We start from the raw sequence: 57,671 nt of genomic DNA on the forward strand, positions 1-57,671 counted from the left end.
AATTTTCAACTCAAACTCCATGTCGGTAACAGCCCCCACCTTCAGCTTGCCCGCATAAAATATGAAGATTATGACCACCCTTTCAATTATAGCTGGACACGAGTGCGCTGCCGCGCAGCCGTCCCAAGTCCCGCAGGGACGCCCGACCTTAGCCCAGCCATTTATGGCTGGGTTTGCATCCATCCCCATCCAAGTCCCACCAGGGACGAAAGAATTATCCTCTTGGAACCAACCCTCACCCACTCGCCCAACGCTTCTCATTAACCCCCAACTTCAGTTGGGGGACTCCTCATCGAAACCACTCACCTCTATATCGAGCGCAGCGAGGCGAGCCCAGGCGAGCATCTTCTTATCACCTCCCGCGTTCACCCTTTGTCCTAACCCCTACCCCCTCACGTCAACATCCGAAACTTCGCCGGAGACATCCCCAAAATAGTCCGAAACACCCGCGAAAAATGAAACGGGTCAACAAACCCCGCCTCCTCCGCGATTTGTTTCACCATCGTCCCCGGCTGCTGCAGCCGCTCCGCCGCGTAATTCACCTTCAGCCGCAGCAAATATTGATACGGGCTCGGATTGTCATAACGCCGGAACAACCGGCATAAATAGGCATTGTTCAACCGGCACTCCGCGCTGATCTGCTCCAGCGTTTGCAACCGCAAAAAGTGTTGTTGAATATGCTCGCGACATTCCTGAAACGTCGTGAACGCCAGCGTCTGCGAAACCCCCAGCGGCGCGCGCGCCGCGCGGACTTTCAACGCCAGGCATTCAACCAGCCGCGCGCAAAGTTCCGCGCTATGCCACGACCCTTTCAACCCGCTTTGGATCAACTCATCAAAAATTGCCTGCGGCTCGTTCGGCGGAAAAACCTGCGCGATCGTCCCCGGCGGTAATTGGCAACGCGCCAGCAACGCCGACGCCGCCGTGCCCGTGAAGTTCACAAAATATTTCACCAGCGGTTCGTGCGCGTTCGCCGTGATGTCATGCGCCACGCCCGGCCCGTAAGTGAACACGCGCCCCGGTTGTAGCGAGTGAGTTCGCCCCTTCAAGCAAACCGTCCCGCGCCCGCGCGCGACATATTCCAGCGACACAAACGGAAAACCCGCCCGTTGAATCCGGTAATCCGCCCGCGTCCGCTCCACCCCGCCGCACACGACCACCAGCGGACGCTGCCGCGCCGGTTTGAGATCGAGATAAAACCGCCGCGCCTCCGAAACGTGCGGCGAGAAAAAATCCGGCGTGGCGGTCGTCGCGGGACGAGACGGGTTCGTTTTCATCGCAATAAGTCAATAATTGACATTTAAAGTCCAAGGATGACCATTCCCCAAACCCAAAATCCATCCTATTCTCGCGGTTGTAATAATCACCGCCGCCAAAAATTGCTATGGATTATCGCGTGCTCGGCAAAACGGGCTTGAGAGTTTCTGCGCTCAGTCTGGGTGCTTCGCCGTTTGGTGGCGTGTTCGGCGCGGTGGACCAGCGTCAATGCGGCGAGTGTCTTCACGCCGCGCTCGATGCCGGCCTCAACTACCTTGACACCTCGCCTTTCTACGGCCAGTTCAAGTCCGAAACCATGCTCGGCCAATGCCTTCAAGGCGTCCCGCGCGACCGCTATTTTTTAGCCACGAAAGTTGGCCGTTATCTCGGTGAAGCCAAGGCGTTCGATTTCTCCGCCGCGCGCGTGCGCCGCAGCATTGACGAAAGTTTGGCGCGCCTTAAAGTCAGCCATGTGGACATTATCCAATGTCACGACATCGAGTTCGCCCCGCTCGCGCAAATCATTTCCGAGACCATCCCCGCCTTGCGCGAAATGGTCCGCGCGGGCAAGGCGCGCTTCGTGGGCATCACCGGTTTGCCGTTGAAAATTTTTCGCGAAGTCCTCGCGCAAACCGAGGTGGACACCGTCCTCTCCTACTGCCATTACACGCTCAACGACACCTCCCTCACCGAACTGCTGCCGCTGCTCGAGAAAAAAAACGTGGGCATCATCAACGCCTCGCCTTTCTCAATGGGCTTGCTCACTAGGCAAGGCCCGCCCGAATGGCATCCCGCGCCGGAAAATCTGCGCGAGACCTGTCGGCACGCCATCAAATTCTGTGAGGAACGCGGCGAGAACCTTTCGCGTGTGGCCATGCAATTCGCCCTGGAAAATAAACGCATCCACACCACGCTCGTCGGCTCTGCCAGCGCGGCGCAAATCCGGGACAGCTTGCGCTGGCTGAGCGACCCGTTGCCACCCGATTTCATGGCGGAAGTCCGCGCCCTCTTTCGTCCCATCCACAACCTGACGTGGCCCAGCGGCCTCGCGGAAAATAACTGACATGATAAAAACCGGCATTCTAAATCCCCAACTCCTCTCGCTCCTCGCGCGCGTGCGCCACACGAACACCCTCGTCATCGCCGACCGCGGCTTTCCCTCGTGGCCCGGCCTGGAGACGATTGACCTCTCCGTCGTGGACGACCTGCCAACCGTCTTGCAAGTGCTCGCAGCCGTGCGGCAACATTTTCAACCGGTCGAAGCCTACATGGCCCGCGAATTCCTAAAAGCCAACTCCGCCGCCACCCGCGCGCAATTCGAAAAAGGTTTGGCTGGCGTTCCCATCACCCGCGAGCCGCACGTGGCTTTCAAAAAACGCGTACCCTCCGCCATCGGTCTCATCCGCACCGGCGACACCACACAGTACGCGAATATGATCTTGGTTTCCGGTTAGTCCATGCAAAATTTCTCAACAGCGAAGGAACCGCATCTTGCCACTGTCATTGGCAGCCGCCCCGTATTCTTATTACCGCAAAGATGGAGCATGGTAGAGCGGAGCTGCCGCTCCGCCGTCCGGCCAAAAAAAACAATTTCAAACCCCATCCCCTCCCTACGGACCGCGGGTCTGCGACTCGCAGCAACTCCCGCAAAGATTGCCGCCCCCGGCTCAACCCAACGCGCAATCACCAATCACAATCCGCCCGAAATTCCAAACCCGCCATTCACCTGTGTGCATCCAAACCCTATCCTTGCCGACACGCACGATCTTTATTCCCGGGGAGCGCACGCGCCCTCGCGTGCAGTGGCTGGCGCCCTCGCCGGCCACATCTTTGTCTGTTCTAATCTCAATAACAACGAAATCGGCCTGACGGGCGGAGACATCTCGCTTTCATGGCTGCTGCTCGGTCAAATCTACCTTTGCCGGACATACGGATGCGCCCTGCATTCATTCACTCAAAAGATTTTTCTGGCGCGTGCCGCCGCGCCGTGGTCGTGTATGGATAAACGCCCTGCATGAAAACCTTGATTCTCGAAAAACCCGGCATCCTGCGCGCGATTGACACTGCACCTCCCGATGAACCGGATAGCAACAGCGCGCTCGTCCGCGTCCATCGCGTCGGCGTCTGCGGCACGGACATCCATGCATTTCATGGCCGCCAGCCGTTCTTCACCTACCCACGCATTCTCGGCCACGAACTCGGCGTTGAAATCGTGAAAGTCGGCCCGAACGAACGCGGCCTCAAGGCCGGCGACCGTTGCGCCGTCGAGCCATATATTAATTGCGGCAAATGTATCGCCTGCCGTCGCGGCAAGACGAACTGCTGCGAAAACTTGAGCGTCCTCGGCATCCATCGCGATGGCGGCATGCGCGAATTCATCGTCGTGCCCACTCACAAACTGCATCCGTCGAGCAGCCTCACGATGGACCAGCTTGCGCTCGTCGAAACCCTCGGCATCGGCGCGCACGCCGTCGAGCGCGCGCATTTGCATCGCGGCGAAACCGCGCTGGTCATCGGCGCCGGCCCGATCGGTTTGGCCGTGATCCAATTTGCGCAAGTCGCCAAGGTCCGGCTGATCGTGGTGGACATCAGCGAAGAGCGCTTGAAATTTTGCCGCGAGAAAATGGGCGTCCGCCACACCATCAATACCACTTACGACCTGCCCACTGTCGTCCGCGAAATGAACCACGGCGAATTGCCCACCGTCGTGTTCGACGCCACCGGCAATGCCAAGTCCATGAACGCCGCGTTTGAATTGCCCGCGCACGGCGGCCGGTTGGTGTTCGTCGGCCTGTTCCAGGGCGACGTCACGTTCAACGACCCCAATTTTCACAAGCGCGAATTGTCCTTGCTCGCCACCCGCAATGCGCTCGCGTTCGATTTTGAAAAAATTATCGCGCTCGTTGAAACCGGGCAGGTGGACACCCGCAGTTGGATCACGCACTACGCCAAATTATCCGAAGTCCCCGCGCAATTCGAATCCTGGACGCGTCCCGAAACCGGCGTGCTCAAGGCCATGATCGAAGTCGTCTGATTTTCCCAACCAAAAAATTATGAAAAAAATATTCGCCACGCTGAGCCTCGCTGTTGCCGGGTTGCTGTTGCAAACCGGTTGCGGCCAGAAATCTGATAACGCCTCCACGCCGTCAACCTCCGCCGCCCCCGCCGCCGGCCAGCATTCCATCGCCGTCATTCCCAAGGGCACGACGCATATTTATTGGCAGTCCGTAAAAGCGGGCGCGGAAGCCGCCGGCAAGGAATTCGGTTATCAGATTTTTTGGAACGGCCCCGAGCGCGAAACCGACCGCGAACGCCAGATCCAGATCATCGAGGATTTCATCGTGCAAAAAGTGGACGGCGTGGTGCTCGCACCGCTGGACAAGGACGCGCTCGTGCCGTCGGTCGAAAAATTGGCGAATCTGAAAATCCCCTGCGCCATCATTGATTCGGGCATCAACACGGACAAATACGTGACCTTCGCCGCGACCGATAATTATCACGGCGGCGTACTCGCAGCCCAGCGCATGGGTGAAATTCTCGGCGGCAAAGGCAACGTGATCGTGCTCAAATACGTGCCCGGCTCCGCCTCAACCACCGAGCGCGAAAATGGTTTTATCGAGACCATCCAGAAACAATTTCCCAACATCAAAATCGTGGATAGCAAATACGGACAGGACACCGTCGAGACCGCGCTCCAAGCGGCCGAAGACATGCTGACGCGCAACCGCGACGTGCAGGGTTTTTACGCGTGCAATGCGCCGACCGCGGTCGCGGCGTTGCAGGCGCTTCAAAGCCAGAACCGGCCCGAGATCAAGATGGTCGGCTTCGACGCCGAGAAAGCTTTAATTGATGGCTTGAAAGCCGGCAAGATTGATGCGCTCGTCGTGCAGAACCCTTACAAGATGGGTTACGAAGGCGTGAAAGCCGTCGTCGCCGCCATCAAGGGCCAGCCGGTGGAAAAGAAAATAGACACCGGCGTCGCGGTCGTGACGAAAGATTCGCTCGACAAACCGGACATCAAGGCGCTGCTGAACATCCAATAACCTTCGCAGTGACCAACGCCTCCACCAACGCCGCGCTGCTGGAAATGCGCGGCATCTCGAAACGCTTTGGCCCCGTGCAGGCGTTGTCGGAGGTTTCCTTCACCGTGCGGCGCGGCACGGTTCACGCGCTGTGCGGCGAGAACGGCGCGGGCAAATCCACGCTGATGAAAATCCTCGCGGGCGTTCATCGGCCCGATGACGGCGCCATCGAACTCAACGGTGCGCCGCAGGTTTTTTCCGAACCAGGCGATGCCTTGCGCGCGGGCATTTCGATGATTTATCAAGAACTCGATCTCGCCGAGGACTTGACCGTTGCCGAAAATATTTTTCTCGGCGCGGAACCCCGGGGAAAACTGCCGTTCACGATTGACCGCGCAAAAATCGTCGCGCAAACCGCCGCGCTCGCCGCCCAGCACGGCTTCACCGTCAATCCCACCGCCATCGTCTCCACGCTCTCGACCGGCGATTGCCAGATCGTCGAATTGCTCAAGGCGCTGCGCCGCCAATCGTCCATCATCGTCATGGATGAACCCACGTCCTCGCTTTCCGAAGCCGAAGCCACGCGCCTCTTTCAAGTCGTCCGCCAACTGCGCACGAGCGGCCTCGCGATCGTTTATATTTCGCATCGCCTCGATGAAGTCGCCGCGCTCGCGGATGACATCAGCGTCCTGCGCGATGGCAAGGTGGTGCATTCCTCGCGCGCTTCCGAGCTGACCATTCCTCAAATCGTCCAGCTCATGGTCGGGCGCGAATTGAACGAATTTTTTCCGCCACGCGATCACCAGATCGGCGAGGTCCGCGTGCAGGTCAAAAACCTTTCGTCGGACGAAGGCGTGCAGGACGTGTCGTTCGAAATTCGCGGCGGCGAAATCGTCGGCATGGCCGGACTCGTGGGTTCGGGCCGCACCGAAGTCGCGCGCGCATTGTTCGGCGTGCAGAAAAAAAATTCCGGCGAAGTCCTGCTCGACGCCGCGCCCGCACAAATCGAATCTCCCGCCGATGCCATTGACCAGGGCGTCGCGTTTCTTACCGAAGACCGCAAGCGCTCCGGCCTTTGCCTCGAACTGCCGTGCTTTTGGAACGTCACGCTGCCGAACTTGAGCGTGCTCGACATGAAACACGTCCTGCAACCCGCCCGCGAAGCCGCGGAGTCCGCGAAGTTCGGCACGCAGATGAATGTCAAATGGTCCTCGCCGCTCGCGCCCGCGAATTCGCTCTCCGGCGGCAACCAGCAAAAACTTTTGATCGCGCGCTGGCTGATGGCGGGTTCGCGCTTCATGATTTTTGACGAACCGACGCGCGGCATTGATGTCGGCGCGAAACGCGAGATTTACGCGCTGCTGAACAACCTCGCGAAAAGTGGCAAGGCGATTTTATTTATCTCCTCGGAACTGCCTGAGTTGTTCGGCGTCGCCGACCGGATTCTCGTGATGCGCCGCGGCAAACTCGTCGGCAATTTGGAGACCAAAAAAACTGATCCGGCCCAGGTCATGCACCTCGCCGCCGTGGAATGATTTTATGAGCAAACTGATCCGCCAACTGCTGCCCTTCGCGAGCCTGCTGCTCATCCTGGTCGTGCTCGCCGTCCTGCGGCCGCACGAATTTCTCGCGATGGATAATTTCCTCAACGTGTTCCGCCGCTCCAGCGTCAACGCCATCATGGCCGTCGGCATGACCACCATCATCATTTCCGGCGGCATTGATTTGTCAGTCGGCTCCATGCTCGCGCTCTCGGGAATGTTCGGCGCGTGGCTGATGACCAAAATAGGCGGCGACAACCTGACCGTATCATCCATGCTGATCGGCACGCTCGGCGGCATTGCGATGGGAACCGTTTGCGGATTGCTCAACGGCCTGCTCATCACCCAAATGAATTTGCAGCCGTTCATCGTCACGCTCGGCACGATGAGCGCGTTCCGTGGCATCTCCTACGTGATGAACGACGGCCAGCCCTACAACGTCCCCGCCTACACCTACCTCGGCAACGGCCAACTTGCGGCGATGCCAGTCTCAATCCTCATCGCGGCGGTGATTGTCGTGCTGGCGATTCTTCTGCTGCGCTACACGCCGCTTGGACGTTACACTTATGCCATCGGATCAAACCGCGAAGCCGCTTTTCACGCTGGCGTGAATGTGAAACGCAATCTCACCTGGATTTATACACTCGGCGGTTTGCTCGTCGGCATCGCCTCGACAATCGCCACCAGCCGCACCGTGTCCGCGCAACCCACAGCAGGCATCGCATTGGAGTTGGACATCATCGCCGCGGTCGTGATCGGCGGCGCAAGTTTGAATGGCGGACGCGGCACGATTGTTGGCACGATCATCGGCACATTATTGATCAGCTTCCTGCGAAACGGTTGCACCCTGCTCGGCTACTCGACGAATGTGCAACTCATCATCATCGGCATCATCATCATCGTGGCCGTGGCCGTGGACCAACTCGCGCGCGGCCAGGCGAAATAACCCTTGTGGATGCCCGTCAGAAAAATTTCCAAAAACGTCGGAAAATTTAACTCGGCGTCGGAAAAGCTTACAAAAAAAATTAAAACTACTTCCAGTCATGAAAAGTAGAGATTTTTAGAAATCTTTGGTTAATAATAATTTAGAAAACAACCAAAGAAAGTTCCGGCGGTGTTGGTATAAATCTCGCTTGCTTTTGGCCATCCTTAAGTAAATCGGAAAAAATCTGTACCCGTAATCAAACCAATCACATGAATAAAAAGATATTAGCGGCCGCCTCCTGCTGGGCGGTCACAGGCGCAATCGCGTTCGCCGACGGCTCGTTCGGTCCCTTGCCTGAGGCGACCTTTAATCCCACTGGCGCCAATACGGGCAACCCAAACAACGCCGTTGAGTCAACCACTTATGGTGCCGGGGAAGAGGCCTTCACACTCGGATTGGCGGCGCAGCAACGCTACACGAATCCGGCTTTGCAGAATAACGGCGCGGGAACGTATTTCGCAACCACGGGCGCGAATGTCCAGGGCACGCCACCCACACTGGGCTCATTATGGAATGTGGATTTTTATATCAACGTCTTCGGGCCGACGAGCGCGGGCGGCCTGTCCGGTTTTACGTTCAAGCTGTTTTATGACTTTGATCCCGCTGCGAATACACCCAAAAGCCAGCTCGGTTTCATCAATTTGAATGCGGCGAATATTGCCACCGGGGGCAGCGCCACCACCAAGACCTTGCAGGATTCAGAAAATTTGGACTTCAATTTTTTCGCGACGCCCGTTTCGGGGGTTGTCGCGCCGCCGACGGGTGTGACCAGTTTTGACCCGAATGCGCCGGGCGAATATAGTTTCATTCTCGAAGCGGATGATGCTTCGACCGGTGCCGAGTTGACGGAAGTTGACATCACGGTGGACGTATCGTCAGTGCCGGATGTGTCGGCGACGGCTCCGCTGCTGGCGCTGGCGTTGGGCGGTCTGGGGATGTTTCGTCGCCGGCAAGCCGGTCGTTAAACGATTCGAAATTATTATTTTACGCAAAGCGCCGGATCAATCCGGCGCTTTTTTTATTATGTGGCTCTGGGGAAAGGATTTCCCGCGACCCAGGTTTCGTTTTACCAAACCTCTATCGGCCCTTTGGGCACAGGAATTTCCTGGCGATTGGCCACAGCGGGTTCGGTGTTGGGTTCAAGCGCAAACGAAGTCGTCATCGGCGCGGGGCGATACGCGGGTTTAAGCTGTCCGGTTTCATCGAGGAATTGGCTGCGCCATTTGCGATAACCCTCCAGCAGCGCGTGAAATTCCGCGCGCGTGGAAAGTGTCACTACTTTTTTATTGAAATCATTGGCGGGGCCAAAGCGTTTGGAGTACCACGGCGCGATTTTCCTGAACATGCGGCAACCCAGTTGCTCGCCAAAAATTTCGACCATCAAATCCAAATGGCGGCACAGCACGCGCACGCGCTCATCGAATGGCGGTTCAGGCGGCAATTCGCCGGTGTCCAGAAATTGCCGCGTGTGCTGGAAAATCCACGGATTATAAAACGCCCCGCGCCCGATGCTCACGCCCGCGCAACCGGTCTGGTCGAACATCATCTTCGCGGCTTGCGGCGTGGTCACATCGCCATTGCCGATGACCGGAATGCGCTTCACCGCCTGCACCACCGCGCGGATGCCGTGAAGTTTTACCTGGCCGGAAAAACCCTGCTCGCGTGTCCGGCCATGAACAAAAATTGCGGAGACGCCCGCATCTTCCAGCGCGCGCGCAAGGTCAGGCGCGGTAAGATTTTCATCATCCCAGCCAAGGCGCATCTTGGCCGTGATGGGAATCTTGACGGCATCCACCATGCCGCGAACCAGCGCGGCGGTTTTGTCGAGTTCGGTCATCATCGCCGAACCGCCTCCGACCCGACAAACTTTCCGCACCGGGCAACCCATGTTGATGTCCACCGAAGCGATGCCCAGCGATTCCAAAACGACCGTCGCATCGCGCATTTCTTCCGGCACGGAGCCAAAAAGTTGCACCGCCAAAGGCGAATCGGCGGGACGAGTCTCAATCAGCTTGAGCGCCTTGTGATTTTTTTCGAGCAGCGAACGCGCGTTGACCAAATCCGTCGTCGCCAAATCCAGCCCGCCGATTTCGCGTAGCGTGAGACGAAACGGCAGGTTCGTGTAACCCGCCAGCGGCGAAAGAAACAGATTCGATTTTAAATTAAGCGAGCCGAAGAGCATGTTTTGAATAGAAAGTTTAAACGACGAAACCTAATTCAATTTGATGATTTTCACTAACGCTTTCTGCCCAAAGTTGTGAGGAAGTCTATGAAAGCGGGATTAATGTCAATTTTGCCTCCCGTAAAAATAACGTGACTGACATATTTCTTGGAACTACTCACATCAATTTGTGAGCTTACCGTTACATCGTTAATATTTCCCACATGCTCCGCGGCGGCAGGAGTAATAACAAAAACCGGTTTTTGTTCTCCTGCACCCTGAAGATCAACCCGATCATAATCTTGAATTTTTGCAAAGATGCCGGAAGTGACTTGAAGTTTTTTTTGGTCAACTCCTTCAGACAAATATTCACGGCGAAAATCTGAAACTTTATTTAATGCCACTGCAAAGGCTTCCTGATCAAAAAAATGAGCGACGGCGATGGGAATTCCAAAGGTATCCTGCCACGCGCCCAGTTTTTCAATGTCCTCTTCTTTCACCCAAATATTAGGAGCAGTTGGCGGTTTGGCATGTTTTAACGGGCGCGCTTCCCACTTTTCAGCTGAACGAATTTTCCAATGGCGCTCTTTCATTTCTTTTGCCCGGTAAGGAGAAAATTCAATTTCAAGCGCGGCAAAAGCCTTTTTCAATAAATCGCCCAGGCCGGCCTTCCCGAGTTGGGTTCTCTCGTTCCAATCGAGTTGGCCATCGCGTAATACTTCCTTTTCCTCGCTGCTCAGGATAGCCGTCCTAAAAAGCAAAAGATCCGGTTCCTTAAAATTTGAATTTCCATAAACAAGCTTTTCTCCCTCGGGAACATAGGTGGAAATACCGAAACGAACGGTTTTTACCCCAAAGGCATCCCCCAAAGAAGAAATCAATAAATCTTCAGCCCAGCGGCTGGAATTGAATCGGTGCTTAAAATCAATGCCTCGTCCTTTCATCGGTCTTCTCCCCGGTCAATTCCCTCTAATAATTCAGACAAAGACATTGATAAGCCACGCGCTAACGAGCAGAGCACATTGAAGGTGGGGTTTCTGTGGCCACGTTCAAGTGAACTTAGGTAAGTCACGTGCATTCCGGCGCGTTCAGCCAGTGATTCCAGGGTCCATTCCTTGTGCCGTCGTATGGAACGAATGCGTTTGCCAAGTTTCTGCCCCAATTTAGTAGCGCGGCGCCTGTTCCGAATAGGCTTGCTCATTGTTCGTGAGGGTAAATAATAAGGGAGCAGTTGACCATAGACTCCAAGTCAAGTAACTTTTTGTTGTGGCTCTTACGAAAACAGAAAAAAATTACCTTCCGCAGGTGATTCCCGCATTCGGTCCATTGCGAGAGGAGTTGCGAGAAAAAGGCCAGTTTTGGACGCCGCAATGGCTGGCAAATGCAATGGCCAAATGGGTCACCGCAAACCACCCGGAAGTTTTGTTTGACCCCGCCGTTGGGCCGGGAACATTTTTCTCGGCGGCAAGGAGTGTTGGTTTTAAAGGTGATTTTGCAGGCTTTGAGCTGGACGGGACCGCCTTGGAAGGCGCATATAAAAGAGGTTTGAATTTTTCAGAAATGAAGGGGATTCAAATCGGGGATTTTATTCAGGATAAAATCAGGAATGAATATCCGGCAATAATTTCAAACCCACCTTACATTCGCCACCATCGTCTGAATCTTCAGCAAAAACTGGAACTACGACAGCTCGCCACAAATTTTCTTGGTTTTCCATTGGATGGAAGAATGGGGCTGCACATTTATTTTCTTTTAAAAAGCTTGCGCCAACTGGCATCCAATGGGCGGCTCGCATTTCTTTTGCCAGCAGATGTTTGTGAAGGGGTAAGTTCTACGGCCTTGTGGAAGAAAATTAGTGAGCATTTTCGCATTGATGCCGTAATAAATTTCGATAACGCAGCCGCACCGTTTCCCTCCTTGGATACAAACGTCATCTTGTTTTTAATTTCCAATCGTTCACCAGCGCCGCTAGTTGTCTGGTCGCATCTTTTAGCTCCGAAAACGGAGGCTGTCCTGGACGGTGTATATGCCCGAAATTCTCAACTTTCGGTCACTCACAAGCGCGACATATTTGAACTCCTTGCAACCGGTCTGTCGCGTCCGCCTCGGATTAACATTACAAATAGCGTTCCGCTCTCGGCATTTGCGCGCGTTATGCGAGGGATTGCCACTGGGGCAAACAATTTTTTTTTCCTGACTTCGGATCAAGTTCAACAATTCGATATCAATAAAAATTACTTTAAGCGAGCCATCGGCAGAACACGGGACTGTCGAAAAGATAAGCTCGAACTGGCAGACCTTCGCAAGTTGGATAACGCCGGGCGTCCAACATGGTTGTTAAATATTGGCAAACAACGTGCAGAAGATTTGCCAGCTTCACTTCGCAAATACATCGAAATGGGTGAGCGATGGGGTCTGCATCAAAAACCGTTGATCAAAACAAGACGGCCTTGGTATCGCATGGAACAGCGGATAGTTCCGGGTATTCTATTCGCCTATTTGGGAAGGCGTGATTGTCGCTTTATCGAAAATACGGCGGAGGCGCTGCCTCTAACCGGCTTCCTTTGTATTTATCCTTGGGATCCCGGCGTGGAACATCGCCAAAAACTTTGCCGCGCCCTGAACCATCCACTTACAATAGCAAATCTTGTGTTTGTGGGGAAGTCATATGGAAAGGGCGCCATCAAAGTCGAACCACGGCGGTTGGATGCTTTGGAGATTCCTTGTGAGGTTTTAGAAGAAATCGGCTTAAAACCAATTAAATCACATATCCAACCGATTCTTTTGGAAAAAACTCGCCGATGACTTTTATCCAACAGCGGACTCTCGCGCCAACGGCCGCCCCGCGAGTTTTTCCAACACCCGAATCGGCGATTTCTCCGGCGTCACCAGCGCCTTCAGCGGAATAATGAAAGTCTGTTCGAGCGCGTATTGGCCCGACAACACCGCATGCGGCACCGAATCCGTATAGCACATCCACGTGGCCATCGGCGGAAAAGCGATATGGATCTTGGTCGTGTTCTGCTGGAAGTCGCTGTTCTCTTTCAAATAATCATGGAAGCGCAGCATGAATTTATCGTAGGCCGAACGATCCACGATTTTCATCCCCAGCGCACGCTTGAGCGTGTTGAGAAAAGAACTGGTGTCGCCGCTGCGGGCGATTTCTTCGAGCCCGGCATTGCGCGCAAATTTTTCCGCGAGCGTGTTAAATCGGTCGGTCGTGAGCCAGTTGCGCGAGCGCGTGGGATTGATGTTCGTGAAACAGCGCAAAATTCTGCCGCCGCGCGTCGGTCGCGAAGGAAAAGCATCCACGTGCAGCAGATCGTTGCGCTTGTGCAGCGAGAGATCGCGGTTCTGTTCTTCCTCGGGACGATAGCTCGCGTAATCAAGCGCCCAATGCGCGGCATACGGCTGAAGCACGCGCTTGAGCAAGCCCGTCACTTCCTCCGAAAAATGGCGCATGATATTATGCAGGCGCTGGATGTCTTCCTTGCTGTCCGCCACGCTGCCGCGCAGCATGTCCTGGCGCGGGCGATAGGAAATATTTTTGTGGATGCGCGAATCACTCTGGCGTTGTTCCAAAAGAAAATCGCGATCGGTCTGCGGAAAATCGTATGGAATGCCGTCGAAGAAAAGAATCTGTCCGGCCTCGAGCTGTTCGCAACACCAGCGTGAACGGGCAGCCGTAGCGGCGGCATCGCCCCAGCCATTTTTAGCGTCGTAATCCGAGATGCGAACCCAATGAGCATCGGCGGATTCAGGCGTGGCGGTCGCGGAACCGGGGGCGTTTGTGTTCATAAAAATAGATGGTCGAACCAGGCGGTACAGAGCCTTTGTTATGCACGCAAAGTGTGGTTGGAGCGCGGAAAAGTCAAGTCAATCGGTGGCGATTTACGGCGGGCATCAAGGCGGCGGCGCGAAGAAATGTCCGCATCTATTTTGTCTTGCGCGGGAGCCCGTGGTGGCGCGATGGTTTGCGGCTAAAGATGCAACCAATACAATCAACCGTAACGGAGGTGTGGCGATTCCCGCTAGGCGCCATCCTGCCGCTCGTGGCAATCAGCGGGATGTTTCTGGTGCTGGGCATCATTTTTTTGCGCGAGAAAACGATGCGCGGAATGGGGGCTTTTTTTCTGATGGTGTCGGTCGTGGCGGGAACCGTATTTTTGCCGTCCAAAGTGAGAGAGCGGATCATCGTCGCGCCGAACGAATTCTCGGTGAACAATAGTTTTTGGTTTGCCCAAAAACACCAGGGATTCGCTTACGGTAAAGTTCGTCTGGTTCGCTTCCGAACGGTGGGACGCAATGCCGCGTGGCAGGTGGATTACAAGGATGGTCACAGCGAGACTATGGAATGCACGAAACTGTGTCTCGAAAATTATACCAATATCCTCAAGGCGTTGGAACATCGCGGCGTTTCTTTTCGCAATGATGTGATTGGGGATTAATTAAGCGCCGTCGAATCGAACGCCGCTACAGGAAATATTTCAAACTGTGCGCAATCGTGACAACGCCTTTTCACAAACCATCTCCGGCGTGACCGCATAAAGGCACGCCAGCGGTTCGCGATACGAGCAAGTGCTTTTTTGACACGGCACACAAGGAAGGCTTCGCGTTTGCAAAACATTTTGCCGTTGGCCATAGGGACCCGTGCTGTCGGGCTCAGTGGGGCCGAAGAGCGCAATGATGGGCTTGCGCAACGCCGCCGCGATGTGCATCGGTCCGGTATCGTTCGTGATCACGAGTTCTGAGGCACGCAACCATTCGATCATTTCCGGCAGCGAAGTTTGGCCCGTCAGGTCCAGACAGCGCGTGGGATGGGCGGCGGCGATTTGCCGGCCGAGCGCGCGGTCGGAATTCCCGCCAAGGATGGCGAATTTAAAATCGGGCGCGAGCGGCGTGAGAAGTTTGACCAACTCGACAAAATTCTCCACCGGCCAGCGCTTGTCATCCCAACGCGCTCCGGGCAACAGCGCAATCCACCGCGAATCGCCGGGACGCCATTTTTCACGGACGATGCTCGCGATCAACGGACGCTCCGGCAGCCATTGGAAATTTTGATGCACTGGCACGCGCAGTTGCGGCAGCACGGCGAGATAACGATCCACGGCATGGGTGCGCGGCGGCGAGCGCGGCGTGAGGACATCGTAATAAAGCCGGGCGCCCTCGCGCGCGCCCTCGCGGTCGTTGTCGAGCCCGATGCTCACGCCGGCGTTGGCGAGCCAGGAAAAAAGTCCGCTGCGCGCGAGGCCTTGCAAGTCAATCGCCCAATCAAAATGCTCGTGGCGCATGGCGCGAACGCTGGTGGCGAGATGCGGCCAGTTCAATGGCGACGACCAATCCTGCCGATGAAAAGAAAAAATCCCGGCAAGATCGGGATCGTCCGCGAGCAGGGGAACGAGGCTGGATTCGAGCCACCAAAAAATTTCGCTGTCAGGCAGGTGCAGCTTGAGCAGGCGCAGCACGGGCAGGGCGTGAACCACATCGCCGAGCGAACTGGGCTTGAGGATGAGAATTTTCAAGCAGGGTTCAGGAAAAGTTGGGCGATGCAACCACTATCATAGGCGAGCCCGTCGCGAGATCTTTTTCCTCTCGCTGCTACTTCATGGTAGGGCGGAGCTGCCGCGCAGCCGTCCGCAGTCCCGAAGGGACGACCGATATTAGCCCACCACTTTAGTGGTGGGTTATCGTCTCGCTCAATCCAAGTCCAGCAGGGACAAAAGAAATTTATAAATTGAACATGGGGTTGTCTGTTGATTGTAGAAGAGTACAAACCTTCTGTCGTCCCTCCGGGACTTGATTTAAGAGGCACTCCAACCCAGCCATAAATGGCTGGGCTATTTTCTTCCGTCCCTTCGGGACTGCGATGATGCCGCACCCCCTTACCGCGCGTCTTTACAATCCGTCGCCTATATGAAACTTTGCCTCGGTGATGGCCAACACGACTCGTGGACGTGAATGGGCGCGCCACTTTATTTGCCGTAGGCGAGACGCTCGGCCAAACGCGGCGGCAAACCGGCATCGAGAATTTTTTTCTGCGCCGCGGCGATGTCATAATCGAGCCGCCGCAATTCAATCGTGCCTTCGTCCACGTCATAGACGACGTACGCGCATTTCGGATTATTATCGCGGGGCTGGCCGACACTGCCGACATTGACGAAATATTTCTTGCCCAGGTCAACCTTGAATTTCGAATACGTTCCGCCCTTGATCACCGGCTGGCCGGATGCGGTCGGCTCGCGAATGAACGCCAGCGGCACATGCGTGTGGCCGAAGAAACAGACCGCGGTGTTCTGATATGGAAAACTGGCCGCAGCATCGAGCTTGTTGAAGACGTAACCCCAGCGTTGCGGGCCGTCGAGCGTGGCGTGAACCATCGAGAAACTCGTGACGAGGCGAAAATATTTGAGGTCGCGCAGCCATTGGCGTTCCTCGTCGGAAAGCTGGGTGCGCGTCCAATTCACCGCTTCGGCGGCGTGCGGGTTGAAGCCGTCGAGGTCTTCCTCCATCGAGCAATATTCGTCATGGTTGCCCTTGACGCAGGGCATTCCCATGTCCCGCACGATCTTGAGACATTCCTTGGGGCTGGCTCCGTATCCAACGACATCGCCCACGCAAGCGTAATGCGTGCATTTTTGCTCCTTGATATCGTTTAAAACGACTTGGAACGCCTCCAAGTTGGCGTGTATATCAGCTATTATTGCAAACTTCATTTATCTTTGCCTATCTGGCTATCTCAAAACCGCGTAAAGCGCCCTGCGGTTCCGCCCACGCGACCGCTTCTTTTTGAATAAAATGTCCGACTTCCGATTCCCGGATGGCTTGTTGAAACGCTCCCAGTTCGTCCGGCGAACCTTCCGCGATCAATTCCACCCGGCCATCGGCTAAATTCCGCACCGTGCCCGTGACTTCAAAACCAGCCGCCAGCGTTTTTACCGTGTAACGGAAGCCAACGCCCTGCACATTTCCCGAATAAAACACCTGTAAACGGCGTCGGCTCATTTCATGTTAGCACTTATATTCCTGCCGCGCCACTCGCTTTCGACAGCTTAAATGACTGATGGCCAGCTTACGGCACACAGGATGTAGCCAAATAGCTCTCGGGGAAGCAATGATATTATTACTCGCCGCAAAAACCGCAAAAGACCGTCTAATTCAATTCCGCAACTCATTCTTTTTTCCGCTGCTGCGCCCGGCGCTTGGCGTCCAGCAATCGGCTGGTAGTGCTTGCCGCTTCGGTTTTCGGTTTTTCAGGTTCTGCTACCGGCGGCGGCGCACCACTCAAACCTGAACCCGGCGTCTCACTAGATGACTCCGCGTCGGGCGGCAAGGTTACCGGCTTTTGCGGGCGGAACAGGTCGGCGGATGGTTGCACCGGCGGCGCGGTAGCCGTCGTGTGCGTTGAGCGCACCTGATCGCGGCGCGACAAAAGCGCGGCCAAAGATTCCTCCGCTTCCGGTTCGCGTTCCACCGCTGCCCAGAAAAACACGCGGCGGCGAATCCACTGCCACATGCGCTGCATCTCTTCGCGTTCGAGTTGGATGCGTCGCACGCCAACGTCCAGCGGAAAAAGCAAAATGGAAAAGCGCAACAACCACTCCCACAAATCACGCGCCTGGTACGTTTTCTGGCGATTGTGCAGGAAGGTGTTGTCCGCCGGATCATCGGGATTGAGCAACTTGCCGCCGCCGCTTTCGGCTAGGCGCCGCAGCAAATTCAAATTCGGCTCCGACGCGTTGAACTCCGGCGAATAATTAATGCTCGCGCCGACGACTTGCGTGCCGCGGATCTGCCCGTCTTTTTTATCGCGCAAGCTCAGCATGTAAGTGCCCACTTCCTTCGTCGGAAAGTGCGCCTCGTAATGCCCCGGGCCGGTCTGTTCCAGTTGCACCGTCGTCGCCGTGCCTTTCGGACTCACGACCACGCCTTCGAGTTCGAGAAAATTCCGATAATTTCCCTGCTCATCCAGGGCATCGGTCGAAATGGTTCCCTGCCCGCCGTCCACCGATAAATCCGTCGAGAAATCTGAATTCTCCAATCGCCGCAAACTCCATTGCGCGATCTGCGACCAGAATTGCTGATACTTGCTCCAGCCCAGCCAGCCCTTCGCCCACTTGCCCTTGGCATCCGAGGTCCAGGCGACCGCGCGGCCCAGGCCAAATTGCCAATGCGCCAGCAGCGGATCGTTCTTGTCCGTCTCCAGCGGAATTTCCGCGCGCGCCTTCGGAGTCGTCGCGACATAGCCGAGCAGTTGCGGATATTCGTTGGGGCCGATGCCGCGCACCAGTTCGCTCGAAGCCTTGAACACCGGCTTGAACGGGTCTTCGTAAATCGCCGATTTCAAAATCACCGCCGCTTCCTTGATGAAGATCTGCGGCAAATCGTCCGGTGAAGTCACATTGTAGAAACGTCCTTTGCCATTATCCGCCATCCAGATCATCGTGTCCGGCCCCGCGTGACCCGCGATCAACACCGTGCTCACCGTGATGCGGTCGCCGACAATGTCCTGCATCAACTGGGCGGACGGCGCGCTCGGATCGCCGTCGCTGAAAACAATCATGTGTTTGAGATTGGCGCTCGCTTTTTTCAAGCCTTCGTGCGCGAGCGACATCACGCCCTGGAAACCCGGCAAGTCGCCCTGGTTCATGCCCGCGATCTGCTGGCCAAGCGCTTTTTTATTGCCGACCTTCGTCATCGGGAAAAGCCAATGCTCCGTGCCGTCCCACAGCACCACGCCCATTTCATCTCCCGGCCCGAGCGCCGCCAAAACTCCCTGGGCGCAATCGCGCGCGACCTGGTTGCCATTGGCGAATTCCATCCCGTGCATCACCAGCGCGACCGCGCCGCTCGGCAAAACTTTTTTGCTGTCGAGTTCCATGTTGACCGGCAGCGTTTCCTCCAGCGGCGTGCCGCGATAACCGCCCGCCGCGTACGTCTGGTCGCCGCCGATGCACACCAATCCCACGCCAAAATCCCGCACCGCGCTTTCGAGCAGCGTCTGTAAATCCTTGCCGAGATCGCCCGCCGCGATGTTGGAAATGAAAATCGCGTCGTAACTTTGCATCTCGGCCAGCGACGCCGGAAAACCGCTCACGGACACGGCTTTCACTTGCAAATGCGCCGAACGCAACGCCTCGACGAGCGGTTGGTCGCCGGGAAGGTCCGACGACACCACCAGAATTTCCGGTTCGCCCTTCACGCTGGTAAATGCGCTCGCGCGATTATTTTGCGGCACGGAATCCCCCGGCGCTTCCACACGCGCGTCGTATTTATAAAAACGCGGATCGGTCAGGGTTTGCGGAAACGTGAAAAGATTTTTTCCCTTGGACAACTGGACTTTTTGTTCGCCGAGATATTCGTCGTCGCGATACAGCCGCAGCGTCGCGGGCGTGTCGGTGTCCGACTGCAAAAATATTTTCACTTCGAACGACTGGCCCTTCTTGAGCTTCGGCGGCAGCGTGAGCTTTTGGATCGAGACATCGTTGCCGCGCTCCACGCCCATCGGCACGACGTCCATCGTCACGCCCAGTTGCCGCGCCGCGAGCAGCGCGGTCATCGCGTCGCCGGTGTTTTCATTTCCGTCGGACATCAGCACAAGGCGCTTCTGTCCCGTTTCGGGAAACGCCGCCGTGCCGAGGCGAATGGCGCCCGCGATGTCCGTGCGTTCCGTGCCGACAACCGCCTGGATTTTCTCGACGTTGACCGCGGTGTTCGCGGCGGTCTCGATATTCGCCTCGCTGCCGAAAACGATCACGCCGCCCTTGTCCACCCGCTTTTTATCGGCGGTGGTTTTGTTGATGTAAGTGCGCGCGAGGTCCTGTTGCGCCGAGGGAATGCTGTCCGAACGGTCGAGCAGAAAGAAAACATTCATGCCTTCGAGCGCGCGCATCCACTGGATGCCCGCGAGCGCGAAGATGAGGAACGCCACGATCAACGCGCGCAGCCAGAACGAAACCCATCGCCGCCAGCGGCTGATTTGCACGTCGCTCTTCCACGCGAGCCAGATGACCCACGCCAGCGCCAGCGGCAGCAGCAGCAAATAATAAGGATGGGTGAATTGGAATTTCATCGGCTGGCCAGCTGGTTTCGTCGTATGAATTTTTGCACGCGATGGTTCTGCGAATCCGCCACGTAAAGGTTGCCGTGCGAATCGAGCGCGATGGCGTAGGGATTATTCAACTTGCCAACTGACGCACCGGGCCCGCCGAGGATTTCGAGGGATTGGCCGTTGGTATCGAAAACCTGCACGCGGCTGTTTTCAAATTCACACACAAATTGCAAACCGGCCTTGTCCACCCGCACGTCATACGGGTAACTCATTTCACCCACGCCGTTGCCGGGCTTGCCGTAAGTGCGCAGGAATTTTCCATTCGGCGAAAAAATCTGGATGCGATGGTTGCACGAGTCCGCCACGTAAATATTATCCGCCGCATCCACAGCGATGCCCTCGGGCCGATCGAACTCGCCATGATTCACGCCGGTGTGGCCGATGACGCGCACGAGGTTTGTGCCGCCCGGCGTAAATTCCTGCACGCGATCCACGACCGTATATTCCGGCATCAAAAAATCACCGCGCGAATTGATCGCCACCGCGCGCGGCATGATGAGTTCACCGACGTTCGTGCCCTTGTGGCCCCATTGCTGCAACAGCTTGCCGGTGACAGAAAAAATATTGATGCGCTGGTAATGCGGCTCAATGACAATGACGTTGCCGTCCTTGTCACAGCCCATGCCTTTGGGTTTGCCGAGGTCCGTCTGCGGCAACTGCCATTGCAAAACGTATTGGCCGTCCGGCGTGAATTTCTGCACGCGTGCGGTCATGTCCACGACGTAAATATTATCCTCGCGATCCACGGCGATGGAGCGCGGCTTGTTGAATTCTCCCACGCCCACCCCACGGCTGCCGATAACCACGACCTTGCTGAACAATTTGCTGTCCAAAGTTTTCTCCGTCGCGGTATCCACCGAGCAACTCGTGAGAAAACCGAGCGCAAAAATCGCGGCGATCGCTGTCGTGTAACGACGGCGTTGGAAAAATAATTTCGACACCTGCCATAAAATGAGCGGCGCGACCGCCAACGCGAGCAGCGCGAGGCAAAGCGAATTTACCTGCGCGTTGTGGCCGAAGTGCAGCAGATTAAAAATGCGCAAGGCAAGCGTCTCGCCGCCGGGCGGAACAACCAGCAACATGGATTCGACATCCCACAGGCAAAGCAGAAAAATCACGTACCACGCCACGGTCGCTTGCGAGGAGATTTGCGGCCATTGAACATGGCGAAACAGTTGCCAGTGTGACGCGCCATTCAGCCGCGCGACATCCGTAAGGTCGCGATCCACACCACGCATAGCCCGTGCGATGCCATTCCAGCCGAACGCCAGATACCGCAGCCCCAATGCGAGGAAAACAATGCCGACGTGTTGATAAAATATCTCGAAAATCGGGCGGTTAAAAATCGCGATGAGTGCGATGCCGATGAACACGCCCGGCACAAAAAATGGAATCCATAACGCCGTGCCAATCGGCCAGCGCCAACTGATGAAGGAAAGCGCGAGACACAACGAGGCGACGGCGACCGCGATGTAAATTGAGTTCCAAATCGCGGATTGTCCGGCGGCGAGTGCGCCCGGAAGTTCCGACCACGTCAGCGGCGCCGTGGCGAGTTGCGCGAGCGGCAGCACGACTGAGAGCACGCAGATAAAAATGGTTCCGACTCCACAGACACGCGACCAGCCCGCGCCGAGTTGCTGGCGAAATAATTTTGCGGACACTGGGCCTTCGGCGCGCGGCCACGCGACTTCCGCCCGGCGAAACCAGAACAGCAAAAAGAACGGCAGCACCAGCAACGGCCAGCTCATTTCCAGCGCGCCTAGGGAATTCATGGTCGTATTGAATAAAATCCACACTTCTGCCGTGAATACCTTGACCTGCAAAATCGCGGGCACGCCGAAATCATTTAGCGCGAGAACAAAAGTGAGCACCGCCGCCTGCACCAGCGGCCCGCGCGCGAGTGGCAGGAGCAATCCGCGCAGCAACGCGAAACCGGTCACGGCCATGTCGCTCTCGAGTTGAGACGCTTCGAGTTGCCGCCACGCGCCGAGCACGGCGAACAGCGGAATCGGCCACAGCAGGAGCGAGAGAATCCAAACCGTGCCGCCGAGCGAATAAATATTTACCGGCAGCCATCCGTGCCACGTGCCCGCCGTGCCGACATAATGCAGCCACGCATTGGTCACAAGAAACGGCGGCAGCGAAAGCGCGACAATCGCGACGCCGATCCACCGCGCGCGCCATTGCCCGCCGAGTCCCGAGAGCCACAACGCCGCCATCAACCCAAGCGCCAGCGCAAACACCGTGGTCAGTGCGCTTACGAGCAGGCTATTGATGAGCAGCGGCCAGTTCATTTAAAGGTGATGTCCTTCTCTTCCCCACGGACCGCGGGTCTATGACCCGCAGCAATGTACAAATAAGATTGCCGCGCAAGGCCGCTTCGAGAGCAGCTTGACTGATGTCCGTTGCTGCCGGTCACAGACCCGCGATCCGCAAAAAAATCGAAGTTGAAAAAGCCTTGTCTCATCGCAAGAAAATCGTCTCCATTTCTTTGGTGCCGGCATCGAGGTCGCGAAGCAGCGCGTCCCAATCCACTTTAAGGCCGGGATTGGTTTCCGGCTCGCCGGGCGTGGCGGATTCCAGCGCTTTTTTCTCGACGAGCAGTTGCTCGACCTCGGGGCTTTGCAGATACGCGAACAGTTGTTGCGCCGCCTCGGGATGCGGCGCGCCGCGGATGACTCCGGCGGAATTGTGGATGAGCAAGCTCTCGCTGCCCAGCGGCATGACGGCGAGCGGCAAGCCTTCGTGCTGTTCCGCCGCCGCGTCGTCGGAATCCGTGAAGCCGATGAGCGCCTCGCCGCCGCCGACCTGGCGCGCCACGACGGAATTGCCGTCCACGAGCATCGCCTTGTTCACGACCAGCGCGCGGCACCACGCCTGCCATTTGGCATCGCCCCAATACTGGCGCAACGCCAGAAAATGCGTGGCCGTTGTGCCGAACAGCGGATAGGCGAGCGCAACCTTGCCGCGCCACGCCACGTTGGTGGCATCGCTGAAATTAAGCGGCCCCAGCGATTGCGGCACGGCATTCGCATTGATCACCAGCCGGCGGCTGCGATAGCCGAGCAACGCCCAGCCATTCGTCTCGCGAAAAATATTTTTCGTGGCCAGCAGCCGCGTGCGCAATTCCTCGTTGTTCCAAAACACATCGCACTGCGGATGATCGTTCTCAGCGAGCAGTCGATTGACCAGGCCAACCGTCTTCATCGCTTCACTGTCATAAACCGCTTTGACTTGAATACCTGTTTGCTTTTCAAAATTTTTGAAGATCGTGTCCGCGAACTCCTCATCCTGAGAACTGTAAACCACAACCACTTTCGAATTTTTCGAGCAGCCAGCGCCAAACAATCCGCACGCCAAAACAATCGTAAAGACTCCAACGAACAAGGCGCTAAATCTCAAAACCGGATTCCGCGCGATTTCGCACCACGCAAAATACGCTACAGGCTTCTTTTTCAAGCCTTCACGGTTTTCATTTTCATCCAACGCATCCATATTAAATTTCTTCATTCCGCACTCCACACTCCGCATTCCGCACTCAAACGGTCCGTTTGTGGTAATACCACCACTCAAACAACAGCACCCCCAGCGCGATCGCCGCGAGGTGACGCCACAATTCCAGGTTCGCGCGATGCACAGTCGTGGCGGAAACTTTCACGTATTTTCCAAACTGCAAATCCTCGCGTGGCTTGATATTGCTCTCCGCCGAATCGAGCAGCGCGACGCAAAAGGTGGTGTCGTTCGTGCCGGTTTTCAGATGATAAATGCCTTGATGAAACGTATCCCCGAAAACGATCTCGGTTGCGCTCGCGTCCACTTTCAAATTTTGAATCGCGCCGCTGGGCAGCGTGACTTGCGCGTTCGTCACGGGTTGATTAAGGCTGAGATGAAACGGGTCGCCGGCGTGGACGAGAAGCTGGCTGTTGCGCTCGGTCGCGGGGTTGAGCCACTCGACGGCGTTGGCGATGAAAATGGGATAGGAAATGCGATATGGCCACGTGCTTTCGAGCGTGTCGAAGCCGACCCACAGGATGCGCTGGCGTCCAAGCTCGCCCGCGATGATAAGCGGCGATTGCGGCGAGTCCACCAGCGAGACACCCCACGACGGCATTTTCACCTGCATGCTTTTGGCGACCTGCACGTTGTCGAAACCGACGTAGCGCAGCACGGGATGTGTCGCGCGCCAGTCCACGATTGCGGGCGTCTCGATTTGCGAAAGGCCCTCGAACCAATTCGTGTTCGCGACATGGATGGCGAGCACATTTTCGCGCGGCCACACAACGGGAACGACATCGTCGAGCACGACAAAATCAAAAGTGGCCGCGTCGTCGGTGAGTTCAGTGGCGACGGTGAGTTGGACATTTGGTGCGGCGCGCAGGGCGCGTTCGAGAAAACGATTTCCGCGCGTGACGAGCAGCGCGTTCACCGGATGCGGCAAAAGGCTGATGACCGAGGCGTCGTTATCGGCGGCAAGAGCGTCGGGGAGCGTCGAATGGACGGAGAAAACGCCGTCGTGCGATTGCGCGGCGAGAAATATTTGCGGCGAAACCTGGCCGGGAGCGATTTTGATCGGGCGCGTTTCGAGCAGATTGCCGTCGAGCCGCAATTCGAGATCGGTCTGCTGCGTGTTGGTGGAAAAATTTGCCACGCTCACATAGACGGCGCGTTGCGAGGCGTCCTCGGGGTTCGCTTTCACGTCAAGCGCGGTGATGCCGATATTGTCATCGCTCTCGCCGACCTTGTGATAAATGAGCGGGAGCGCGCGGTTATCGAACTCGGCGATGTCCGGCACCGCGCCGTCGCTGAAAAGATGAATCTCAGGATTGCTCTCCCGACCGCGATCGCGCACGAGCGAATCGGCCATCTTGAGCGCGGGGATGAGCCGCGTGGGAGCATCCATGGCATTGCAGGAAAGAATCGCGCGGCGAAGCGCGGCCTTTTCGCCCGTCTCGGATTGCTTGACCTCGGTATTCGCGGCGACTTGAAGCACGACCATCTTATCGCCCGGCCGCAAGCTATCCACCCACTTGAGCGCCTCCTGCCGGGCAACCTCGAAGCGCGAAGGCGTCACATCCGTAGCCTGCATGCTCGCCGACGCATCCAAAATCAAAACCCGCAAATCACTGGAGCCCGCGTGCGTGGCGAAGTAGGGCCGTGTCAAAGCGAGGATCGCGAGAATCAACAAAAGTATTTGCAGCAGCAACAACCAGTTGCGGCGAAGTTTTTGAAACGGCGCGCTCGCCTGCGTTTCCGCCAGGAATTTTTGCCAAAGCAACGTACTCGAAACTAATTTTACGACGCGCTTCCTCTTGAGCAAATAGAACACGATGACGACCGGAATCGTCAGCGCGAACAAAAATGCGAATGGAGAAAGAAAATTCATTCGGCTATCCCCAGACTTCCGATTGCCGCAGTTGTTTCAGCAACAGTTGTTCAAGCGACATATTAGACGGCGCCATGAAGAAGCTGATGCCGCGCGCTTGCGAATATTCGCGGAGACGCTGGCAAAAATTCTGGACCATCTGTTGATACGACGACATACGGTATTTGCCGAAACTGACTTCCTGCACGTTGCCGGTCTCAGCATCCACGAGGCGAAGGTCGCCGTAAGTCGAGGGTGAGAGTTCCTCGGGCGCGAGAATCTGCACAGCGTTGACCTGAAAGCCACGGCCAACGAGCGCGGTCAGGCCGCTTTCGTAACCGGCGGGATCGAGAAAATCGCTGAGCACGACGGCGACGCCCGCCTGCCGGGCTTCGAGCGCGCCGCGTCGCAGGGACTCGTTGAAATTAGCGGTTCCTTTGGCAGTGAGTTGCGAAATGTTTTGGAAAAAATTCAGCGCGGACTTCCGGCCTCGCACGGCGCGCAAGGCTCCGCGCACGGCAGACTCGTCTTTGTTGTCGGGAAACGGAACGACGCTCACGCGGTCGAATCCGCAAAGCGCGACGTAGCCGATGGCGGCAGCGATCTGGCGCGCGAAATCGAATTTACGCGGTTCGCCGAAGGTCATGGATTCGCTGGCATCGAGAAAAATGCGGACGGGCAATTCGCGTTCCTCCTCGTAAAGCTTGAGAAATAATTTTTCGAGGCGCCCGTAAAGATTCCAATCGAGATAACGAAAATCATCGCCGGGCACGTAGTTACGATGGTCGGCAAACTCGACCGACTGCCCGCGCGCTCGGCTGCGGCGCTCACCGCGCGCGGAACTCTTGGCGCGACGCGAGGCCAGCAGTTGGAATTGTTCCAACCGGCGCAAAAGTTCAGCGGTGAGCAGGGGGGCGGACATTAAGGTTATATAAGCGGCATCTGTTTTAGATCAGATATTGAATCAAGGTTGCGGCGAAGTGGATGTAAAGATGTGGCCGGCGGGACGCCGACCACTACACGCGAGACGCGTGTGCTCCCCGGGAGATGAACACTCTCGTATCATCGCCTGCTGATTTCTACCCCATCAATTTTTTCGTCCTCGATTTCCGCCGCCAGCGCCAGCGCTTTATCAATATTCACTCCGGCGTGAATTCCAATGTTATATGTACGTTGCTGATAAGGCTTTTTTTGAATTGGGCCTGAAGGGTTCATTTTTTCGAGCCCCAACCGGACGGCGCGCTCGACCACTTCTTCAAGTGGAAGGCCGGTTTTTTTTGTCAACGAAACCAGTTTGTCTTTAAGTTCGCCTTCGAAATCCAAGGTCGTTTTCATTTAAACATCCTCCTTTAGAAGCAGGTTTATAGCAATCATCACCCAATTTGGCTAGGCGTTTACTGTGGCCGCATCCCTCGGCACATCCTGTAAAATCTGCGCGATGATTTGGTCGGTGGTGATGCCTTCGGCTTCGGCTTCAAAATTTAAAATCAAACGGTGGCGCAAGGTGGCGGTCGCGACGGCCTGAATGTCGTCGAAGCTCACGTTGAAACGGCCTTGTGTGAGCGCGCGTACTTTGCCCGCGAGCAGCAGACATTGGCCGCCGCGCGGGCTGCTCCCAAAACGCAGATATTGATTGGTGATCGGCGCGGCAGTGTCCGTCTTGGGATGCGTGGCGAGGACGAGGCGCACAGCATAATCTTTCACGTGCGTGGCGACGGGCACCTGGCGGACGAGGCGTTGCAGTTCGAGCAAAGTTTCGCGGTCGAGGACTTTATTGATTTGCGCGCGCGCGCCCTCAGTGGTGCGGGTGAGGACTTCGGTCAATTCCGCGCCGGTCGGGTAGCCGACGACGAGCTTGAAAAAGAAACGGTCGAGTTGCGCCTCGGGCAGCGGATAAGTGCCTTCCTGGTCAATCGGATTTTGTGTGGCGAGCACGAAGAAGGGCTCGATGAGTTTGCGGATCTCGCCGCCCGCCGTGACGCTTTTTTCCTGCATAGCCTCAAGCATGGCGGATTGGGTCTTGGGCGTGGCGCGGTTGATTTCGTCGGCGAGGACGAGATGCGCGAAAATGGGGCCGCGCTGGAACTCGAATTCGCGCCGGCCGCTGGCGGTTTCCATGACCATGTTGGTGCCAAGGATGTCGGCAGGCATGAGGTCGGGCGTGAATTGGATGCGATTGAACGAGAGGTCGAGCACTTCGCTGAGCGTGCGGACGAGAAGTGTTTTGCCGAGGCCGGGAACGCCTTCGAGCAACACATGACCGCCGGCGAGCACGGCGATGAGTGTGCCTTCGACGATGGCGTCGTGGCCGACGATAACCTTGGCGATCTCAGCGCGAAGGGCGGCGTAATTTTGGCGGAAGGAGGCGATTTGTTCTTCGGTATTCATAGGTCAGTTGGAAATTTGGAACGCGGGAAATGAAAACAAAAAATGCGCGGGACAACCGTGGCCAAAATGAGATGGGCTTGCGCGAACGTCACGTGGAGAAGTGGTCCGGGGCGTCCTCGAGCGGAACGAAAAAACAGAGCAGCAGGTAAATAATCAGGCCGCTGCCATAACTGAAAGCGAGCATGACAAATCCAAGACGCCAAACCCAGGAAGGCGCAGGCGTCACTTTCGCAAGGCCGCCGCAGACGCCACCGATCCAGGAATCGGTTTTGTTCCGTTTGAGCCGATGCAGGAAATCAAAAACGTCTTTGGATTCCGATTTGGGAGCGGGTTGGGTTTCGCCAGTCGGAAGAAAAATCCAAAGAAGAATATAAGTCCACAGGCCGACGCCGAAAAAGAAAAACGTCACAGCGAACAGCAGCCGCCAGACATAACTGGGCGCGCGCGTGGCTTCGCCGAGTCCGCCGCAAACTCCACCCAGGAAAGAATCGCGATCAGACGCGTGAAGTTGTCTCAAGGATTGAAAAAAAGCGGAGAGATTTGTCGAACCCGGCTCGGCAGTTTCCCGGCGGCTGGACAAGAATGCGCCGACGAGGACGATAGTCATCAAGGCGATGGTTCCAAGCAGACTCGTCTCTTCGGAAGGAAGATTAAATGACGGCCACTCCGGCCCGATCTTGATTAACCGGCTGATGGCGAATCCCGCAACGAAGGCAATCAAGAGTTTGATGTTTTTCATGCGGGTGAGTGATGGCTACTTCTTCATGTCGTCGAAGTAATCACGCACGGCCCCTTGATAAGCACGCGGGACTTTTTCCTGGCTCAATGCGCTTTGGGCGTCGGCTTGCGCGGCCACGGCGGCTTCCTCGTAGGCGACCGAACTCGTGCCCTTGATGCTCACGCCTTTTAAAGTGATGCTCGGCATCTGGCCGCCGGGTGAAAATTGACCTTTGACCTTGGTGGGTTTGAGCGCGTCGTTCAACTCGCCATCGCCGCGATCACTGACGCCACGCGGTTTTTGGTCGGGACGGGTGATGCCGGTATTGTCCCAGCGCTGGGTTTGATGTCCGTCGTAACCCCAGCCGGCATCTTCGTTCGCCCAAGTGCCGACGCCGGAGCCAGGTTTGCCCCCGGGTTTGGTTCCCACGCCCGGTTTGTTGCATTGGCCCCAACTCTGGCCGGTGCTGATCGCCATTTGCGCGCGGTTCAAACCGTCCAATTCGCTTTCCATCGCCTGCGCGTCGTTCATCTGCTGCATCAATTTATCGAGTTCCTTCGAAGCCTCGGCGAGCGATTGGCCGGCGCCGGGTTTATTGCCGCTTTGCATCGCCTTGGCGGCCTGATTCAATTTTTCGCCGACCTTGCCGTATTGACTGCCGGGGCTGACGGCTTTGGCGACTTCAGAAACCATTTTTTGCATTTGTTCCGGCGTAAGGTTCGCCGACTTCAACTGATCCTGCATTTTTTTCAATGTGTCCTGCGCGGCTTCAGGCTGGCCATTCTTTAATTGCTCGGCGAGGTCTTTGCCCATCTTTTCCATTTGCTGCTGCATCTGCTGAAGGCTCTTGGCAAGGTCCTTGGTTTTTTCAAGGTCCTGCGTCTCAGCCTGTAAATCTTTCAGGAACATATCGGTCTGATTGGCGGCAAGCGCCTGGATGGCCTGATCCATGTTCGGCATTTGCATGCCCATCTGCTGCGCCTGCTTGGAAAGCGCGGCCATGGACTTGGAGATTTTTTCCTTGTCGGCCTGGCTCATGCCGCCGTTTTTATCGGCAGCGGCCTTGGCGGCTTCCTGGATTTTGTTCAACTCTTTATTGAGCTTGTCCATGTCCTCAGGCGAACCGTTGGGAGTGCCGAGTTGCTTTTGAGTCTGCTCAATTTGCTTTTGCAGACGCGCGGCATCGGGAGAATTTTCACCGCCCGGCGAGCGCGCGGCTTGTTCCATGCGCTGAATGGCCGGTTCCTTGGCCGCATCTTTCATCTCGTCTTTGATGCGGTCAGTCACATTGGCGATCTGTTTCAAGGCGTCGCTGCGGGTCAATTTCTGCTTGGAAAGTTGCTGGCCCAATTCACTGACGGTTTCCATCGCCTTCTGCGTGGTCTCCATCGCGGGCGGACGCTTCTGCAAATTGCGCTTGGTCAATTCGGTGAGTTCTTTGCCAGTATCCTGAATATTTTTTTGATCGGCAACTTTAGCAACGAAGGTTTTGCTGCGATATTCGGGCACGAAACCGAGTCCGGCAGCGAGCGCGAGCACGACCAACGCCCAGCGGCTGACTTGCGGCAAAGTGAAGGGCACCAGGCGGCGGGCATCGAGTTCCTTGGCGTGCGCGGCAGCATCAGTGACGAGCAAGGTGCGCCAGGTTTCAGAACCCGGACCTTTAGCCATTTCGAGCGCGGTGCTGAGACGCTCTTGTAATTGCTGGCGGCCATCCACCCAGCGGGCCATTTGTTCGACGGTGGTCTTGCGCCAGCCGCCGATGATACATCCGACCACGGCCGCGACGCCCCCGGCGATTCCCGCAGCCGTCACGACCCACGACGGAATCGGCGCGAGTTTATATATGCCGAGCGTGACGAAGAAGATCAGTCCGCCCACCAACAGCCCCTGCCAGAGCCCGCGCAATGCCCGTTCCCGGCGACGACGGCGCGCGGCGGCCTGAAGCGTCTGCTCGATTAATTGGAGGTCGCTCATTGGTTTTATATATTATGCAACACTCAAACTTCCCTGGCGAGTTCAAAATGGCTCGCTTTTGCCGTCCGGACGGCGGTCATAGACCAACCGTTACAAGGCGAGGTCGCTTACAAAATGATGCGTCTCTTCATGCGGACGACGTGCTTCCTCGCTTTACTTTCTGGACAACCACTTGTTACTGCTTCTCATACTCGCCTTTGCCAAGCTTTTTGTAAACGGTAAAACCAGCTTTTTTTGCGGCGGACAGCGAAATCTTTTGGGGCGAATTGAAACTGGACAATAGTTTGCGCACGGGCTTCTTGCACGCGGGGCATTTGGTCAGCGGTTTGGCATCCATCGGGCGGCGCAAGGTGAACTTGCCCCCGCAGACCACGCACCCACCCTCGCAGAGTTCATATTCGTAAAGCGGCATAACAATCTTAAATAGACAACCAATCAAACCAGACTTTCAAGCACCAATCAATCTAACACGGGGCGCAAGGGTTGGTTGTGAGGCTGTTGGTTTTCTTTTTTTAACGCAGAGGCGGGGAGGCGCAGAGGCGCAGAGCAGGGAAAGGAATTGGTCACGGACGAAACGCGGGTTGGATACAGAAAAAAACTTCTAATCGGTGTTTGATTTGTGTTCCATCCGTATTTAGGACTTTTCTCTCCCATTGGCCGTCCGCAAGGACCTCTGCGCCTCTACGCCTCTGCGCCTCTGCGTCAAATCAGTCCGCCCAGCGTCACGAACCAGTTCCGCACGCTTCTGGATGAATTGGGCCATGATGCTTACGGCGATTTCGGGGACGCTTTGGGAGTTGATCTCGATACCCACCGGACAGGCCACGCGCGCGAGGTCGGTTTCGCTGGCGATTTTTTCCTCGATGAAATGTTCAAAGATAGTACGGGCTTTACGCGAGCTGCCGATCATGCCGAGGAACAGAAATTTTTTGTGAATCCAATCTTTTAAAACCAGGGCATCGTGGCGGTGACCGCGGGTCACGATCAGGCCAAACGCGGGCGCGGCGGGCAGGCGAGTTTTCAGGAGTTTGTCCCAGACATCCACGCGCAAGGCGATTTCTTCAGGGAAATATTGGCGGTTGGCGAGCGCGGGGCGGTCGTCGAACACGGTGACGGAAAAATCAAGTTGCGCGGCGAGCGGCGCGACGGCCTGGCCGATATGCCCGGCGCCGGCGATCCACAGGGTGCAGGGCGGACGGACAGTTTCGTTGTAGCGCAAATCGGTTTTGCCGGCGGCTTTGCGCGCGGTGAGGGCATCCACGCGGCCGATCTTAAAATCTTTGCGCACGCCCCAGGTGAAGCTGCTTTTGCGCGCGGCGAGTTCGGACCAGAATTTCACCCCGACCTCCGCGGCATTGGGGAGAATGAGTCCTTCCACTTTGCCGCCGCAGATGAGGCCATCGTCCCAGCCGAAATCGTGGTCGAGCAAGAGATCAAACGCCTCGGCGCGGCCGGTGCGCAGGGCCTTGATGGCGCGCTGCTGGATTTCGGCTTCGAGACAACCGCCGCCGAGGGTTCCGGCGATGCGGCCATCCTCGTAGAAAAGGGCTTTCGCGCCGACTTTTTGGGGGCTGGAACCTTTGACGCCAGAAATCAGGCCGAGCACGACGCGTTCACCGCGGCGCGCCGCTTCAGCGAGGGCTTGAAAAACAATCGGCTTCATGCGCGGCCCGAACCGGGAAAGGATTTGGACCCAGTATGAGGAATTTATCTGAACGCGGGCCGAAAGCAATGCGGGTTTTGGATTTACGATTTGCGCCGCGCCACATCGTCATTTTTATTATTCGTTGATCAAGGGAAATAAAATTATTCCTGTTTCCTAAGAAAGTTACCTTCGGTTACTTCCGTGGCACTTATTGACACGGCAGTTAAGATGCGGGAAATGGATTCGCTTGTGCCTCCAGACTCGCATTTTTTGTCCGCCGCCGAAGGCTGGCTGGGACTGGGGGACGTTGCCGAGGCGCGGGCGGAGTTGGAGCGCGTTAACGAATCGCTCCAGCAACATCCGGCGGTGCTCGACGTGCGCTGGGCGATTTTTGCGCATGAGCAGGATTGGCCGAACGCGTTGGCGCTCGCGCGCAAGCTGGTGAAACTGTTTCCCGAAAATCCGTCGGGCTGGCTGCATGTGGCGTATGCGTTGCGACGCGTGCCGGAGGGCGGTTTGACGGCGGCGTGGAAATATCTTTTGCCCGCGCTGGAAAAATTTCCCGATGTCTCGATCATCCCCTACAACTTGTCGTGTTACGCCTGCCAAATGGGCGAAGGCGAAAAAGCGATGGAGCTTTTGAAGCGCGCGATTGATAACGGCGACGGCAACGAGATCAAAAAGATCGCGCTCGAAGATTCCGATCTCGAGACTTTGCGTCCGCTGATCCGGGCGATGTGAAATTGGCTCCATGTTCCATTCGTGGCTAATAACCTTTTCGCCGTGGCGTTACGCTGATTAACATCCGGCATGCCGAAGTGGTGCAAGACCATCGTTGCGATTTTGCTGTTGCCGGTTTGCCTGGGCGCGATCAAGGCGCTCTGGCTCGTATTCCGCCACAGCAGCGACGCCTCGACCATGTGGGTCGCCCTCGGCGGCGGCGCGGCGTGCTGGATCGTGATCTACCTGATGCTGCCCAAGCCAATGTGGATCTATGTCGTCGGCCATGAATTCACCCACGTGCTCTGGACATGGCTGTTCGGCGGCAAGGTGAAAAAATTCAAAGCCTCCGCGAAAGGCGGGCATGTGGTCGTCACGAAAACGAATTTTCTCATCGCGCTCGCGCCGTATTTTTTTCCGGTGTATGCGGCGATAGTGGTGGCGGTATTCATCATCGGCCATCTTATTTGGAACTGGCTGCCGTACCTGGTGTGGTTCCATTTATTGCTCGGCGCGGCCTACGCTTTTCACGTCACCCTGACGTGGCACATTCTCAAGACCGAGCAATCGGACATCACGCAGCACGGTTATTTGTTTTCGTTCGTGATCATTTTTTTGGGGAATGTGACGGTGCTGATGCTCGGCGTGCCGTCGCTGGCGGCGCGGGTGGGAGTATTCACGGCGTTCGGTTGGTGGTTCGAATGCACGGGGCAGGTGATCCAGCGGTTGGGGCGGTTTTTGTAGGCTGTTTGCGCTTGCGCCAAAATTGCTTAGACTGAACCCGGCGAATTGAACTTGAATTGCCCGCGCAGTTAAGGCCAAATCAGCGCGCTCTTTATACGTTATGAATCTTGGTGACATTCTCGGGCCGGATAATATCGTGCCGGAACTGCGTGCTTCCGACAGATGGCAGGGTATTGACGAGCTTATCAATAATCTCGTCACCACCGGCAAAATCAAAACCGAACATCGCGACGCCATCGCCGCGGTCGTCAAGAAGCGCGAGACTTCCATGAGCACGGGCATCGGCTTCGGCATCGGCATTCCGCACGCCTCGACGGATTTGATTTACGAGGTCGTCGGCGCGTTCGGCCGGTCCAAGACGGGCGTTAATTTCGAGGCGCTCGACAACCAGCCGGTGAATCTCGTCATGCTGTTCCTCGTTCCCCAGGGCCAATTTCAGAAACATCTTCACACCCTCGCCAATATCGCCAAGCTTCTGCACAAAAAAGAATTTCGCCAGGCGCTCGAAGAAGCTCCCGATGCCCCGGCCATGTTCAAGATCATCAAGGAATTTGGCGGGAAGTGAGGATGGCTGCCTCGAGAATTTTTCCCGATCTCTTTTTGTGACGGCGCTCAGTGAGCGCCGTTCGCCTTTAAAATGTTACCGCATAAAGAAATTCAAGCGCGCCTGCAAGCCGCCGTCACCGCCGTTTTTCCCGGCGCGGATACGTCCAGCGTGCTTATCCGCCCCTGCGATCCCAAGTTCGGCGATTACCAGTCGAACGCGCTCATGGCGCTCGCCAAGGAACGCAAGCTGAACCCTCGCCAACTCGCCACGGATGTCCTCGTCAAGCTCGATGTCTCGGCGTGGTGCGAGAAAGTGGATATTGCCGGCGCGGGCTTTTTAAATTTTCGTCTTGCGCCCGCCGCACTGGCGGAGGCGTTGCAAAGCGCCTCTCGCGGCGAGCATCTTTTTTTTGAGAAGGCCTCGCACCCGCGAACGATCGTCGTGGATTTCAGTTCTCCCAATGTCGCCAAGCCCATGCACGTCGGACATATTCGTTCCACAGGCATCGGCGATGCCATCCAGCGCGTGTTGCGGCTGCTGGGACATCGCGTCATTTCGGATAATCACATCGGCGATTGGGGCACGCAATTCGGCAAGCTGCTCCTCGGCTGGAAACAAATTCTCGACCGCCCCGCGCTTGAGCGCGATGCCATCGCCGAACTCGAACGCCTCTACCGAATCATCAATGCCGAGTGCGACGCCCAGCCCTCGCGACTCGAAGAAGCGCGGCAGGAGTTGGTCAAATTGCAGGCCGGTGATGCCGAGAACATTGGCATCTGGAAGGAGATGATTCGCCTTTCGCAAAAACAATTCGACGCCATCTACGGCCGGCTCGACGTGAAATTCGATCACGCGCTGGGCGAAAGCTTTTACAATCCGTGGCTCGGCTCGGTCGTCGCGGATTTGCTGGCGCGCGGCATCGCCCGCGAGAGCGAAGACGCGGTGGCGGTGTTCAGCGACGGCTCGCTGCCGCCCAAGGAAGATCCCTTTCTCGTCAATCGCGATGGCGAATGGCTGCCCGATCCCGCGCTGGTGCGCAAGAGTGACGGCGGTTTTAATTACACCACCACCGACCTCGCGACGCTCGATTATCGCATTAAAGAATGGTCGCCGCAGGAAATCGTCTATGTTGTGGACGACCGGCAATCGGCGCATTTCAGAAAATTATTTTTGATCTTCCGGCGCTGGCGGCCGGAAGCGAACCAGACGAAATTGATCCACGTTGGTTTCGGAAAAATTTTGGGCGAAGACAACAAGCCGTTCAAAACGCGCAGCGGCGATACGGTGAAACTTGGCGATTTGCTGGATGAAGCGGAGGAGCGCGCATTTCAGACGGTGCAGGCCAAACAAATGGAGCGCGAAGAATCCGAGCGTTTGCCGGAGACGGCATGCCGCGAGATAGCGCGCGTCGTCGGCTTGGGCGCGATCAAATACGCCGACCTCGTGCCGAACCGCCAAAGCGATTACGTTTTCAGTTGGGACAAAATGCTCGCCTTGAATGGCAACACCGCGCCGTATTTGCAATACGCCTACGCGCGCATCCGCAGTATTTTCCGCAAGGCGGAATTGGATAATGCAGTCGCGGGTTCAGCGGTTTCGCTCAATGCGCCTGCGGAAATTGCGCTGGCGAAATACCTATTGAACTTTGGCCTCGTGCTCGAAGCCGTAACGGAGGAATATCGCCCAAATTATTTGTGCAATTATCTCTACGAACTGGCCGGGCACTTCGCGCGGTTCTACGAGAATTGTCCCGTGCTCAAGGCCGAGCCCGCTGAGCGCGCGAGCCGCCTGGCCTTATGCGATTTGACGGCAAAAGTTTTGCGGCAAGGCTTGGAGGCCCTTGGGATCCAGACTTTGGAGCAGATGTAATCCGGGCCGTGAAACCATGATTTAGTCTGCCGTAAAATGGCGGTTATGGCCGGTTACAAGGTTGAGATTTCCAAACAGAAGCACTGCCCCCGCCTTGACGTAACCCGCTTCATACCTAAAATACCTCACGATTGAATGACGCCCATCCAGCGACGGTCACTTTTAGATATGCGCTCCTTGGCATTCTGCTTTTTTTGTTTTGCGCGGGAGAAAATCTCTACGCCGAGCCCGTCCACGCCGGGTTTCTTTATGATTCCTTCGGTCTAACCCTCGCGCCCGGAGGCCATCGCACGGAGATTCTTGGGCCAAGCTATTACTCCGAGCAAAAGGATACGCAATACACCTGGGCGGTTCCCGTCCTCACGCTGGCGCACGTCGAGGACCCAAGCATCCAATACGAAGAGTTCGATTGGCTTTACCCGGTGCTCACCTATGACCGGTTCGGCGTGGAATATCGCTGGCAATTTTTCCAGCTCTTTAGTTTCGCTGGCGGAACCAACCAGGACGAGACCGGCACGCGACGCTTCACTCTCTTTCCGATTTATTTTCAACAACGCGGCACGCTGCCCGAACAGAATTACACCGCGGTCGTTCCCTTTGGCGGCACCCTCAAGCATCGCCTCTTTCGCGATGAAATTGATTTCGTCCTGTTCCCGTTTTACGCGAAGACGATCAAGAAGGATGTCGTCACTTACAACATGCCGTACCCGTTTTTTCATCTGCGCCACGGCGATGGCCTCCACGGCTGGCAAGCGTGGCCCATCACCGGGCACGAACATAAAGTGGATACGCTCAGCACGAATGTAGATGGCGAAGTCACGATCATCGGCGGTCACGACAGCCGGTTCGTCCTGTGGCCATTTTATACGCAATCCACGAACGACACCGATACGAACAACCCCTTCTGGCAGCAAGCGACGATTCCTTTCTATAGTATCTACCGCTCGAAGCTGCGCGACTCCACGAGTTGGGGCTGGCCCATCGGCGTGACGCATTCGATTGATCGCGAAAAAAAATACACCGAGTGGGACGCGCCGTGGCCGCTGGTCGAATTTTCCCACGGCAGCAAGATCACCAAACGCGTCTGGCCATTTTTCAACCAGTCGCACAACCAATTTCTCGAAGACGACTGGTATCTTTGGCCCGTCTATAAATATAACCGCCTCCATTCACCGCCGGTGGATCGCGACCGCACGCGCATCCTTTTTTTCCTGTATTCGAGCATCAACGAGAAAAGCCTCGACGACGGCCGTGTCTTTCACCGCCAGGATTTCCTGCCCTTTTATAACTATCGCCACGAGCTAAATGGTAATGAACGGCTGCAAATTCTTTCCATTCTCGAGCCCTTTTTCCCCAATAATAAAAGCATTGAGCGCGATTACAGCCCGCTTTGGTCCCTGTGGGTCAGCCAGCACAATCCCAAAACCGGCGCGCGCAGCCAGTCGCTGCTTTGGAACCTTTACCGCCATGAAAGCGCCCCCCAGGTGAAAAAAACCTCGCTCCTCTTCGGCCTTTTCCAGTATGAAAGCACTTTGACCGGAAAGCATTGGCGCGTATGCTATATCCCGTTCGGCAAACGTAACGCCCCGCCGGCGGAGCCATCGCCCCGGCACTGATCACGCGATTATTTATGTTTCAAAATCTTGGTGAGATGATGCTCCTCTTTTTGAGGACACTCCGTTCGATGCCGCTGGTTTGGCGTCAGCGCCAGAAGGTATTCGACCAGCTTTTTGAGATCGGCAATGCCAGCCTGCTCATGGTGTGCATCCTGTCGTTTTTCATCGGCGGCGTGCTGGCTCTCTTGACAGGCCCGGTGCTGGTCGAACGCGGCGTGGCCAATGCCGTCGGTGGTCTCGTCGGCATCTCCATGTGCAAGGAACTCGCCCCGGTCATGATGTCCATTCTTATTGCAGGCCGCAGCGGTTCCTCAATGGCGGCGGAAATCGGTTCGATGCGCGTCTATCAGGAAATTGACGCCTTGCGCACGATGAACATCAATCCCATCTCGTATCTTGTCCTGCCGCGCATGGTGGCCATTGCGATTGCGTTGCCCATCCTCGTGGTTTTCTCGGTGTTCGTCGGCTGGTGCGGGGGTGCGCTGGTCGCGGCGAACAATTACAAGATCGGCGTGTCCTATCAGCCGTTCCTGCAAAACCTGCGCGAGACGGTCGAACTCAGCGACGTCGCCAACGGCCTCATCAAAAGTTTCGTGTTCGCGCTGGTCATCGCGATTGTCTCCTGCCACCAGGGATTTCAAACCATCGGCGGACCGCGCGGCGTGGGCCGTTCGGTCACCAAGGCGGTCGTCAATTCGATCGTGCTCATCGTCATCCTGGATTACTTCCTCACCCGCGTGATGCTATGAACAACCCGGCCTCTCATCCCGAGCATTCCGCCGACCAGCAAGGCATCAGCGTCAAGGTCACCGGCCTGCGCAAATCCTTTGCCGGCCACGAGATATTAAAGGGCATAGATTTTGAAGTGCAGCCGGGCGAAGTGTTCGTGCTCATGGGGCCGAGCGGCAGCGGAAAAAGTGTTTTGCTCAAGCAGATCATCGGGCTCGACCCATCAGATTCCGGCGAGATACTCATTGACGGCCATCCCATTCAGGACGCAGCGGCGATGGATCATTATCGCACGGCGATGGTCTTTCAATCCAGCGCGCTGCTCAATTCGCTCACGGTCGGCGAAAATGTGGGCCTCTACCTGAGCGAACACCATCTCAAAAACCCCGGTGAGATCGGACGCATCGTCGCGGACAAGCTCAAGGCCGTCGGCCTCAGTGGCCACGAGGAAAAAATGCCCGCGGAACTTTCCGGCGGCATGAAAAAACGTGTGGCCATCGCCCGCGCGCTGGTCATCGAACCGCAGTTGATTCTCTATGATGAACCGACGAGCGAACTTGATCCCATTTCCGCCGTCGCCATCGGTGAAGAAATTCTGCGGCTGAAAAAACACATCGGTGTCACATCCATCGTCGTTTCGCATGACCGCGATTTGGCGTTTGGCGTGGCCGACCGCATCGCCGTCATCAACGCCGGGCGCATCATCGCCACCGGCACACCCGCTGAGATTTGCCGGAACCCAGACCCGCTCATCCAGCAATTTCTCAACGCCGATTTCAAAACTGCCATTCAGAAAGCAAAATTATGAAAAATTCCTTGGAAACCCGGCTCGGCATTTTCGTTTTTCTCGCCGTGCTGGCCGCGTTTGTCATCGTGGAGGTCGTCGGCGGATTTGATTTCTTCAAGCCCGGCTATCATCTGCGCGCGCGCTTCGCCAACATCCAGGAACTGAAGGTCGGCGATCCCGTGAAGATGGCCGGTGTGCCGGTCGGCCGCGTGGAAAAACTTGCCATCGTCGAAAGCAAAGTGGAACTCAGTCTGCGCCTCAATAAGGACACGCCCGTTCGCACGGACAGCAAAGCCGTTATCAAATTCGCCGGCCTGGGCGGACAGAATTATGTTTCGATTGATTTCGGCACGCCCGGTTCGCCGTTGCTTGAACAAAATGAATTGATCACCACCATCGAGCAGCCCGATCTCAACGCGCTCCTGGCCAAACTCGACGACGCCGCCAGCGGCGTTCAAAACCTTACCAAAAGTTTCACCGGCGATAAAATTGATAACCTCGTCGGCCCGTTCATTGATTTCATGAAACAGAACAGTCCGCGCCTCGCCGCGATTCTCGGCAACGTGCAAAACATCACCGGCCAAATCAATTCCGGCCAGGGCACGGTGGGCAAATTGATTTACGACCAGTCGCTTTACAACACCGCGTCCGTCGCCGTGACGAACCTTCAGGATGCCGCCGGTGAAATCAAGGCGACGGTCGCCCAGGCGCGCGGCATCGTTGATCAGGTCAACAACGGCCAGGGCACGATCGGCAAGCTCATCAAGGACGACCGCCTCTATACCGCGACCACGGATTCGATGACGAACCTCAAGGAGATTTTGCAAAAGATCAATTCCGGCCAGGGCAGCGTCGGCAAACTCGTCAACGATCAGGAGTTTTATAAAGACGCCAAGCTCTCCCTGCAAAAACTCGACAAAGCCACCGAAAGCCTCGAAGACACGGGACCGTTGAGTGTGGTCGGCTCCATCGTCACGAGTTTATTTTAAAGGCTTTATTAACTGCGGAGGCACGGAGGCACGGAGACGCGGACGGTTACTGGGAGAAGAATCCATAAATTGAACACGGACTAAACACCGATTAGGAAAATCCTTTTCCGTGTTTATGGGCTTGCTTCCTCCGCGCCTCTGAGTCTCCGCGGTTAAAATTAGTCTTGGCCTTATTCAAGGCTTGTCATTCGCCCGTGAATTGCGTTTAATAGAGTAGATTCATGCTTTTGCGTTTGACCATTTTGTGCGCCTGGTTATGCGTGTTCACGACCGGCGCACGCGCAGTTTCGCCGCTCGAATTCAAGCGCGCCATCACCGCCGGCACCCACGAAAGTCTCAGCGGCCAATTCATCGTTCACGATGCCCCGCCCGTTTTCGGTTACCTCGTGGACGTGGATCGTCTCACGAATCTCGTGCGGCTCGATCCTACCCTCCTTGCCGTGTCCATCGAGCGCATCAAGTCCGCCGTCCTTGAGCAACTCGGCACGCACGACCAATGGCGCGACCACATCGCCATTAATCTTCATCACATCCAGGGCAACGAACCCATCACCATCACACCATTGCGTTTCGACCGCGACTGGCTTTATCGCGTGGATGTTCCCGATGCCGTGGAGCGCCCGCAGTTGGTCTCCGCCATTGCGGAAGTCGTCCTGCTCGAAATTGCCAATCGCAGCACGGCGAAATCCGTCGAGTTGCCCGCGTGGTTCGTGCAAGGTCTCGCGCGCGAAATCCAATGCACCGCACAATATGAATTGGTCATTGACCCACCCAAACGCGTCGGCGGCGCCGATCCTTTTCGTTACGTCTTCAATTCCGGCCGCCGCGCCGATCCGCTCGCGCAAGCCCACGAAGAACTGCGCACTGTGCCGCCGCTCACGCTCGAACAACTAAGCTGGCCGGGCGATTGGAAATTCACCGGCGACGCCGCGCTGGCCTACGGTTGCAGCGCGCAACTTTTTTATCACGACCTGCTGAACCTGCCCAACGGCCGCGCCGCCATGCGCGCTTTTCTCGGCGAGTTGCCGCAACATTTGAACTGGCAGATTTCGTTTCTCACTGCGTTCCATAATAATTTTGCCAGCCAGCGCGAACTGGAAAAATGGTGGGCGCTCGATGTCGTGCAATTCACCGGACGCGACCTCACCCAAACCTGGCCGAGCGCCGAAAGCTGGAACAAGCTCGACCAAGTGCTTCGTCAATCAGTGGAGATCCGCTCCAACTTGAAAGACCAGCCGCTGCGCAATCAAGTCAGCCTCGCGACCATCATCCACGATTGGGATGCCGCGCATCAAAAACCCGTCCTCCGAGAAAAATCCCAGCAGCTCGCCATCCTGCGCGCGCGCGTTTCGCAAGACCTCGTTTACCTCGTGGACGACTACCGCCGCGTCATTGACAGTTACCTCAACAAAAAAGATTTCGGCGTTTATATCCCGCTGGGCAAAACGCTTACCCCTCCCGCACTCGACAATATCGCGCGCAATGCCCTGCAACAGCTCGCAGTCCTCGAAGCCCGTCGTGAACAACTCCGCCCCAAAGCCGCTCCCGCAGTCGCCGTCATCACCCGATAAAACGATTTTTCTCAACCGAGCAGTCAACTTTTAATGTATTGCACTCCAACGCTTTGCATAATTTTAATCAAAAACTTACTCTCCCTTCTCTTGACAGTCGGCCTCATGAAATTATAGTTCGACACGATGTCAAGCTACTCAGAGTCGGGCGGCGACAGTAAAAGCGGCGAACTCGCCAAATTGAACTCTCTTAAACAATTTCGCTCCGCCGGACGCGGCTTTTGGAACGCGGTTTCCGACGAGGACTGGAACGATTGGCGCTGGCAACTCAAGCACCGTATCAACTCCCTTGAGCAACTCCAGCGCCTCATGCCCACCCTCACCCCCGAGGAACACGCCGGCACGCTGCTCGCCGCCTCCAAACTTTCCCTCGCCATCACCCCCTACTTTTTCAACCTCATTGACCCGTCCGACGAAAACGATCCCATCCGCTGGCAAGTCATCCCGCGCATCGAAGAAACCAACACCGCCACCTGGGAAATGTCCGACCCTTGCGGCGAAGATTCCCATTCCCCCGTGCCCGGTCTTGTCCATCGCTATCCCGACCGCGTCCTGTTTCTCGTCACCGACCGCTGCGCATCCTATTGCCGTTACTGCACCCGCTCCCGCCTCGTCAGCAACGCCAGCGGCTACGATTTTCATCCCGAATTCGAAAAACAAATCGCCTACGTGCGCAGCCATCCCGAAGTGCGCGACGTCCTCCTCAGCGGCGGCGATCCCCTCCTCCTCAGCGACGACAAACTCGAATACCTCCTCGGCCAGTTGCGCTCCATTCCCCACGTGGAATTCCTGCGCATCGGCTCGCGCATCCCCATTTTCCTGCCGCAACGCATCACCCCTGCGCTCTGCGCCATGCTCAAAAAATATCATCCCCTGTTCCTCAGCATCCACAGCAACCACCCCCGCGAACTCACCACCGAAGTCCGCGATGCCCTCGCCCGCCTTGCCGAAGCCGGCATCCCGCTCGGCAACCAATCCGTTTTACTGCGCAACGTGAACGACGACGTCACCGTCATGCGCGCCCTCGTGCAAAAACTGCTCATGTGCCGGGTAAAACCCTATTACCTGTATCAATGCGACCTCATCGCCGGCTCCGCGCACCTGCGCGCCAGCGTGCGCAAAGGCCTTGAGATCATGGAAGGCCTGCGCGGCCACACCACCGGCTACGCCATTCCGCAATACGTCATAGACGCCCCCGGCGGCGGCGGCAAAGTGCCCATCAACCCTGAATACGTCCTCACCCGCAACGAAGACCGCGTCATCATCCGCAACTTCGAAGGCAAAATTTTCGAATACCCCGAAGCCACCGATGGAACCCCCCTCCTCGAAGCCCCCACCCAAATCGAAGAACCCGAGTTGGCTTGAGATCCATTTGAACCGCGGAGACACGGAGGCACGCAGGGAAGAAATGAAAAAAGCGGAGGGTATTGGCATTTCGAGAATCCCCTGCAGGCGGTTGCGATAAAAATATTTGGGCCACGGACGAAATATGAATTAAACACGGAAAGAAATTTTTCCGAATCAGTGTTCATTCCGTGTTCCATCCGTGGCTAATTCCCTTTTTTCTCTGCGCCTCTGCGTCTCTGCGTTAAATTCGTTGAACATTGACGCGTGCCACGCTATGAACTTCCCCACATTCTATGCCGCGCGAAACCCTTGAAGCCCTCCGCCTCCGCCTCGATAAAATCGTCCTCGGCCTCAAGAAAACCTATCCCGATGCCCATTGCGAACTCAACTATCGCAACCCGCTCGAACTCCTTATCGCCACCATTCTCTCCGCGCAAGCCAATGACAAACAAGTCAACCTCGTCACCGAATCCCTCTTCAAAAAATATCGCACCGCCGCCGACTACGCGAAGGCCGATCCCACCGCCTTCGCCGGCGACATCAAACGCATCGGCCTTTACCGCAACAAAGCAAAAAATATCCAGGCCTGCTGCCACAAACTTATTGAACTGCACGATGGAAAAGTTCCCGCCTCGATGGAACAACTCGTCGAGTTGGACGGCGTCGGCCGCAAAACCGCGAACGTCGTCCTCGGCAACGCGTTCGGCCTGAACAGTGGCGTCGTCGTGGACACCCATGTTGCCCGCCTCTCCGCGCGCCTCGCCCTCACCCGCGAAACCACGCCCGAAAAAATCGAGCAAGCCCTCATCAAATTGTTGCCCTCATCCGAGTGGACCCTCTTCAGCCACCTCCTCATCTGGCACGGACGCCGCCGCTGCTACGCCCGCAACCCCGACTGCGAGCACTGCGAGATTTTAAATCTCTGCCCGCGCATTGGCCTGCCTAAATTAACGGCCAAAAATAATTAAATCGCTCTCTGGAACGGTACGGCTCGCAAACTCACCACCGCACGGTAGGGCGGACCTGTGGTCCGCCGTCCCCTCAATTAATTCAAGTGATTATTCGCCGTGTTGATAAAATCCAGATTAAACCGCCCCGCCGATTTTCCAGAAACATTTCGCGATGCCCACACCGTCTCCGTCGCGTCCGATTCCACCACCGCCGGGATTTTTTCAATCGCCGTGCCAACGCCCTTGATGATTCCCGAAGTGTAACCATCATCCAGGCAATGAAGGAGCACCTCAAATTTGCACGACGTATTTTTTTCAGCAAAAAGATAAGCGCGCAGCAACGTCTCAAAATCCCGCGCGTCCGCTTTATTTAAAACCCAGCGCACACTTTCAGATAGATACGCCTTAGTTTCCAGGTCCTGGATGATCACTCTCATAATGATAATTCATCGGCAGAAACCGCAAAAAAACTTAGTAGGACAATCGGAAATTTTCAGGCGTATTTTACCCGCAAATATTTTTAAAAATGCGAAACGCGAAAAAGAATTTGCGAACAAAAAGTTTCAAAAATCACCACCATCATTGCCCATTCTCAAAAGCGAGAACCTCTCACGGAAAATTTCAGTGCCGCGCTAAGACTTTCGTGCCGCAAAACTCCCTCTCCTGACAATCTAGCGCATGGTAGGGCTGCGCTCCGCGCAGCCGTCCGAAGTCCCGCAGGGACGAAAGAAATTTGCCCACCACTTTAGTGGTGGGTCCTCGTCCCATTCAAATCAAGTCCCGGCAGGGACGAAAGAATCTTTCCCTTGGAACCAAAATTCGCACCCTTGCCCACCGCTTCTCATTAACCCCCGGCTTCAGCCGGGGGAATGAACGCCCCTCAAAAAACTATCCCGAGCGCAGCGAGGCCAGCCCACCAACCAACCAAGAGAAAAAATATTCACCACCGCATCCACCTTGCCATTCCCCCAATTCCGCATTCCGCATTCCGCATTCCGCACTGAAAACTTGAAACTTGAAACTGCAAACTTCCTCCCATTTTTAAATTTTAAATTTTGCATTTTTAATTCCCTCACCCCTCAATCCCCAAACAATTTTTTCAACTGCACCCGCGCCGCATCCTCCCGCGAATTCTTTTCATCCTTCGCCACAAAATTTTTCCGCGCGAACTCAAAAAATTCGCAAAACGTCCCCACCTGCTTCTCCGCCTCCGGTTCCGCGCGCCGGTCGCGGCATTGATGCGCCACCTTCGGATCGTAACTCACGCAATTCAGGCACACCCGCAAATCCGCCCCGCAGCGATGGCAACTCTCACTCCGCCCCGGTTGCCCCGCGAGCGTCCATTCCCAACCGCACCTGTAACAATGGCGTGCCGGCTGGGGCGCAGCGTTCGGTGTCGAATCAAAAATATTTGCCACAACGATGATTGACCAAAAATAATCTCAAAATCCAGCGAAGCAAAAACTTTATTTCAACCAAAACCATCCGAGCGACGCCCATTGACGAAACCATTTCTCAATCGGCGGCAACGCGCGCTCATTCGAAAAAATCTGCAACGCTCTTTCCAGCGTCGCACCACCGCGAATCGCCAACAGCAAATCATACTGCGCCTGCTCCAGCCGTTTATAATAAACCATGTTCTGATGCCGATGCACCGCGAGCCACACGATCTTCTTTTTCGGCAAACGCAACCGCTTCACGCGCTCGCGCCCCGGCATGTCCTCCACCGCATTGCTCGCCTCACCGCGCAAGCGCGTGTTCTCGCGCAACGCTATGAGAAATTCATCCAGCGGATAACCCAATTCAAGCAAGGTCAAGTGCGGTTGCAAATGCAGCCGTAACTTCGCGGCGTCGCGCCCCTGCAAATCTTCCAGCGTTAGCGGCGTCTTCGCTTCGCCATCGAACGCCTCGATGTGCGCCCATTCCAGTCGAGCGATGTCCCGCGCCAGTTCGCGATGCGCACCCGCCCAGCGCGGCTCGGCATCAATAAACTCCACCACGTGACTCCCCAGGTCGCGCAACGTGAACCGCGTCGAAGGATGATTCGCGAGATACGCCACCGCAAAATCGCGAAACCCATTTTCCCCCAGCACCGCGCGCACACCCGGAAAATCATCGTAAAAACATTCCAACACGCGCAGCCAATATTGCCGATTATAAATTTCCAGCCGCTCGAAGGAAGTGAGCCGGTCATTCGGCTTCATAAACTTCGCCGCCACTTTTTCTGTCGCGCGGCCGTCGCTCCACTTCGCGCGCATGCGCAACTCCGGCGTGAGCGGACGCATCACCGCCCGCGCCATCAGCCGTTGTAGCGCGCGCAGTTCCGCGGCCGTTTGTCGCTTACGCGGCGGCGGCTTGCGGACGCTGGATAAATTGGTTGGCCTTGAGCGCTTCACGATGAACTTCGTCGAACGACGGAATATGCGCATCCCACTCGAGCAGCGTCGCCGTCTGCCCGGTGCGCCGCACGGCATGAGCGTAGAGTTGCCACACCGGCTCAATCACCGCGTGGTCATGCGTATCGAGAATGTATTTTCGATATTGCGAATGTCCGGCAATGTGGATCTGCGCGACGCGTTCCGCCGGAATGTGATTGAGATATTGGTAAGGATCAAATCCGTGATTGAACGCAGAGACATGAATATTATTCACATCCAATAAAATGCCGCAATCCGCGCGCTCAACCACTTCCGTCAGAAATTCCCACTCCGTCATTTCCGAAACGTGAAACTCCGCGTAGCTGCTCACGTTTTCCACCGCAATCGGAACCTCGAGAAAATCCCGCGCCTCGCGAATTTTCCGCGCCGCAACTTTCGCCGCGGCAAACGTATAAGGCATCGGCAACAAGTCATGCGTGTAACGCCCATCCACGCTCCCCCAGCAAAGATGATCGGAAAGCCACGGCGTTTTCGTCCGGCGAACCAGTCGCTTAAGCTTTTTCAAATGCTCGCGGTTCAACCGGTCCGACGAACCAAAATACATTGAGACGCCATGCTGCACCACGCGATATTGCTCAAGAATCTGGTCGAGGATTTCCAGCGGACGCCCCCCATCCACCATGAAATTTTCAGAGATAATCTCGAACCAATCTACCACCGGCTTTTTGCGGAGGATATGCTGGTAATGCGGAATGCGCAGGCCGATGCCCACGCCATAATCCGTGAAGGCGTTAAAACGATTGGCGGGCATGGAGTTTACGCCTGAATTTTTACTCTTCTGTAACGGCGATCCCAAACCGCCGCTACGCCAAAAAATTACACGCCCTTGGCGGCTTTTTCTTTCTGCATCTTCTCCCAATTCTTGATGTCCTTGTCCGTGATGCTGCACGCGCCCTTGCCTTTGCAATCGTTCTTGAACTTGCATTTATGGTCGTCGTTCTTGCAACCGCCCAGGCCCTTGCAATCGTTCTGGCCCGAACAATCGTGGACCTTGGGCATTTTTTTCGCCGGAGCCACCTTGCCCGGCGCGGTGTTCGTATCGGCGCTCGAAGCGCGATTGACCGCCACGCCGCTGAGCAAACCAGAGATGGCGGCGGCAGTAATAAGAGTGCGAGTTGTTCTTTTCATGGGTTTTCCAATCGTTGATTTAACCATACTATAGAGCGCATGCGGGAGACTTTCGTTCAAGGAGAAAAAGGCTTCCTCACGCCGTGTGAAAAAGATTCGGCAAGACCCACAAATCTTCCCCAATGATGCACTAAATGAATTCGCGGCGAAAATCACTCACCCGAACAAATCCGAACCGTATAACGCGCCGCCGAACTGTCCGCCACAAAATGCACCGCCGCCGGCACATTCACATTTAACGTCATTAGTTGCGCCGGCGCGTACTTCCCCACGCGATGTCCCCGCGCGTCCTTGAAAATGCAATCCACCTTCACCGTCTGCGGCCGGTCTTCACGATCCCGAAGCCGCGCCGTCACCTCCAGCCGCCCATCCGGCGTCGCGCGCTCCTCAATCGCCGGGCATGCCACCGAATATTGCAAACGCGAATCCACCACCACCACCAGCGCGTGATCCTCCACGCCATTGACCGACGTGTTCAGCGGCACGTAACTTCCTGGCCCGCCCGTCGCGCAACCGCTGATTGCCGCCACAGCCACCATCGCCAATCCGCTAAAAAAAATGCGCATCACACCCATTCGTTTCCCCGTTGAAAACTTTTTTAAAACCCAACCGCCGGACGCGTCCCTTGTTTCGTGATCGTCTTTTCATCCTCCCAAACCGCCACGCCCGCATTCGAGCTAAGCGATAACTGGAACACAAACGACGATTGACGCGTATCCCCCGCGCGGTCGCGCACTTCAATGATCTTTCCCGAGAGCGTGTAATCCGGTCGGCGGCTGCCGACACCCTGATTCAACTCCTGCTGCCGCTGCATATCCGCCGCGATCGGGTCCGCCGGCCCGCCGATGCCGTAAGTCGTGGACGTCTGCACCTTCCCCGTGCGATTGAGCGCCACGCTGATTTTTTTCACCAGCAAGTCCGTGTCGAACTGTTCGCCCGTTTCATTTTGGATGCGGCTGATCGCCAGCAGCGCCGGTTGGCCCTGCGCGCCACTGCGCAATTTATCCTGGCTGATGTAATTGTCGTTCAGCGATTGCACCATCGCATTCGCCGCGTTGGCAAAGTCCTGGATATTGATGTCGCCCACCGTGGTCACCAGATGCGAGCTGTCCGAATTGACGTAATGCGCGTCGGTGCCGCAACCAGTGAGCAACGCAATGCCCAGCGCGGAAATCGCCGTGGAAACAAAAATGGTTTTTTTCATAAATTTTTTTGGTCGAGATTAGTTTAATTGACGGGATGCAAAAATTTCACGCGAAAATCCTTGGCGGTAATCGTCGGCGCGAGGGCCACGATCTCCTGCGTTTCACCGCCTTCAATGGTGCGGGAAATGGTGGTGTCCGTCGGCATGTGCATCGCCATGCCCGCCTGGTCGAACCATTCGATCTGATACGAGAACGTCTGCGTATCGCTGGTGAGGTTTTTCACCTCGATTTGAATTTTCAGAAAACCGGCGGGAGTGTCGGTTGTGTTCACGGCGATAATATGCACGTGATTATCCAGGTAAGGATCGGTCGTTACGCGTTTGTCCGGCAGCATCGCGCGCTGGCCGGAAGGCTGCGCTGGTTCCACGGTGTTCACCGAAGTGGTGCAGCCGGTGGCGAACAACGCGGCGCCCAGGGCGGCCGCCGCGAACGGAAGCAAGGGAGTTTTCATATTAATTCCTCAGTTTAAATTGACTCACCAATAAAGGTGTACCGATTCTGACGCAGCGGACATACACCACATTCACCGTGCCGGGCTGCACCATGACCTCGGCCGGCGGCGCACCCGGCGCGCTCAGCGTCAATCGCCGGTCGGCCGGCGTATTGATGCGCGCGACTTCAAAATCCTTTGGCAGCGTCGTCCACGAACGCGTATCCGCGATGTTCACCGAGGCTTGCGCCACCGCCGTTCCCAAACGCGCGATCAATCCGCCGATGGCGTCCTGCTGGCTCGCCGCCTGATTGATCGCCCAACCCGCCGCGCCTTTGGCCACCGTCGAGATCAGCGTCTTGGTGATGATGCTTGGATATTCATTTTTGAAATCGAGCGCCACAATCGCATCCATGTTCGCCAGCGGCTCCGCCGTTTCCTGCACGCCCGCGCCGCTGACCGTGAGATAACGCGGCTCCTCGTCATGAATGATCAGAATCGGAAACGCCGCGCCGACATACGACACATCGGAAAAAATGATCGGCACATCTATGCGCACCTGCCCGCGGCTCGGCGCCTCGCCCGTCTCAAAAATCACATACGTGCACGGCGCCGGCGCTTGTCCGCCGATCATCGCATTCACTTGCGCCAGGTCCTGCTGCACGAATTTATTTTGTCCCTCGACTTCGATCACGCGCTCCAAAGATTTATGCGCATGCTCCAAATCCGCGCCGCCCGCGCCTTGATACATGTAAAACAATCCGTCGAGATACACCGTGAAGGGATTCACGTAATCCGCGTAATACTTGAAATTCTCCGTCCCCTTCGTCGCGTTGGCGATGGCGCTGTTGAACGTCGGGTCGGCCTTCGCGCGCTCAATCGCTTCCTTGTCCTTCGCCGAATCCTCCGCCGACTTCGCGCGCGCGATGCGTTTCGCATTGTCCGCCACCGCGTCCTGCTGGCATTGATAAGCGCGAATCAATTCGGGCCGCGCGCGTTCGGGATCGGCGAGCGTGAGGTAATTCAACGCCTCGTAAGTGTGCAGCATGATCTTGTCGTACGGCTTCCCTTCGTACGGCAAATTTTCCTGGTTCGAAAAAATCGCGGCGGTTTCGTGCCCGGCCTTGACCTTCGCCTCCTCCTCGTATTGATCCATGCGATGGGCCGCCTCGTCAAAATGACGATTGCTCTCGCCGTAACTCCCCGCCGCGCGATACGCCGCGCCCGCTTCGAGATGCCACACGACCGCATCCGCCTTCCGCGCATCGTCCGCCTTCTTGCCGAATTCAGCGGCCGCCGCCGCCGGGCGGCCGTAATCCCAATTCGAGGTCATTCGCCCCGCCTGCTCGCGATAAGTACGGCAACCGGTGGAAACCAGTGCGACGAGCACCATGCTCGAACCCAACTGCGCAAACTTTTTCATGGACGTCCCCGGCGCAAACGCCGGAAAATAATCACTGCTCTTTCAGTTAATAAATGATCTAAATTGCCGTGTAGTGGCCCCATAATCTTATATCTACCGCACTTTCCCGGTTATACAACCCGGACTTGAACTATTAACGCGCCACTCGCTGAAGCACAAGGGTTTTTGGATGAACTGCGTCTTCCCGAAAAATTATTGTCACCACCTGAATCGGTCTGTTAGAAGTTTCGCATGGAAGCCCGCACTCCGATTAATCGCCGCATAAATTATTGGAACACCGCTGGGCGCTGCATCGTATTTCTGCTGGCCGCTTCCTCCATCGCCGCCCTGCTCGTGGAATTCTATCACCTTTGTTCCATGCGCTCTTTCACCCTGTACATTTTCCTCCCGGCGATGGCTGCGCTGTTCGCCTTCGCGTCGCTCGATTGCCTCAAGGGCAACGGCCAACTCGCGCAAGCCGTGTGGATCGGTATCATCGGCGGACTGCTCGCGGCGATTGCCTATGACATTTTCCGATTGCCCTTTGTGTTCTCGAAGGAATGGGGACTCCAGACCATCGTCCCACCGATGCAACTGTTCAAAGTCTTCCCCCGCTTCGGCGCGATGATCCTCGGCCAGCCCATCGAACAAGACCACTACGCGCTCCCCGCGCAACTCGTCGGCTGGGCATATCATTTCAGCAACGGCGCAACCTTCGGCGTGATGTATATGGCAATGGTCGGCGAAGGCACGCGGCGGCATTGGGCGTGGGCGGTGTTATTCGCGATGGGTCTCGAACTCGGCATGTTGTTCACCCCGTACCCGCAGATGTTCGGCATCGCCCTCACGGCGCGGTTCGTAATCGTGACCCTGATTGCACACGGAATTTTCGGAGTCGAACTGGGCCTCGCTGCGCGCTGGCTCACGCGTCAAATTCAACGGCTGACGAGCCCATCACATGCTATTACCTAAGCTAAGTGGATCTATGCCGCAGATCTGGCGCGGCAGAAAATCTACTTGTGCTTCCAAAAAACCACCGTCGTTTCAATCCATCAGTAGCGACAAAAAAATTGCAATCCCTTGTTTGGGGTGGCACTTTTGCGGCATGAACTTTCCTGTAGATGGGAAAAAGGCGACCCAAGCCGCCGCAAGGCTTATTGAAAAATCCGGAGGCCCGATAGATTATCTTCGTCTCGTGAAATTGGCCTATTTGGCGGACCGGGAAGCGATTCAGACCCGCGGAATCCCCATAATCGGCGGCCATTATTTTTCGATGCGCAAAGGTCCAACCATCAGTGAGGTGATGAATTTTGTTCAACAAAGAAATGCCCCGGAATGGAAAAGCACAATTTCCCCGCGGCATGGCAATGAGATTCGCCTGGAACGAACTCCAAAATCCGACGCTCTTTCCGAGTCGGAATTAAAAATCCTGGACGAAACGGTTTTGCGTCATCTCAACCGGACGACTGACGAATTGGTTGAGTGGTGCCATAAGAATTGTTCCGAATATGAACACACTTCCGCTTACGAACGAAAACCCATTCACGTTGAATCGTTGTTAAAAGCCGCCAAGAAAAGTCCAAGGCAGATTCAAAAAATTGTTCGCGAGGCAGCTTCGTTGGAAAGACTGGAAGAACTTCTTGCCTGATCGTGATTTCAAAAGGGAGCGCTTTCATTTGGGAAGGCCATGTCTGGTTCATATTGAGCGACCCCAAACGCCATTCCGGTCAGGTCCTTTGTGTAAATATCACAACCCTGGACGAAGAGTGTCCGGACGATGAATGTCTTCTCAATCCGTCTGATTATGGATGGATTAAACATGCCAGCGTGGCAGCATTTTCAAGAGCCAGAGTATTCAAACTGGTTAATCTGATTGAAGCCATTAACAAAGGATTGCTCAAGCAACCGGTGCCAAATTTAATTCCTCTGAAAACCATCCAAAAAATCATAATTTGTGCCAGGTGTTCGCGCGAACTTTCCGCTGACAAGAAAAAATTTCTGGATTAGTCCCGTTATCGCTGAGATTCGTGACAAAATCCCTTTTCGAGATTACTCTCTGCCGTCTGTTTCAGAATATGTTGCTTCCCCGGCGCGAAGCGGTTTAATTTTTTACGATGCTCGCTCGACGTGTCATTCCTTGTCTGGACGTCCATGACGGCCAGGTCACCCGCGGCGTCCAATTCGGCAAAGCCGAGGTGGGCGGTCTCCGCAACGTCGGCGATCCCGTCGAACTCGCCATGCGCTACAACGAACAGGGCGCCGACGAAATGGTTTTCTTCGACATCACCGCCAGCGCCCAGGGCCGCGCCTCGATGATCAGCGTCATCGAACGCACCGCCGATGAATGTTTCATGCCGCTCACCGTCGGTGGCGGCATCCGCACCGTCGAGGACATGTATGCCATGCTCCGCGCGGGCGCGGACAAGATCAGCATCAATTCCTCCGCGCTCGCCACCCCCGATTTGATTCGCGCCGGCGCCGAAAAATTCGGCAGCCAATGTATCGTCGTCTCGATTGACGCCAAAAAAGTTTCGCCCGAACGCTGGGAAGTTTTCAGCCACGGCGGACGCAAAGCCACCGGCCTTGAAGCCGTGGATTGGGCGAAACGCGCGGTGGAATTGGGCGCGGGCGAAATCGTTTTGAACAGCATTGATGCCGACGGCACGCGCGCGGGTTTCGATCTCGTCATCACGCGGCGCATCAGCCAATCCGTCGGCGTGCCCGTTGTAGCCAGCGGCGGCGCGGGAAATCTCGATCACATGGCCGACGTGTTGCTCGAAGGCCACGCCGACGCCGTGCTCGCCGCGAGCGTGTTTCATTACGGGACCTACACCGTCGGCGACGTGAAGAAATTCCTAGCGCAAAAAAATATTCCCGTCCGCCTGTAACGCATTCGCCTCACCCGCGGCGGCGATCTAAAACCGCCGAAATTGCCGAACGTCTCTTCTCGCGCTCCTTCAATCACCGCGAGATTTTTTTCTTTTCTGAATCCAAACCCGCACCTCGCCGCATCCCACCCACAGCAAACTCAACCCAACAAAACTATGAACCAAAATTCTTTCGCGACTTTTCTGGTCGAAGGCGCACTGGCGCTCTCATTAGTAACGGCGGGCGCGCTCGCACTTGCTGTGCATGAATATCAAACCCTCAGCGCCCACGCGGAACTCGATACGCAAGCCGAAGACCGCGCCATCGAGACGCTGCAATTTCAGCGCATGCTTCATTCGCTGAATGCCAATCACCCGGACGCAGTTCGACAAACCTTGAGCTTTCGCATCGCCGCGAATCTGGCGAACTTGCGCGACCACCCCGGCGGTGCTTCGGTGCGCGGCATGGCGAACCATCTGACGCATCGCATCCTCGACGAAACCCGGGACCATCCTGAAATCTATTTCGCCGCCGAACCCGCTGTGCGCGCTGAAGAAATAAAAGCCTGGTTCGCGCTCGATTCCTTTCCTTTGCTGACCCAAACCGCAACCGCAAAAAATAATTGAATCCAAAAAGACTGCTCAACGCCTCCCATTTATGCGACAAATGAATCCGCCCTTATCCATTATGAAAACGACTTGCCAACGACTGCTCGTTCTTCCCCTGCTTCTCGCGCTGACTGGCCCGCTCCGCGCCGAACCCGTTAACTCCGGCGGCACGGCCACCAACCCCACCGTCTTGAATGCGCCAGCGATGCCCACCCCGCCCACCCCTCCGGCGTTGCCAGAGAATTCCCCCGATTCCGACCACGTGCCCGTTTCCATCGGACCCAACGGCATCCATATCGGCGGGCCCTCGCCGGTGGATATAGGCATGTCGAATTTTCCCGGGACCGCTGGTCATAACGAAGAATTTTATTACGGTTTCGTTCTTCCAGTTTTGATCGTTGGAATCGTTTTTTTATTTTTAGCCTTTGTGATCGGCATGGTTCTTTATATGCGCTCCCGTCGCCACAAACTGCTCCACGAAACCATCCGTTCGATGATCGAAAAAGGCGTGCCCATCCCGCCGGAATTGCTGTCGTCCGGCGAGCGCAATGTCGCGCCGCGCACCCGGAGTGATCTGCGCACCGGATTGATGATGACCGGCGCCGGCATCGGATTATTGCTCTTCTATCACAACGCCAACAATCCCCCGATGGAGCGCGTCGGTTGGATTCCCATTTTGATCGGCGTCGCTTTTCTCATCACTTGGTTCATCGAGAAAAAGAACAAAAACAACCACGGCGGACCAACCATAAAATAGGTGTCCTTCTCCGATGCCGAACTCATCGCCCGCGTCCTTTCGCTCGAAGACCAGAATGCCTTCGGCGAATTGGTCCGGCGCTATCAATCGCCCGTGCGCGGTTTTCTCACCCGCATGGCGCGCGGCGACAGCCACCTCGCCGACGACCTCGCGCAGGAAACTTTTTTGAAGGCCTGGCAAAAACTAAAATCCTTTCGCGGCGAGGCGCGGTTCTCCACCTGGCTCTTCGGCATCGCCTTCAACGAATTCCGCGGCGAGGCGCGCAAGCGCAAGGAACTCTCCCACGATCCCGCCGAATCCCCCCACGATCCCGCGCAACCTTCTCCCGCTGCGGGCAACAACCTGCGCCTCGATTTGACCGAAGCCATGAAAGTGCTAAATTCAGGCGAGCGCGCGGCGGTTATCCTGTGCTGCCAGAATGGGCTGTCGCATGAAGAGGCCGCGCAGGTTTTGGAATGCCCGCTGGGCACGGTCAAGACCAACGTCCTGCGTGGGCGCGAAAAATTGCGCCGCCGCCTCGCTCTCGAATATAAAGATTATGCCAACGCCTGAAACCAACGACCCGCTCGACGCATTCCTGCGCGAGCACGAAGGCTACATCGAGGACGCCGGCTTCACCGCGCGCGTCGTCGAATCGCTCCCGCGCAAACGCCGCCTTTCGCCGCGCACGATTATTTTGCTCAGCGCGATTGCCACCGGCTTTATCCTCGCCGGATTGTGGATGCTCCCCTTGCGGGAAATCATCACCGTGGACCGCCAGGGTGCGCTCTTGCTTCTGTTCACTACTCAGTCGCTGATGTTGCTCGCGGTCGCGTTGCTGATCGGCGCGTCGCTGCTGTGGAGTCTTTACGCCACCTTGAAGTGGGAAGATTAAGACTGTTTCCAGAACTCAATCGCGTGGCGAAATAGTTGCAACCCCTGATCCCCGAGTTCGGCATTCACCCCGAGCGAATTACTGATCCCATCCACGCAACTCCAAAACGCATCGTTCAAAATCGGCACCTTCCAAAACAGCAACACCAAAATGAACAAGCCGTAATTCGCCGCGGGCCGTAATGTGTTTTGCCATTCACCCGGAAGCCACGGCTCAATCGCGCCGAAGCCGTCCAGCGGCGGCACCGGAATCAGGTTGAAAAGGATCGCCATGATTTGCAGTTGCAGCACAAAAGCCATCGCATAAGTCGCCACCTGCCCGGGATAATGCGGCATCAAAAAAGCCCTCAATAAAATCGTGACCGCGAGCGCGAGCAATAGATTCATCGCCGGACCCGCGAGCGACACCGCCGTTTCCCACCAGCGCGAACGCAATAAATTTCGATTGATATAAACCGCGCCGCCCGGCAGCCCGATCCCGCCGATCACCATGAACAACATCGGCAGCAAAAAACTCGTCAACGGATGCGCGTAATGGATCGGGTTCATTTCGAGATAACCCTTTTCCTCCACTGAAGTGTCCCCGCCGCGATACGCCACCCACGCATGACCGTATTCGTGCAGGCAAACGGAAAACACCCAGACCACCACCACCAGCAGGAAACAATACATGCCGCCAACTTGCCTGAAAATACGCCGCGAAAAAAGCGGGAAGTTCGAGTAAAATAAACCGAAATGTATTTCGTCTTTTGAATGCTTGCGAGTCTCCAATAAAACGAACTCGTTTGTTTCGCCCCACGAAACTCCGTTGATTTTAAATGACACGATTATAAACCAGTCGCTCCTAACGAAGCTCTGAAAGGCTTGCCCCCTCTTCATTGCATCTTATCTTCGCCAACAAACCCAACTCGCCATTCGAATCATCTTGCGATTAGAAGAATCCAACGAATTTGAAGAAGTCTAGCGCGTGAGCAGAAACGAAGCTCCGCCAGGAGCGCCATGTTTATAATATCGAACGCTGGATACCCAAGCTCCGTAGGAGCGGCATGAAGAACTAGGGTCTTTCAGCGGGCTTTAACCGAAACCAGACGCGTTCGAATACATTTGTCTTTCATCAAAAATCGGAGACATTTCTCACGCAATGAAAGTAATCGAAACCATCGCCACCGTTGATGATGAATTTTCCGAACAAGGCTGGACTAAAAACGCTGCGACTAGCCCTGCATTCGATTTTCTGAAAGACGAAGCGGAAGATATTTACACGCGCTCCGACGGCACACCATTCCGGCCACATCTTGCACTGCCCCCGAGGTAAAGTCTGTGCACGCCGCCGCAATCCCGCAGGGACAACTGATATCCTAGCGCATGGTAGGGCTGCCCTGCCGCGCAGCCATCCGAAGTCCCGCAGGAACAACTGATAGCCTAGCGCATCGTAGGACTGCGCTGCCGCGTAGCCGTCCCAAGTCCCGCAGGGACAACTGATATCCTAGCGCATGGTAGGGCTGCCGCGCAGCCGTCCGAAGTCCCGCAGGGACGACCGAACTTAGCCCAGCCATTTATGGCTGGGTTTTAGGTTGTATCCGATCAAGTCCCGCCAGGGACGAAAGAAATCGCCAATCCACCAAAGGCTCTCCCGCGTCAACGCACCCCGCCAACCGAACGTCCTCCGTCCCTCTCGCCCCACGCCGCGTGGGGAGAGAGCCGGAGAGAGGGGCCGTCTTATCTCAAATAACAAAGTCTAAATCACAACCTCCAAGTCCCGCAGGGACAACTGATATCCTAGCGCATGGTAGGGCTGCCGCGCAGCCGTCCGAAGTCCCGCAGGGACGACCCAACTTAGCCCAGCCATTTATGGCTGGGTTTGCATCCGTTACAAATCAAATCCCGCCAGCGACGAAAGAAATCGCCAATCCACCAAAGGCTCTCCCG

At 56.2% G+C, this 57,671-nt stretch carries 57 protein-coding genes; 29 read left to right on the forward strand and 28 right to left on the reverse strand.

Annotated elements, in window-relative coordinates; all coding sequences use genetic code 11:
- Window positions 1–392: 392 nt before the first annotated feature.
- Complete coding sequence (locus VH413_15555) at window positions 393–1,277, reverse strand: AraC family transcriptional regulator (protein HEX3800109.1); 885 nt, start codon at window positions 1,275–1,277, stop codon at window positions 393–395.
- Window positions 1,278–1,384: 107 nt separating this feature from the next.
- Between VH413_15555 and VH413_15560 the strand changes: the two genes are divergently transcribed.
- The 7 genes from VH413_15560 (at window position 1,385) to VH413_15590 (ending at window position 8,770) form a co-directional block, all read left to right on the forward strand.
- Window positions 1,385–2,320 (forward strand): aldo/keto reductase, encoded by a 936-nt coding sequence (locus VH413_15560; GenBank protein ID HEX3800110.1) that lies wholly within the window; start codon window positions 1,385–1,387, stop codon window positions 2,318–2,320.
- 1 nt (window position 2,321) lies between these two features.
- A complete protein-coding gene (locus VH413_15565; GenBank protein ID HEX3800111.1) occupies window positions 2,322–2,711 on the forward strand; it encodes an RbsD/FucU family protein in 390 nt (129 codons plus the stop codon).
- A 560-nt stretch (window positions 2,712–3,271) separates the two neighbouring features.
- A complete protein-coding gene (locus VH413_15570) occupies window positions 3,272–4,291 on the forward strand; it encodes a zinc-binding alcohol dehydrogenase family protein (GenBank protein ID HEX3800112.1) in 1,020 nt (339 codons plus the stop codon).
- Between the two features lie 19 nt (window positions 4,292–4,310).
- On the forward strand, window positions 4,311–5,300 hold the full coding sequence (locus VH413_15575; protein ID HEX3800113.1) for a substrate-binding domain-containing protein: 990 nt from the start codon (window positions 4,311–4,313) through the stop codon (window positions 5,298–5,300).
- Window positions 5,301–5,308: 8 nt separating this feature from the next.
- Window positions 5,309–6,814: a sugar ABC transporter ATP-binding protein gene (locus VH413_15580; protein HEX3800114.1), complete on the forward strand. Its 1,506-nt coding sequence runs from the start codon at window positions 5,309–5,311 to the stop codon at window positions 6,812–6,814.
- A gap of 4 nt (window positions 6,815–6,818) precedes the next feature.
- On the forward strand, window positions 6,819–7,766 hold the full coding sequence (locus VH413_15585; GenBank protein HEX3800115.1) for an ABC transporter permease: 948 nt from the start codon (window positions 6,819–6,821) through the stop codon (window positions 7,764–7,766).
- 248 nt (window positions 7,767–8,014) lie between these two features.
- Window positions 8,015–8,770 (forward strand): hypothetical protein, encoded by a 756-nt coding sequence (locus VH413_15590; protein HEX3800116.1) that lies wholly within the window; start codon window positions 8,015–8,017, stop codon window positions 8,768–8,770.
- Between the two features lie 101 nt (window positions 8,771–8,871).
- On the opposite strand, the gene dusB is transcribed toward VH413_15590, so the two are convergent.
- Window positions 8,872–9,987 carry a tRNA dihydrouridine synthase DusB gene (gene dusB / locus VH413_15595; GenBank protein HEX3800117.1) on the reverse strand — a complete coding sequence of 372 codons (1,116 nt, stop codon included), beginning with the start codon at window positions 9,985–9,987 and terminating at the stop codon, window positions 8,872–8,874.
- 53 nt (window positions 9,988–10,040) lie between these two features.
- Window positions 10,041–10,910 (reverse strand): hypothetical protein, encoded by an 870-nt coding sequence (locus VH413_15600; GenBank protein ID HEX3800118.1) that lies wholly within the window; start codon window positions 10,908–10,910, stop codon window positions 10,041–10,043.
- Window positions 10,911–11,232: 322 nt separating this feature from the next.
- Between VH413_15600 and VH413_15605 the strand changes: the two genes are divergently transcribed.
- Entirely contained in the window at window positions 11,233–12,771 is a 1,539-nt protein-coding gene (locus tag VH413_15605) for an N-6 DNA methylase (GenBank protein ID HEX3800119.1), read from the forward strand.
- A gap of 3 nt (window positions 12,772–12,774) precedes the next feature.
- On the opposite strand, the gene VH413_15610 is transcribed toward VH413_15605, so the two are convergent.
- On the reverse strand, window positions 12,775–13,764 hold the full coding sequence (locus VH413_15610) for a Kdo hydroxylase family protein (GenBank protein HEX3800120.1): 990 nt from the start codon (window positions 13,762–13,764) through the stop codon (window positions 12,775–12,777).
- A gap of 188 nt (window positions 13,765–13,952) precedes the next feature.
- Between VH413_15610 and VH413_15615 the strand changes: the two genes are divergently transcribed.
- On the forward strand, window positions 13,953–14,414 hold the full coding sequence (locus VH413_15615) for a hypothetical protein (protein ID HEX3800121.1): 462 nt from the start codon (window positions 13,953–13,955) through the stop codon (window positions 14,412–14,414).
- Window positions 14,415–14,453: 39 nt separating this feature from the next.
- Here VH413_15615 and waaF read toward each other — a convergent pair whose 3' ends face one another.
- From waaF to VH413_15685, 14 genes are all read right to left on the reverse strand, one after another.
- A complete protein-coding gene (gene waaF, locus VH413_15620; protein HEX3800122.1) occupies window positions 14,454–15,488 on the reverse strand; it encodes a lipopolysaccharide heptosyltransferase II in 1,035 nt (344 codons plus the stop codon).
- A gap of 450 nt (window positions 15,489–15,938) precedes the next feature.
- The gene (locus VH413_15625; GenBank protein ID HEX3800123.1) at window positions 15,939–16,679 is read right to left on the reverse strand and encodes a metallophosphoesterase family protein; all 741 of its coding nucleotides are present in this window, start codon (window positions 16,677–16,679) and stop codon (window positions 15,939–15,941) included.
- A 10-nt stretch (window positions 16,680–16,689) separates the two neighbouring features.
- Window positions 16,690–16,968: an acylphosphatase gene (locus tag VH413_15630; protein ID HEX3800124.1), complete on the reverse strand. Its 279-nt coding sequence runs from the start codon at window positions 16,966–16,968 to the stop codon at window positions 16,690–16,692.
- Between the two features lie 166 nt (window positions 16,969–17,134).
- Complete coding sequence (locus tag VH413_15635; protein ID HEX3800125.1) at window positions 17,135–20,035, reverse strand: glutamine amidotransferase; 2,901 nt, start codon at window positions 20,033–20,035, stop codon at window positions 17,135–17,137.
- The gene (locus tag VH413_15640; GenBank protein HEX3800126.1) at window positions 20,032–22,368 is read right to left on the reverse strand and encodes a 6-bladed beta-propeller; all 2,337 of its coding nucleotides are present in this window, start codon (window positions 22,366–22,368) and stop codon (window positions 20,032–20,034) included. Before VH413_15640 ends, VH413_15635 begins: the two co-directional genes overlap by 4 nt.
- 169 nt (window positions 22,369–22,537) lie before the next feature.
- The gene (locus tag VH413_15645; protein HEX3800127.1) at window positions 22,538–23,383 is read right to left on the reverse strand and encodes a substrate-binding domain-containing protein; all 846 of its coding nucleotides are present in this window, start codon (window positions 23,381–23,383) and stop codon (window positions 22,538–22,540) included.
- Between the two features lie 229 nt (window positions 23,384–23,612).
- The gene (locus VH413_15650; protein ID HEX3800128.1) at window positions 23,613–25,457 is read right to left on the reverse strand and encodes a VWA domain-containing protein; all 1,845 of its coding nucleotides are present in this window, start codon (window positions 25,455–25,457) and stop codon (window positions 23,613–23,615) included.
- Between the two features lie 4 nt (window positions 25,458–25,461).
- Window positions 25,462–26,358: a DUF58 domain-containing protein gene (locus VH413_15655; protein ID HEX3800129.1), complete on the reverse strand. Its 897-nt coding sequence runs from the start codon at window positions 26,356–26,358 to the stop codon at window positions 25,462–25,464.
- Window positions 26,359–26,498: 140 nt separating this feature from the next.
- Complete coding sequence (locus tag VH413_15660) at window positions 26,499–26,771, reverse strand: hypothetical protein (protein ID HEX3800130.1); 273 nt, start codon at window positions 26,769–26,771, stop codon at window positions 26,499–26,501.
- Window positions 26,772–26,822: 51 nt separating this feature from the next.
- The gene (locus tag VH413_15665; protein HEX3800131.1) at window positions 26,823–27,824 is read right to left on the reverse strand and encodes a MoxR family ATPase; all 1,002 of its coding nucleotides are present in this window, start codon (window positions 27,822–27,824) and stop codon (window positions 26,823–26,825) included.
- A gap of 88 nt (window positions 27,825–27,912) precedes the next feature.
- Window positions 27,913–28,563, reverse strand: coding sequence for a PspC domain-containing protein (locus tag VH413_15670; protein HEX3800132.1), 651 nt, complete (start codon window positions 28,561–28,563; stop codon window positions 27,913–27,915).
- A gap of 15 nt (window positions 28,564–28,578) precedes the next feature.
- Window positions 28,579–30,519, reverse strand: coding sequence for a hypothetical protein (locus VH413_15675; GenBank protein ID HEX3800133.1), 1,941 nt, complete (start codon window positions 30,517–30,519; stop codon window positions 28,579–28,581).
- Between the two features lie 175 nt (window positions 30,520–30,694).
- On the reverse strand, window positions 30,695–30,931 hold the full coding sequence (locus tag VH413_15680; GenBank protein HEX3800134.1) for a zinc ribbon domain-containing protein: 237 nt from the start codon (window positions 30,929–30,931) through the stop codon (window positions 30,695–30,697).
- Between the two features lie 222 nt (window positions 30,932–31,153).
- Complete coding sequence (locus tag VH413_15685) at window positions 31,154–32,182, reverse strand: XdhC family protein (GenBank protein ID HEX3800135.1); 1,029 nt, start codon at window positions 32,180–32,182, stop codon at window positions 31,154–31,156.
- Window positions 32,183–32,434: 252 nt separating this feature from the next.
- On the opposite strand from VH413_15685, the gene VH413_15690 reads away from it, so the two are divergent.
- The 11 genes from VH413_15690 (at window position 32,435) to nth (ending at window position 44,051) form a co-directional block, all read left to right on the forward strand.
- Window positions 32,435–32,905: a tetratricopeptide repeat protein gene (locus tag VH413_15690; protein ID HEX3800136.1), complete on the forward strand. Its 471-nt coding sequence runs from the start codon at window positions 32,435–32,437 to the stop codon at window positions 32,903–32,905.
- A gap of 69 nt (window positions 32,906–32,974) precedes the next feature.
- Window positions 32,975–33,628: a hypothetical protein gene (locus tag VH413_15695; protein HEX3800137.1), complete on the forward strand. Its 654-nt coding sequence runs from the start codon at window positions 32,975–32,977 to the stop codon at window positions 33,626–33,628.
- A 100-nt stretch (window positions 33,629–33,728) separates the two neighbouring features.
- Window positions 33,729–34,193, forward strand: a complete 465-nt coding sequence (locus tag VH413_15700; GenBank protein ID HEX3800138.1) for a PTS sugar transporter subunit IIA — start codon at window positions 33,729–33,731, stop codon at window positions 34,191–34,193.
- A 72-nt stretch (window positions 34,194–34,265) separates the two neighbouring features.
- Window positions 34,266–36,044 carry an arginine--tRNA ligase gene (gene argS / locus VH413_15705; protein HEX3800139.1) on the forward strand — a complete coding sequence of 593 codons (1,779 nt, stop codon included), beginning with the start codon at window positions 34,266–34,268 and terminating at the stop codon, window positions 36,042–36,044.
- 131 nt (window positions 36,045–36,175) lie between these two features.
- A complete protein-coding gene (locus tag VH413_15710) occupies window positions 36,176–37,660 on the forward strand; it encodes a hypothetical protein (protein ID HEX3800140.1) in 1,485 nt (494 codons plus the stop codon).
- Window positions 37,661–37,674: 14 nt separating this feature from the next.
- Window positions 37,675–38,409 (forward strand): ABC transporter permease, encoded by a 735-nt coding sequence (locus VH413_15715; GenBank protein ID HEX3800141.1) that lies wholly within the window; start codon window positions 37,675–37,677, stop codon window positions 38,407–38,409.
- A complete protein-coding gene (locus tag VH413_15720) occupies window positions 38,406–39,197 on the forward strand; it encodes an ATP-binding cassette domain-containing protein (protein ID HEX3800142.1) in 792 nt (263 codons plus the stop codon). The genes VH413_15715 and VH413_15720 overlap by 4 nt, the downstream gene beginning before the upstream one ends.
- Window positions 39,194–40,165, forward strand: coding sequence for an MlaD family protein (locus VH413_15725; protein ID HEX3800143.1), 972 nt, complete (start codon window positions 39,194–39,196; stop codon window positions 40,163–40,165). The genes VH413_15720 and VH413_15725 overlap by 4 nt, the downstream gene beginning before the upstream one ends.
- Window positions 40,166–40,386: 221 nt before the next feature.
- On the forward strand, window positions 40,387–41,736 hold the full coding sequence (locus VH413_15730) for a hypothetical protein (protein ID HEX3800144.1): 1,350 nt from the start codon (window positions 40,387–40,389) through the stop codon (window positions 41,734–41,736).
- Window positions 41,737–41,862: 126 nt separating this feature from the next.
- On the forward strand, window positions 41,863–43,101 hold the full coding sequence (locus VH413_15735) for a KamA family radical SAM protein (GenBank protein HEX3800145.1): 1,239 nt from the start codon (window positions 41,863–41,865) through the stop codon (window positions 43,099–43,101).
- Between the two features lie 275 nt (window positions 43,102–43,376).
- A complete protein-coding gene (gene nth / locus VH413_15740; protein HEX3800146.1) occupies window positions 43,377–44,051 on the forward strand; it encodes an endonuclease III in 675 nt (224 codons plus the stop codon).
- 77 nt (window positions 44,052–44,128) lie between these two features.
- On the opposite strand, the gene VH413_15745 is transcribed toward nth, so the two are convergent.
- The 9 genes from VH413_15745 to VH413_15785 form a co-directional block, all read right to left on the reverse strand.
- Window positions 44,129–44,470: a hypothetical protein gene (locus VH413_15745; protein HEX3800147.1), complete on the reverse strand. Its 342-nt coding sequence runs from the start codon at window positions 44,468–44,470 to the stop codon at window positions 44,129–44,131.
- Window positions 44,471–45,112: 642 nt separating this feature from the next.
- Window positions 45,113–45,451 (reverse strand): hypothetical protein, encoded by a 339-nt coding sequence (locus tag VH413_15750; GenBank protein HEX3800148.1) that lies wholly within the window; start codon window positions 45,449–45,451, stop codon window positions 45,113–45,115.
- Between the two features lie 48 nt (window positions 45,452–45,499).
- Window positions 45,500–46,429, reverse strand: a complete 930-nt coding sequence (locus VH413_15755) for a putative DNA-binding domain-containing protein (protein HEX3800149.1) — start codon at window positions 46,427–46,429, stop codon at window positions 45,500–45,502.
- Window positions 46,374–47,222: a DUF692 domain-containing protein gene (locus VH413_15760; protein ID HEX3800150.1), complete on the reverse strand. Its 849-nt coding sequence runs from the start codon at window positions 47,220–47,222 to the stop codon at window positions 46,374–46,376. The genes VH413_15755 and VH413_15760 overlap by 56 nt, the downstream gene beginning before the upstream one ends.
- Window positions 47,223–47,287: 65 nt before the next feature.
- Complete coding sequence (locus VH413_15765) at window positions 47,288–47,599, reverse strand: hypothetical protein (GenBank protein ID HEX3800151.1); 312 nt, start codon at window positions 47,597–47,599, stop codon at window positions 47,288–47,290.
- 152 nt (window positions 47,600–47,751) lie between these two features.
- Entirely contained in the window at window positions 47,752–48,165 is a 414-nt protein-coding gene (locus VH413_15770; GenBank protein HEX3800152.1) for a hypothetical protein, read from the reverse strand.
- A gap of 32 nt (window positions 48,166–48,197) precedes the next feature.
- On the reverse strand, window positions 48,198–48,803 hold the full coding sequence (locus VH413_15775; protein ID HEX3800153.1) for a penicillin-binding protein activator LpoB: 606 nt from the start codon (window positions 48,801–48,803) through the stop codon (window positions 48,198–48,200).
- A 23-nt stretch (window positions 48,804–48,826) separates the two neighbouring features.
- Window positions 48,827–49,255, reverse strand: coding sequence for a YcfL family protein (locus VH413_15780; protein ID HEX3800154.1), 429 nt, complete (start codon window positions 49,253–49,255; stop codon window positions 48,827–48,829).
- A gap of 1 nt (window position 49,256) precedes the next feature.
- Entirely contained in the window at window positions 49,257–50,657 is a 1,401-nt protein-coding gene (locus VH413_15785; protein ID HEX3800155.1) for a hypothetical protein, read from the reverse strand.
- A gap of 231 nt (window positions 50,658–50,888) precedes the next feature.
- Between VH413_15785 and VH413_15790 the strand changes: the two genes are divergently transcribed.
- From VH413_15790 to VH413_15825, 8 genes are all read left to right on the forward strand, one after another.
- Window positions 50,889–51,608 carry a hypothetical protein gene (locus tag VH413_15790; protein ID HEX3800156.1) on the forward strand — a complete coding sequence of 240 codons (720 nt, stop codon included), beginning with the start codon at window positions 50,889–50,891 and terminating at the stop codon, window positions 51,606–51,608.
- 13 nt (window positions 51,609–51,621) lie between these two features.
- Window positions 51,622–52,284, forward strand: coding sequence for a Panacea domain-containing protein (locus tag VH413_15795; GenBank protein HEX3800157.1), 663 nt, complete (start codon window positions 51,622–51,624; stop codon window positions 52,282–52,284).
- Window positions 52,285–52,286: 2 nt separating this feature from the next.
- Window positions 52,287–52,643: a hypothetical protein gene (locus VH413_15800; protein ID HEX3800158.1), complete on the forward strand. Its 357-nt coding sequence runs from the start codon at window positions 52,287–52,289 to the stop codon at window positions 52,641–52,643.
- A 107-nt stretch (window positions 52,644–52,750) separates the two neighbouring features.
- On the forward strand, window positions 52,751–53,524 hold the full coding sequence (gene hisF, locus VH413_15805; GenBank protein ID HEX3800159.1) for an imidazole glycerol phosphate synthase subunit HisF: 774 nt from the start codon (window positions 52,751–52,753) through the stop codon (window positions 53,522–53,524).
- 156 nt (window positions 53,525–53,680) lie between these two features.
- Complete coding sequence (locus tag VH413_15810) at window positions 53,681–54,130, forward strand: hypothetical protein (protein ID HEX3800160.1); 450 nt, start codon at window positions 53,681–53,683, stop codon at window positions 54,128–54,130.
- Between the two features lie 61 nt (window positions 54,131–54,191).
- Window positions 54,192–54,869: a DUF6249 domain-containing protein gene (locus tag VH413_15815; protein ID HEX3800161.1), complete on the forward strand. Its 678-nt coding sequence runs from the start codon at window positions 54,192–54,194 to the stop codon at window positions 54,867–54,869.
- Window positions 54,870–55,421 carry a sigma-70 family RNA polymerase sigma factor gene (locus VH413_15820; GenBank protein ID HEX3800162.1) on the forward strand — a complete coding sequence of 184 codons (552 nt, stop codon included), beginning with the start codon at window positions 54,870–54,872 and terminating at the stop codon, window positions 55,419–55,421.
- Complete coding sequence (locus VH413_15825; protein HEX3800163.1) at window positions 55,408–55,743, forward strand: hypothetical protein; 336 nt, start codon at window positions 55,408–55,410, stop codon at window positions 55,741–55,743. The genes VH413_15820 and VH413_15825 overlap by 14 nt, the downstream gene beginning before the upstream one ends.
- Here the strand turns inward: VH413_15825 and VH413_15830 are convergent.
- Window positions 55,740–56,414, reverse strand: coding sequence for a site-2 protease family protein (locus tag VH413_15830; GenBank protein HEX3800164.1), 675 nt, complete (start codon window positions 56,412–56,414; stop codon window positions 55,740–55,742). The genes VH413_15825 and VH413_15830 overlap by 4 nt on opposite strands.
- A 469-nt stretch (window positions 56,415–56,883) precedes the next feature.
- Here VH413_15830 and VH413_15835 point away from each other — a divergent pair, with 469 nt between their 5' ends.
- A complete protein-coding gene (locus VH413_15835) occupies window positions 56,884–57,057 on the forward strand; it encodes a hypothetical protein (protein HEX3800165.1) in 174 nt (57 codons plus the stop codon).
- Window positions 57,058–57,671: the final 614 nt, after the last annotated feature.

The sequence above is a fragment of the Verrucomicrobiia bacterium genome (assembly GCA_036268055.1).
Lineage (GTDB): Bacteria > Verrucomicrobiota > Verrucomicrobiia > Limisphaerales > Pedosphaeraceae > DATAUW01.

Bases quoted from the DNA above. Each gene is read 5' to 3' on its own strand.
- VH413_15735 (HEX3800145.1), top strand. From the start codon at position 41,863: ATGTCAAGCTACTCAGAGTCGGGCGGCGACAGTAAAAGCGGCGAACTC.
- VH413_15765 (HEX3800151.1), bottom strand. From the start codon at position 47,599: ATGAAAAGAACAACTCGCACTCTTATTACTGCCGCCGCCATCTCTGGT.
- VH413_15720 (HEX3800142.1), top strand. From the start codon at position 38,406: ATGAACAACCCGGCCTCTCATCCCGAGCATTCCGCCGACCAGCAAGGC.
- VH413_15585 (HEX3800115.1), top strand. From the start codon at position 6,819: ATGAGCAAACTGATCCGCCAACTGCTGCCCTTCGCGAGCCTGCTGCTC.
- VH413_15570 (HEX3800112.1), top strand. From the start codon at position 3,272: ATGAAAACCTTGATTCTCGAAAAACCCGGCATCCTGCGCGCGATTGAC.
- VH413_15615 (HEX3800121.1), top strand. From the start codon at position 13,953: ATGCAACCAATACAATCAACCGTAACGGAGGTGTGGCGATTCCCGCTA.
- argS (HEX3800139.1), top strand. From the start codon at position 34,266: ATGTTACCGCATAAAGAAATTCAAGCGCGCCTGCAAGCCGCCGTCACC.
- VH413_15830 (HEX3800164.1), bottom strand. From the start codon at position 56,414: ATGTATTGTTTCCTGCTGGTGGTGGTGGTCTGGGTGTTTTCCGTTTGC.
- VH413_15790 (HEX3800156.1), top strand. From the start codon at position 50,889: ATGGAAGCCCGCACTCCGATTAATCGCCGCATAAATTATTGGAACACC.
- VH413_15555 (HEX3800109.1), bottom strand. From the start codon at position 1,277: ATGAAAACGAACCCGTCTCGTCCCGCGACGACCGCCACGCCGGATTTT.
- VH413_15635 (HEX3800125.1), bottom strand. From the start codon at position 20,035: ATGAAATTCCAATTCACCCATCCTTATTATTTGCTGCTGCTGCCGCTG.
- VH413_15600 (HEX3800118.1), bottom strand. From the start codon at position 10,910: ATGAAAGGACGAGGCATTGATTTTAAGCACCGATTCAATTCCAGCCGC.
- VH413_15630 (HEX3800124.1), bottom strand. From the start codon at position 16,968: ATGAGCCGACGCCGTTTACAGGTGTTTTATTCGGGAAATGTGCAGGGC.
- VH413_15730 (HEX3800144.1), top strand. From the start codon at position 40,387: ATGCTTTTGCGTTTGACCATTTTGTGCGCCTGGTTATGCGTGTTCACG.
- VH413_15665 (HEX3800131.1), bottom strand. From the start codon at position 27,824: ATGAATACCGAAGAACAAATCGCCTCCTTCCGCCAAAATTACGCCGCC.
- VH413_15640 (HEX3800126.1), bottom strand. From the start codon at position 22,368: ATGAACTGGCCGCTGCTCATCAATAGCCTGCTCGTAAGCGCACTGACC.
- VH413_15825 (HEX3800163.1), top strand. From the start codon at position 55,408: ATGCCAACGCCTGAAACCAACGACCCGCTCGACGCATTCCTGCGCGAG.
- VH413_15660 (HEX3800130.1), bottom strand. From the start codon at position 26,771: ATGAAAACGACCTTGGATTTCGAAGGCGAACTTAAAGACAAACTGGTT.
- VH413_15745 (HEX3800147.1), bottom strand. From the start codon at position 44,470: ATGAGAGTGATCATCCAGGACCTGGAAACTAAGGCGTATCTATCTGAA.
- VH413_15560 (HEX3800110.1), top strand. From the start codon at position 1,385: ATGGATTATCGCGTGCTCGGCAAAACGGGCTTGAGAGTTTCTGCGCTC.
- VH413_15575 (HEX3800113.1), top strand. From the start codon at position 4,311: ATGAAAAAAATATTCGCCACGCTGAGCCTCGCTGTTGCCGGGTTGCTG.
- VH413_15725 (HEX3800143.1), top strand. From the start codon at position 39,194: ATGAAAAATTCCTTGGAAACCCGGCTCGGCATTTTCGTTTTTCTCGCC.
- VH413_15650 (HEX3800128.1), bottom strand. From the start codon at position 25,457: ATGAATTTTCTTTCTCCATTCGCATTTTTGTTCGCGCTGACGATTCCG.
- VH413_15700 (HEX3800138.1), top strand. From the start codon at position 33,729: ATGAATCTTGGTGACATTCTCGGGCCGGATAATATCGTGCCGGAACTG.
- VH413_15795 (HEX3800157.1), top strand. From the start codon at position 51,622: ATGCCGCAGATCTGGCGCGGCAGAAAATCTACTTGTGCTTCCAAAAAA.
- VH413_15695 (HEX3800137.1), top strand. From the start codon at position 32,975: ATGCCGAAGTGGTGCAAGACCATCGTTGCGATTTTGCTGTTGCCGGTT.
- VH413_15815 (HEX3800161.1), top strand. From the start codon at position 54,192: ATGAAAACGACTTGCCAACGACTGCTCGTTCTTCCCCTGCTTCTCGCG.
- VH413_15775 (HEX3800153.1), bottom strand. From the start codon at position 48,803: ATGAAAAAAACCATTTTTGTTTCCACGGCGATTTCCGCGCTGGGCATT.
- VH413_15670 (HEX3800132.1), bottom strand. From the start codon at position 28,563: ATGAAAAACATCAAACTCTTGATTGCCTTCGTTGCGGGATTCGCCATC.
- VH413_15625 (HEX3800123.1), bottom strand. From the start codon at position 16,679: ATGAAGTTTGCAATAATAGCTGATATACACGCCAACTTGGAGGCGTTC.
- VH413_15835 (HEX3800165.1), top strand. From the start codon at position 56,884: ATGAAAGTAATCGAAACCATCGCCACCGTTGATGATGAATTTTCCGAA.
- VH413_15675 (HEX3800133.1), bottom strand. From the start codon at position 30,519: ATGAGCGACCTCCAATTAATCGAGCAGACGCTTCAGGCCGCCGCGCGC.
- VH413_15810 (HEX3800160.1), top strand. From the start codon at position 53,681: ATGAACCAAAATTCTTTCGCGACTTTTCTGGTCGAAGGCGCACTGGCG.
- VH413_15785 (HEX3800155.1), bottom strand. From the start codon at position 50,657: ATGAAAAAGTTTGCGCAGTTGGGTTCGAGCATGGTGCTCGTCGCACTG.
- VH413_15780 (HEX3800154.1), bottom strand. From the start codon at position 49,255: ATGAAAACTCCCTTGCTTCCGTTCGCGGCGGCCGCCCTGGGCGCCGCG.
- nth (HEX3800146.1), top strand. From the start codon at position 43,377: ATGCCGCGCGAAACCCTTGAAGCCCTCCGCCTCCGCCTCGATAAAATC.
- VH413_15715 (HEX3800141.1), top strand. From the start codon at position 37,675: ATGTTTCAAAATCTTGGTGAGATGATGCTCCTCTTTTTGAGGACACTC.
- dusB (HEX3800117.1), bottom strand. From the start codon at position 9,987: ATGCTCTTCGGCTCGCTTAATTTAAAATCGAATCTGTTTCTTTCGCCG.
- VH413_15655 (HEX3800129.1), bottom strand. From the start codon at position 26,358: ATGTCCGCCCCCCTGCTCACCGCTGAACTTTTGCGCCGGTTGGAACAA.
- VH413_15590 (HEX3800116.1), top strand. From the start codon at position 8,015: ATGAATAAAAAGATATTAGCGGCCGCCTCCTGCTGGGCGGTCACAGGC.
- VH413_15770 (HEX3800152.1), bottom strand. From the start codon at position 48,165: ATGCGCATTTTTTTTAGCGGATTGGCGATGGTGGCTGTGGCGGCAATC.
- VH413_15680 (HEX3800134.1), bottom strand. From the start codon at position 30,931: ATGCCGCTTTACGAATATGAACTCTGCGAGGGTGGGTGCGTGGTCTGC.
- VH413_15760 (HEX3800150.1), bottom strand. From the start codon at position 47,222: ATGCCCGCCAATCGTTTTAACGCCTTCACGGATTATGGCGTGGGCATC.
- VH413_15610 (HEX3800120.1), bottom strand. From the start codon at position 13,764: ATGAACACAAACGCCCCCGGTTCCGCGACCGCCACGCCTGAATCCGCC.
- VH413_15685 (HEX3800135.1), bottom strand. From the start codon at position 32,182: ATGAAGCCGATTGTTTTTCAAGCCCTCGCTGAAGCGGCGCGCCGCGGT.
- hisF (HEX3800159.1), top strand. From the start codon at position 52,751: ATGCTCGCTCGACGTGTCATTCCTTGTCTGGACGTCCATGACGGCCAG.
- VH413_15565 (HEX3800111.1), top strand. From the start codon at position 2,322: ATGATAAAAACCGGCATTCTAAATCCCCAACTCCTCTCGCTCCTCGCG.